41 protein-coding genes and 2 pseudogenes are annotated in these 57,671 nt (G+C 67.3%); 30 read left to right on the top strand and 13 right to left on the bottom strand.

Annotated elements, in window-relative coordinates; all coding sequences use genetic code 11:
- Nucleotides 1–47: 47 nt before the first annotated feature.
- Nucleotides 48–638 (bottom strand): annotated as a pseudogene (locus BST12_RS34880) (PPE family protein); the annotation flags it as partial.
- Nucleotides 639–768: 130 nt separating this feature from the next.
- On the opposite strand from BST12_RS34880, the gene BST12_RS15790 reads away from it, so the two are divergent.
- Nucleotides 769–1,746 carry an NAD(P)H-quinone oxidoreductase gene (locus BST12_RS15790; protein WP_211281282.1) on the top strand — a complete coding sequence of 326 codons (978 nt, stop codon included), beginning with the start codon at nucleotides 769–771 and terminating at the stop codon, nucleotides 1,744–1,746.
- Here BST12_RS15790 and BST12_RS15785 read toward each other — a convergent pair.
- On the bottom strand, nucleotides 1,743–2,939 hold the full coding sequence (locus tag BST12_RS15785) for a cysteine desulfurase-like protein (RefSeq protein ID WP_083114063.1): 1,197 nt from the start codon (nucleotides 2,937–2,939) through the stop codon (nucleotides 1,743–1,745). The genes BST12_RS15790 and BST12_RS15785 overlap by 4 nt on opposite strands.
- Nucleotides 2,940–3,081: 142 nt before the next feature.
- On the opposite strand from BST12_RS15785, the gene BST12_RS15780 reads away from it, so the two are divergent.
- The 12 genes from BST12_RS15780 (at nucleotide 3,082) to BST12_RS15725 (ending at nucleotide 17,591) form a co-directional block, all read left to right on the top strand.
- Entirely contained in the window at nucleotides 3,082–5,052 is a 1,971-nt protein-coding gene (locus BST12_RS15780) for a DUF6541 family protein (RefSeq protein ID WP_083114062.1), read from the top strand.
- Between the two features lie 28 nt (nucleotides 5,053–5,080).
- Nucleotides 5,081–5,614, top strand: coding sequence for a bacterial proteasome activator family protein (locus BST12_RS15775; RefSeq protein WP_139801709.1), 534 nt, complete (start codon nucleotides 5,081–5,083; stop codon nucleotides 5,612–5,614).
- 3 nt (nucleotides 5,615–5,617) lie between these two features.
- A complete protein-coding gene (gene wzt, locus BST12_RS15770) occupies nucleotides 5,618–6,430 on the top strand; it encodes a galactan export ABC transporter ATP-binding subunit Wzt/RfbE (RefSeq protein ID WP_083114061.1) in 813 nt (270 codons plus the stop codon).
- Nucleotides 6,427–7,341 carry a galactofuranosyltransferase GlfT1 gene (gene glfT1 / locus BST12_RS15765; RefSeq protein ID WP_083114060.1) on the top strand — a complete coding sequence of 305 codons (915 nt, stop codon included), beginning with the start codon at nucleotides 6,427–6,429 and terminating at the stop codon, nucleotides 7,339–7,341. Before wzt ends, glfT1 begins: the two co-directional genes overlap by 4 nt.
- Complete coding sequence (gene wzm, locus BST12_RS15760) at nucleotides 7,338–8,168, top strand: galactan export ABC transporter permease subunit Wzm/RfbD (RefSeq protein ID WP_083114059.1); 831 nt, start codon at nucleotides 7,338–7,340, stop codon at nucleotides 8,166–8,168. The genes glfT1 and wzm overlap by 4 nt, the downstream gene beginning before the upstream one ends.
- Before the next feature lie 17 nt (nucleotides 8,169–8,185).
- On the top strand, nucleotides 8,186–9,040 hold the full coding sequence (locus tag BST12_RS15755; RefSeq protein ID WP_083114058.1) for a class I SAM-dependent methyltransferase: 855 nt from the start codon (nucleotides 8,186–8,188) through the stop codon (nucleotides 9,038–9,040).
- Nucleotides 9,041–9,165: 125 nt separating this feature from the next.
- On the top strand, nucleotides 9,166–10,857 hold the full coding sequence (locus BST12_RS34265; RefSeq protein ID WP_083114057.1) for a PE family protein: 1,692 nt from the start codon (nucleotides 9,166–9,168) through the stop codon (nucleotides 10,855–10,857).
- Between the two features lie 27 nt (nucleotides 10,858–10,884).
- A complete protein-coding gene (locus BST12_RS15745; protein WP_083114056.1) occupies nucleotides 10,885–12,030 on the top strand; it encodes a beta-ketoacyl-ACP synthase III in 1,146 nt (381 codons plus the stop codon).
- Nucleotides 12,031–12,038: 8 nt separating this feature from the next.
- Entirely contained in the window at nucleotides 12,039–12,287 is a 249-nt protein-coding gene (locus BST12_RS15740; protein WP_245850340.1) for an acyl carrier protein, read from the top strand.
- Nucleotides 12,287–15,235: a type I polyketide synthase gene (locus BST12_RS15735; protein ID WP_083114054.1), complete on the top strand. Its 2,949-nt coding sequence runs from the start codon at nucleotides 12,287–12,289 to the stop codon at nucleotides 15,233–15,235. Before BST12_RS15740 ends, BST12_RS15735 begins: the two co-directional genes overlap by 1 nt.
- The gene (locus tag BST12_RS15730; RefSeq protein WP_083114053.1) at nucleotides 15,232–15,966 is read left to right on the top strand and encodes a thioesterase II family protein; all 735 of its coding nucleotides are present in this window, start codon (nucleotides 15,232–15,234) and stop codon (nucleotides 15,964–15,966) included. The genes BST12_RS15735 and BST12_RS15730 overlap by 4 nt, the downstream gene beginning before the upstream one ends.
- Nucleotides 15,963–17,591 carry a fatty acyl-AMP ligase gene (locus BST12_RS15725; RefSeq protein ID WP_245850337.1) on the top strand — a complete coding sequence of 543 codons (1,629 nt, stop codon included), beginning with the start codon at nucleotides 15,963–15,965 and terminating at the stop codon, nucleotides 17,589–17,591. Before BST12_RS15730 ends, BST12_RS15725 begins: the two co-directional genes overlap by 4 nt.
- Before the next feature lie 68 nt (nucleotides 17,592–17,659).
- On the opposite strand, the gene BST12_RS15720 is transcribed toward BST12_RS15725, so the two are convergent.
- A complete protein-coding gene (locus BST12_RS15720; RefSeq protein WP_083114052.1) occupies nucleotides 17,660–18,382 on the bottom strand; it encodes a C39 family peptidase in 723 nt (240 codons plus the stop codon).
- Between the two features lie 141 nt (nucleotides 18,383–18,523).
- Here BST12_RS15720 and BST12_RS32020 point away from each other — a divergent pair, with 141 nt between their 5' ends.
- The 10 genes from BST12_RS32020 to BST12_RS15670 all read left to right on the top strand — a co-directional run bounded on the left by BST12_RS32020 (nucleotide 18,524) and on the right by BST12_RS15670 (nucleotide 29,519).
- Nucleotides 18,524–18,985 carry a GTP cyclohydrolase I gene (locus tag BST12_RS32020; RefSeq protein WP_170062134.1) on the top strand — a complete coding sequence of 154 codons (462 nt, stop codon included), beginning with the start codon at nucleotides 18,524–18,526 and terminating at the stop codon, nucleotides 18,983–18,985.
- Nucleotides 18,978–19,502 carry a 6-carboxytetrahydropterin synthase gene (locus tag BST12_RS15710; protein ID WP_083114051.1) on the top strand — a complete coding sequence of 175 codons (525 nt, stop codon included), beginning with the start codon at nucleotides 18,978–18,980 and terminating at the stop codon, nucleotides 19,500–19,502. The genes BST12_RS32020 and BST12_RS15710 overlap by 8 nt, the downstream gene beginning before the upstream one ends.
- A gap of 44 nt (nucleotides 19,503–19,546) precedes the next feature.
- Nucleotides 19,547–19,762, top strand: coding sequence for a hypothetical protein (locus BST12_RS15705; protein WP_083114078.1), 216 nt, complete (start codon nucleotides 19,547–19,549; stop codon nucleotides 19,760–19,762).
- Nucleotides 19,763–19,790: 28 nt separating this feature from the next.
- A complete protein-coding gene (locus BST12_RS15700) occupies nucleotides 19,791–20,918 on the top strand; it encodes an SPFH domain-containing protein (RefSeq protein ID WP_083114050.1) in 1,128 nt (375 codons plus the stop codon).
- A 94-nt stretch (nucleotides 20,919–21,012) separates the two neighbouring features.
- Nucleotides 21,013–21,498, top strand: a complete 486-nt coding sequence (locus tag BST12_RS15695; protein ID WP_083114049.1) for a GreA/GreB family elongation factor — start codon at nucleotides 21,013–21,015, stop codon at nucleotides 21,496–21,498.
- 30 nt (nucleotides 21,499–21,528) lie between these two features.
- Nucleotides 21,529–21,957 (top strand): GtrA family protein, encoded by a 429-nt coding sequence (locus tag BST12_RS15690; protein WP_083114048.1) that lies wholly within the window; start codon nucleotides 21,529–21,531, stop codon nucleotides 21,955–21,957.
- 148 nt (nucleotides 21,958–22,105) lie between these two features.
- The gene (gene dprE1, locus BST12_RS15685; RefSeq protein ID WP_083114047.1) at nucleotides 22,106–23,497 is read left to right on the top strand and encodes a decaprenylphosphoryl-beta-D-ribose oxidase; all 1,392 of its coding nucleotides are present in this window, start codon (nucleotides 22,106–22,108) and stop codon (nucleotides 23,495–23,497) included.
- Nucleotides 23,498–24,271, top strand: coding sequence for a decaprenylphospho-beta-D-erythro-pentofuranosid-2-ulose 2-reductase (gene dprE2 / locus BST12_RS15680; protein ID WP_083114046.1), 774 nt, complete (start codon nucleotides 23,498–23,500; stop codon nucleotides 24,269–24,271).
- A 2-nt stretch (nucleotides 24,272–24,273) separates the two neighbouring features.
- Complete coding sequence (locus BST12_RS15675; protein ID WP_083114045.1) at nucleotides 24,274–26,247, top strand: galactan 5-O-arabinofuranosyltransferase; 1,974 nt, start codon at nucleotides 24,274–24,276, stop codon at nucleotides 26,245–26,247.
- The gene (locus BST12_RS15670) at nucleotides 26,247–29,519 is read left to right on the top strand and encodes an arabinosyltransferase domain-containing protein (protein ID WP_083114044.1); all 3,273 of its coding nucleotides are present in this window, start codon (nucleotides 26,247–26,249) and stop codon (nucleotides 29,517–29,519) included. Before BST12_RS15675 ends, BST12_RS15670 begins: the two co-directional genes overlap by 1 nt.
- A gap of 178 nt (nucleotides 29,520–29,697) precedes the next feature.
- On the opposite strand, the gene BST12_RS33445 is transcribed toward BST12_RS15670, so the two are convergent.
- The 3 genes and pseudogenes from BST12_RS33445 to BST12_RS33435 form a co-directional block, all read right to left on the bottom strand.
- Nucleotides 29,698–29,922 (bottom strand): FHA domain-containing protein, encoded by a 225-nt coding sequence (locus BST12_RS33445; RefSeq protein WP_264062735.1) that lies wholly within the window; start codon nucleotides 29,920–29,922, stop codon nucleotides 29,698–29,700.
- A gap of 69 nt (nucleotides 29,923–29,991) precedes the next feature.
- Nucleotides 29,992–30,387, bottom strand: coding sequence for a BTAD domain-containing putative transcriptional regulator (locus BST12_RS33440; protein WP_245850343.1), 396 nt, complete (start codon nucleotides 30,385–30,387; stop codon nucleotides 29,992–29,994).
- A pseudogene (locus BST12_RS33435) lies at nucleotides 30,345–30,743 on the bottom strand (NAD(P)H-binding protein); the annotation flags it as partial. The pseudogene BST12_RS33435 and the gene BST12_RS33440, both read right to left, overlap by 43 nt.
- A 467-nt stretch (nucleotides 30,744–31,210) precedes the next feature.
- Between BST12_RS33435 and BST12_RS15655 the strand changes: the two are divergent.
- From BST12_RS15655 to embB, 4 genes are read left to right on the top strand one after another with little or no spacing between them, the layout of a single operon-like run.
- Nucleotides 31,211–32,248 carry a PPE family protein gene (locus BST12_RS15655; RefSeq protein WP_083114042.1) on the top strand — a complete coding sequence of 346 codons (1,038 nt, stop codon included), beginning with the start codon at nucleotides 31,211–31,213 and terminating at the stop codon, nucleotides 32,246–32,248.
- 20 nt (nucleotides 32,249–32,268) lie between these two features.
- Nucleotides 32,269–33,441 (top strand): PPE family protein, encoded by a 1,173-nt coding sequence (locus BST12_RS15650; RefSeq protein WP_083114041.1) that lies wholly within the window; start codon nucleotides 32,269–32,271, stop codon nucleotides 33,439–33,441.
- Nucleotides 33,442–33,498: 57 nt separating this feature from the next.
- Nucleotides 33,499–36,786 carry an arabinosyltransferase domain-containing protein gene (locus tag BST12_RS15645; protein WP_083114040.1) on the top strand — a complete coding sequence of 1,096 codons (3,288 nt, stop codon included), beginning with the start codon at nucleotides 33,499–33,501 and terminating at the stop codon, nucleotides 36,784–36,786.
- An 8-nt stretch (nucleotides 36,787–36,794) separates the two neighbouring features.
- Nucleotides 36,795–40,082, top strand: coding sequence for an arabinosyltransferase EmbB (gene embB / locus BST12_RS15640; RefSeq protein WP_083114039.1), 3,288 nt, complete (start codon nucleotides 36,795–36,797; stop codon nucleotides 40,080–40,082).
- A gap of 18 nt (nucleotides 40,083–40,100) precedes the next feature.
- Here the strand turns inward: embB and BST12_RS15635 are convergent, their stop codons facing one another.
- A complete protein-coding gene (locus BST12_RS15635) occupies nucleotides 40,101–41,600 on the bottom strand; it encodes an arylsulfotransferase family protein (RefSeq protein WP_083114038.1) in 1,500 nt (499 codons plus the stop codon).
- A gap of 37 nt (nucleotides 41,601–41,637) precedes the next feature.
- On the opposite strand from BST12_RS15635, the gene BST12_RS15630 reads away from it, so the two are divergent.
- The 3 genes from BST12_RS15630 (at nucleotide 41,638) to BST12_RS15620 (ending at nucleotide 44,935) form a co-directional block, all read left to right on the top strand.
- The gene (locus BST12_RS15630) at nucleotides 41,638–42,522 is read left to right on the top strand and encodes an SGNH/GDSL hydrolase family protein (protein WP_083114037.1); all 885 of its coding nucleotides are present in this window, start codon (nucleotides 41,638–41,640) and stop codon (nucleotides 42,520–42,522) included.
- 223 nt (nucleotides 42,523–42,745) lie between these two features.
- A complete protein-coding gene (locus BST12_RS15625) occupies nucleotides 42,746–43,138 on the top strand; it encodes a hypothetical protein (protein WP_245850335.1) in 393 nt (130 codons plus the stop codon).
- Nucleotides 43,139–43,162: 24 nt separating this feature from the next.
- Entirely contained in the window at nucleotides 43,163–44,935 is a 1,773-nt protein-coding gene (locus BST12_RS15620; protein WP_083114036.1) for an acyl-CoA dehydrogenase family protein, read from the top strand.
- Nucleotides 44,936–45,012: 77 nt separating this feature from the next.
- Here the strand turns inward: BST12_RS15620 and BST12_RS15615 are convergent, their stop codons facing one another.
- The 6 genes from BST12_RS15615 to ag85A all read right to left on the bottom strand — a co-directional run bounded on the left by BST12_RS15615 (nucleotide 45,013) and on the right by ag85A (nucleotide 57,314).
- Nucleotides 45,013–46,587, bottom strand: a complete 1,575-nt coding sequence (locus BST12_RS15615) for an acyl-CoA carboxylase subunit beta (protein ID WP_083114035.1) — start codon at nucleotides 46,585–46,587, stop codon at nucleotides 45,013–45,015.
- Complete coding sequence (gene pks13 / locus BST12_RS15610) at nucleotides 46,587–51,896, bottom strand: polyketide synthase Pks13 (protein WP_083114034.1); 5,310 nt, start codon at nucleotides 51,894–51,896, stop codon at nucleotides 46,587–46,589. The genes BST12_RS15615 and pks13 overlap by 1 nt, the downstream gene beginning before the upstream one ends.
- Before the next feature lie 22 nt (nucleotides 51,897–51,918).
- Complete coding sequence (fadD32, locus tag BST12_RS15605; RefSeq protein WP_083114033.1) at nucleotides 51,919–53,808, bottom strand: long-chain-fatty-acid--AMP ligase FadD32; 1,890 nt, start codon at nucleotides 53,806–53,808, stop codon at nucleotides 51,919–51,921.
- A gap of 256 nt (nucleotides 53,809–54,064) precedes the next feature.
- Nucleotides 54,065–55,078 (bottom strand): carboxylesterase Culp6, encoded by a 1,014-nt coding sequence (culp6, locus tag BST12_RS15600; RefSeq protein ID WP_083114032.1) that lies wholly within the window; start codon nucleotides 55,076–55,078, stop codon nucleotides 54,065–54,067.
- Nucleotides 55,079–55,222: 144 nt separating this feature from the next.
- Entirely contained in the window at nucleotides 55,223–56,122 is a 900-nt protein-coding gene (locus tag BST12_RS15595) for an esterase family protein (protein ID WP_083114076.1), read from the bottom strand.
- A 163-nt stretch (nucleotides 56,123–56,285) separates the two neighbouring features.
- On the bottom strand, nucleotides 56,286–57,314 hold the full coding sequence (gene ag85A, locus BST12_RS15590; RefSeq protein ID WP_083114031.1) for a diacylglycerol acyltransferase/mycolyltransferase Ag85A: 1,029 nt from the start codon (nucleotides 57,312–57,314) through the stop codon (nucleotides 56,286–56,288).
- Between the last annotated feature and the right edge of the window lie 357 nt (nucleotides 57,315–57,671).

Raw genomic sequence — 57,671 nt, 5'->3', positions numbered from 1 at the left:
CAGTCAATGCGCAAGGCGTGGCCGGCCTCGGCGAGAGCGCCGATCTCAGCCGCGGTGTAACCGGCCCGGCTGACGCCGGGCTTGACCAATGGGGGCGCCGGCGTGGCCGGCGGCACCGACGCCACCGCCGCACCCGCGGTCGCCTCATAAATACTCATCGCGGTCGCGGCCTGAATCCACATTCGCCCATAGTCAATCTCATTGAGCGCGATGGGGATCGTGTTGATCCCGAAGAAATTCGTCGCCACCAGCACACCGTGAACGAGGTGGTTAGCGGCTAGCTCACCTGAGGTGGGCATGGCCGCCAGCGCACCTTCGTAGGCTGCTGCCGCCGCCTCATGCTGTGCGGCGATCTGCGCATTGTCGGCGCTGGTCTCGGCCAACCACGCCACATACGGCAGGTGCGCGGCCGCATAGCTGTCTGAGCTGAAGCCCTGCCACGCCCCGGCCTGCACGCCGGCCAGCACAGCTGTGAGTTCTTCGGCCGCCGCGGTGTATTCGACACTCAGCGCCGTCCACGCCGCTGCGCCCGCCAACAGGGATCCCGCACCGGGACCGGCATTCAGCAACGCCGAATGCACCTCCGGCGGGGAGGCGACCCAAAGATGCGATGAAAAAGACTGACACTCAAGGAGCATTTGCTGCGTCACCGGCGACACCAATTACACACGCAACGAACTATAAATTAGGCACAATGTATGCATAGTGAATTGTTGATGTCTGGTGGATGTCCGGCGGTGATCTCCTTGCTCGGCTAGCGTGGCGCTCATGCGCGCCATCGTCGCCGAATCCCCCGAACAGCTGGTCTGGCAGGAAGTCCCCGACGTCACCGCCGGACCCGGTGAGGTACTCGTAAAAGTGGCCGCCGCCGGCGTCAACCGCGCCGACGTGCTGCAAGCCGCCGGCAAGTATCCACCCCCGCCGGGCGCCAGCGAAATCATCGGCATGGAGGTCAGCGGCACCGTCGCCGACGTCGGCCCCGGCGTCACGGAATGGGCTGCGGGACAAGAGGTTTGCGCCTTACTGACCGGGGGCGGCTACGCCGAATACGTCGCCGTCCCGGCCGGTCAGGTGATGCCCGTTCCGCCGACGGTCCACCTGCTCGACTCGGCCGCTCTACCCGAAGTCGCCTGCACGGTGTGGTCGAACCTGGTGATGACCGCGCACCTGGCGCCGGGCCAGCTGCTGCTGATCCACGGCGGCGCCAGCGGCATCGGCAGCCACGCAATCCAGGTGGCCCGCGCGCTTGGGGCGCGGGTGGCGGTCACCGCCGGATCACCGGAGAAACTGGAGCTCTGCCGCCAGCTCGGCGCCCAGATCACCATCTCCTACCGGGACGAGGACTTCGTCGCCCGCCTCAAGGAGGAGACCGGCGGCGCCGGCGCCGACGTGATCCTCGACATCATGGGCGCTGCCTATCTGGACCGCAATATCGACGCACTGGCCAGCGACGGGCAGCTAGTCATCATCGGCATGCAGGGCGGGGTCAAGGCCGAGCTGAATCTCGGCAAGCTAATGGCCAAACGAGCGGGGGTAATCGGCACCACACTGAGAGCCAGGCCGGTGAGCGGCCCGAACAGCAAAACCGCTATCGCCCAAGCGGTTACGGCCTCGGTATGGCCGATGATCGCCGCGGACCGGGTGCGCCCGGTGATCGGCACCCGGCTGCCCATCCAAGACGCATCGGAGGCACATCGAATCATGGTGTCGGGCACCAGCTTCGGAAAGATCCTGCTTACCGTCTAGCCCAAGGACGCCAGCGCGCGCACCAACTGGTCGACTTCGGCCATCGTCGAATAGTGCGCCAGCCCAACCGTCACCGCTCCGCCGATGTCGTTGACGCCCAGCACATCGAGCACCCGTGAGCTGGCGTTGGCGATGGCCAGAATTCCGTTGTCCGCCAATCGCTGTACCACCCGGTCGGCGGGCACCTCTTGGACGGCAAAGCTGACCACCGGGATACGCGCCTCGGGCCGGCCGAGCAGAATCACCAACGGCAACGATCGCAGCGACGCCATCAGATAGTCGAAGATCCGGTTCAAGTACGCGCCGGCGGAGTGCATCGATACCGACAGCCGTTCGCGCCGGCTGCCGCGCGCCGACTCATCGAGCGATGCAAGGTATTCGATACTGGCAACCACTCCGGCCAGCAGACCGAACTGGTGCACGCCAACCTCGAGGCGCGCCGGCCCGGTGGCATAGGGGTTGGTCGAGACCGAGGCGAAGGAATTCATCAGTGTCGGATCGCGGAACACCATCGCCCCGATGGGCGGTCCGCCCCACCCGACCGCGTTCACCGCCACCACGTCGGCGTCGGTTTCCTTGATGTCGATCAGGCGGTAAGGCGCGGCGGCGGAATGGTCGACCACCACCAGCCCGCCCACGTCGTGCACCAGTTTGGTCATCGCCCGCAGATCGGTGACCGCGCCCAGCGTTCCGGATGCGGACGCGACGGCAACCAGCCGGGTCGACTTACCGATCAGACTTTCCCACTGCCAGGTCGGCAGGTCACCGGTTTCGATGTCGACCTCGGCCCACTTGACCTTGGCGCCGTAGCGGTGCGCCGCGCGCAGCCACGGGGCGATGTTGGCTTCGTCGTCGAGGCGGCTGACGATCACCTCGTACCCCAGGCCGGCACGCGAGGAGGACGCTTCGGCCAACGACGCCAGCAACACCGCACGATCGGCACCCAGCACCACGCCGCGCGGGTCCGCGTTGACCAGATCGGCGACCGCCTCGCGGGCCGCGTCCAGCACCGCCGCGCTGCGCCGCGCCGACGGGTGCGCACCGACCGTGCTGGCGCCCGACCGACGGAAGGCGGTCGACACGGTGGTGGCGACCGAATCGGGAATCAACATGCCGGCCGGCGCATCGAAGTGCACCCATCCGTCACCCAGCGACGGGTGCAGTCCTCGCACCCGGGCGACGTCGTAGGCCATGCCAGCCACCTTAGAGCTCTCGCTATTTCCGCAAATTTGGTGACAGTTATAGGACGGTTGTAGCGGGTGTCCCAGGCTGCGTCAGACGCTCCAGCCACTTGGGCTTCGCGAGCCAGGCCACCCGGCCAGCCATACTAGTCGAGTGAGCTTGTTGTTCGGAACGCTGATCGCATTGATTTTGCTGATCGCACCGGGAGCCATCGTCGCGCGAATCGCGCAGGTGAGTTGGCCGATCGCCATCGCAGCGGGACCTCCGCTGACCTACGGCGTCGTGGCCTTGGCGATCATCCCCTACGGTGCGCTCGGCATCCCCTGGAACGGATGGACGGCGCTGGCCGCCCTCGCGATCGTTTGCTTAATAGCAACGGGTTTGCAGCTATTACTCGCCCGCTACCGCGACACCGAAGCCGAGGCTCGCGCCGTCAGCCCCTGGGCCGGATTGACCGTGGCGGCCGGGGTGCTGCTCGGCGTCGTGCTCATCGGCTGGGCGGCCTTCAGCGGCATCTCACACTGGCAATCCGTCCCCAGCACCTGGGACGCGGTCTGGCACGCCAACGAGGTGCGCTGGATCCTCGACACCGGCCAGGCGTCGTCGACCCACATGGGCGAGCTGCGCAACGTGGAGACCCACGCGTTGCTCTACTACCCGTCGGTGTTTCACGCCCTGGCCGCGGTGCTGTGCCAGCTGACCGGGGCCGCCGCGACCACCGGATACACCCTGACCTCGCTGGCCGCGGCGATCTGGTTGTTTCCGGTCAGCGCGGCGGTGCTGACCTGGCGCGTCTTGCGCTCCCACACCACCGAATGGCGCACCGCGGGCGCGGCGGCAACGGCGGCGGCACTCTCGGCGTCGTTCACCGCGGTGCCCTATGTCGAGTTCGACACCGCCGCGATGCCCAATCTGGCCGCCTACGGCGTCGCGGTGCCGACCATGGCGTTGATGACCTCGACCCTGCAGCACCGCGACCGCATCCCGATAGCGGTGCTGGCGCTGGTCGGGGTGTTCTCGGTGCACATCACCGGCGGCATGATCGTGGTGATCCTGACGTCGGCGTGGTGGGCGCTGGAAGCGCTGTGGCGTCCGGTGCGCAACCGGCTGTCGGATCTGCTCACCCTGGCCGGTGTCGCCGTGATCGCTGGGCTGATCCTGTTGCCACAGTTCCTCAGCGTGACCCAGCAGGAAGACATCATCGCCGGGCATGCCTTTCCCACCTACCTCAGCAAGCGGCGCGGACTCTTCGACGCGGTCTTCCAGCATTCGCGGCACCTCAACGATTTCCCGGTCCAGTACGCGATGACCGCGCTGGCTGTTGTCGGCGGGCTCATTCTGCTGGTCAAGAAGGTCTGGTGGCCGCTGGCGGTGTGGCTGCTGCTGATCGTGATGAACGTCGACGCCGGCACCCCGCTGGGCGGTCCGATCGGCGTGGTGGCCGGGGGCTTCGGCGAGTTCTTCTACAAAGACCCGCGACGCATCGCCGCGGCAACCACCCTGCTGTTGACCGCCGGCGCGGGGCTGGGCTTGTTCGCCATCGTGGTGTTCGCAGTTGCTCTGGCGAAGGTGCTTACCAGCCGTTTCAGACCCATGCCGGCGCGCTTCTGGGCGTCGGCTACCGCGGTGTTGCTGCTGGTTTGCACGCTGGTCAGTAATTGGCATTACTTCCCGCGGCACCGGTTTCTGTTCGGCGACAAGTACGACCAGGTGATGGTCAACGACCTTGACCTCAAAGCCATGGCGTACCTGGCGAAACTGCCCGGGGCCCGCGACACCATGATCGGCAACGCCAATACCGACGGCACCTCCTGGATGTATGCGGTGGCCGGTCTGCACCCGCTCTGGACGCACTACGACTACCCCGTCCAGGCCGGCCCGGGCTACCACCGGTTCATCTTCTGGGCCTACGCCCGCAAAGGCGACAGCGATCCACGAGTCGTCGAGTCGATCAAGGCGCTCAACATCCGCTACATCCTGACCAGCACCCCCACGGTCCGCGGGTTCGCCGTCCCCGACGGGCTAGTCTCTCTGGAGAAATCGCCCTATTGGACGATGATTTACGACAACGGCGGAGCCCGCATTTTCGAATATCGCGGGAATGGCGCGACGACACGCCGCTAAGAGGCACGGCTAAGAGGCACGCAAGAGGATGGTGACTGGGTTGAGTACCGGCAGCGACGATTCAGATGACGGCATCGAGATCATCGGCGGCATCGATCCGCGGATCATGGCGGTCGCTGACGACGATTCCGACGAGCGATCGCTGACCGATCTCGTCGAACAGCCCGCCAAGGTGATGCGGATCGGCACCATGATCAAGCAACTGCTTGAGGAAGTCCGCGCCGCACCGCTGGACGAGGCCAGCCGCACCCGGCTGCGCGATATCCACGCCACCAGCATCCGGGAACTCGAAGACGGCCTCGCGCCGGAGTTGCGTGAGGAGCTCGACCGGCTGACGCTGCCCTTCAACGAGGACTCGGCACCCTCGGACGCCGAGTTGCGCATCGCCCAGGCGCAATTGGTCGGGTGGCTGGAAGGACTGTTCCACGGCATTCAGACGGCACTATTCGCCCAGCAGATGGCCGCACGCGCCCAGCTAGAGCAGATGCGGCAGGGTGCGCTGCCGCCGGGGATCGGCACGTCGGGGCATGGCGGCCCGCACGGCACCGGACAGTACCTGTAAGCCGTGTCGACCGGCCCGCACATCGTCACCCGCGAGGCGTGGGTGGAATTTCCCATCTTCGACGCGAAGTCGCGTTCGCTGAAGAAGGCCGTCCTGGGCAAGGCCGGTGGCACGATCGGGCGCAACAACTCCAACGTCATCGTCATCGAGGCGCTGCGCGACATCACCATGGAACTGAACCTGGGTGACCGGGTGGGCCTGGTTGGGCACAACGGGGCCGGGAAATCGACTCTGCTGCGGCTACTTTCGGGCATCTACGAACCCACCCGCGGTTCGGCCAAGGTCACCGGCCGGGTGGCGCCGGTCTTCGACCTGGGCATCGGCATGGACCCCGAGATCTCCGGCTACGAGAACATCATCATCCGCGGCCTGTTCCTGGGTCAGACCCGCAAACAGATGATGGCCAAGGTGGATGAGATCGCCGAGTTCACCGAGTTGGGCGAATACCTGTCGATGCCGCTGCGCACGTATTCCACCGGTATGCGGGTGCGGCTGGCGATGGGCGTGGTCACCAGCATCGACCCCGAGATCCTGTTGCTCGACGAGGGCATCGGCGCGGTGGACGCCGACTTCTTGAAGAAGGCCCAGTCGCGGCTGCAAAGCCTGGTCGAGCGTTCCGGAATCCTGGTATTCGCAAGCCATTCCAATGAATTCCTGGCCCGGCTGTGTAAGACGGCGATGTGGATCGACCATGGCGTGATCAGGCTCACCGGCGGCATCGAAGACGTGGTGCGGGCCTATGAGGGCGAGGACGCCGCACGGCATGTGCGCGAAGTGCTTGCCGAGACCCAGGCTTCCTCCGACGAGCGCCGGTGAGCGACGCCGTCATCGCCGTCGTGGTCACCCACCGGCGCCCCGAAGAACTCGCCCGGTCGCTGGAAATGCTGACCACCCAAACCGTGCCGCCGGAAAAGGTCATCGTCATCGATAATGACGATTCCGGCGACAGCCGGGTGCACTATGTCGTTGCCGGACAAGACATCCCGTCGATCTACCTCAATTCGCGCCGAAACCTCGGTGGCGCAGGAGGTTTCGCGCTCGGCATCCTGCTCGCGCTGGCACACGGCGCCGACTGGGTGTGGCTTGCCGACGACGACGGGCACGCACAGGACACCCGTGTGCTGGAGACCCTGCTGGCGTGCGCCAACAAGCACGGGCTGGCCGAGGTGTCGCCGATGGTGTGCAACATGGACGATCCGGAGCGGCTGGCGTTTCCGCTGCGGCGCGGCTTGGTATGGCGAAGGCGCGCAAGCGAATTGCGCACCGAACCCGGACAGGACCTGCTACCCGGGATCGCGTCTTTGTTCAATGGGGCGTTGTTTGCAGCGTCCGCGCTCGAGGTGATCGGCATCCCGGACACCCGGCTGTTCATCCGCGGCGACGAGGTGGAGATGCACCGCCGGCTGGTCCGGTCCGGCCTGCCGTTCGGTACCTGCCTGGACGCGGTTTACCTGCACCCCTGCGGATCCGACGAGTTCAAGCCGATTCTGGGCGGGCGCATGCACACCCAGTACCCCGAGGACGCCGGCAAGCGGTTCTTCACCTACCGCAACCGTGGCTACCTGTTGTCCCAGCCGGGGATGCGCAAACTGCTGCCCCAGGAGTGGCTGCGATTCGGGTGGTTCTTCCTCGTGACTCGCCGCGACCCCAAGGGGCTGCTGGAGTGGTTTCGGTTGCGCCGCTTGGGACGTCGGGAGAAGTTCGGACGGCCTGGAGGTTCGGCATGACATTCATCGATGCGGCTGCGCAGTCCAAAACCTTTGCCCGCGCCCGGGGCGACCTGATAGCCGGGTTCCGTCGCCACGAGCTGTGGCTGCACCTCGGTTGGCAGGACATCAAGCAGCGCTACCGGCGCTCGGTGCTGGGGCCGTTCTGGATCACCATCGCCACCGGGACGACGGCCGTGGCGATGGGCGGTCTGTACTCCAAGCTCTTTCACCTCGAACTGTCGGAGCACCTGCCCTACGTCACGCTCGGGCTGATCATCTGGAACCTGATCAACGCTTCCATCCTGGAAGGCGCGGACGTCTTCGTCCACAACGAGGGCCTTATCAAGCAACTCCCGACGCCGCTGAGTGTGCACGTCTACCGGCTGGTGTGGCGACAGATGATCTTGTTCGCGCACAACATCGTGATCTACGTCGTCATCGCCGTCATCTTTCCCAAGCCGTGGTCGTGGGCCGACCTGTCGGTACTGCCCGCGCTGGCGCTGATCATGCTCAATTGCATTTGGGTGTCACTGTGTTTCGGCATCCTGGCCACCCGCTACCGCGATATCGGGCCGCTGCTGAACTCGGTGGTGCAGCTGCTGTTCTTCATGACGCCGATCATTTGGAACGACACCACGCTGCAGCAGCAGGGTGCCGGGCGCTGGTCGAAAATCGTCGAACTCAACCCGCTACTGCACTACCTCGACATCGTGCGGGCGCCGTTGCTGGGCGCGCCCCAGGAGTTGCGGCACTGGGCGGTGGTGGTGGTGCTGACGATCGTCGGCTGGGTGATGGCGGCATTCGCGATGCGCCAATACCGCGCTCGCGTGCCGTACTGGGTCTAGCGCGCGGAGGAACCGCGGTGCCAGCTCAGGAACCAGCTCAGGAACCAGCTCAGGAAAGGGTCGACGCGACCCTGCTGACGGGCGTCTCGGAAACCGCTCTGCTCACCCTCAACGGCAGGGCCCACCAAGCCGGGCTACCAGACGGCATCATCGACGACCCGATGGCGATCGGGTTAGTCGCATCCATTGACTTCGATTTCGCAAAGTTCGGCCGCAAGGGCCAGGAGATGGCGTTGCGTTCCCTGGCTGTCGACAGGTGCGCGATCAGGTACCTCGCCGACCATCCCAACGCCACCGTTGTCGCCCTTGCCGAAGGATTTCAAACCAGCTTCTGGCGGCTCAACGCCGCTCTGCCGGCCACCCAATTCCGTTGGGTATCAATTGATCTGGCTCCGGTGGTCGAGCTGCGCCGGCGCCTGCTGCCGCCGTCGCCGCGGATCACCGAACTTGCGCAGTCGGCGCTGGACTACACCTGGATGGACGAGATCGACAGCGCGAACGGCGTTTTCGTCACGGCCGAGGGGTTGCTGATGTACCTACAACCGCACGAGGCGCTGGGACTCATCGCCGAGTGCGCGCGGCGGTTTCCCGGCGGGCAGTTGTTCTTCGACGTGCCGCCGACCATCGTGAAGAAGCTGGCACCGAGAGGCATGCGATCGTCCCGGCATTACCGGGTGCCGCCGATGCCGTTCAGTCTGTCGGTTCGGCAACTGGCGCATCTGACGAGCACCGTTCCCGGCGTCCGGGCGGTCCACGATGTGCCGATCCCCAGGGGCCGCGGCTGGTTCTTCGGAACCCTGTTCCCGGCGTTCTGGCGCTGCCCTCCGATCAAGCCGTTCCGCGGCGCCTATGCGCTGCTCGAATTCGGCTGACATCTGGCAAAACCTCTGGCAAAAACTCGACGTCGGAGCACGTGCTCCGCTACAGTCTGTAAGTCGCCTGCATCTGCGCGTTGTGGGTGGCAGACCCGTTGCTTCACCCGCGAGAGGCGGACGCGATGTCGTTTCTGATGGCGGCACCCGAACAGCTGGCCGCTGCGGCCACAGACATCGCAGGCGTAGCCGCGGCGGTACGCGCCGCCAACACCGGGGCATTTGCTCCTACCAGCGCTTTGGTTGCCGCCGGTGCCGATGAGGTGTCGACGGCACTGGCCTCGCTGTTTGCCGGGTACGCCCAGGAGTATCGGGCGCTGAGCAGCCAGGTCGAGGCGTTTCACCTGCGGTTTATCCAATTGTTGAGCACGACCGCCGGTTCGTATGCCTGGGCTGAGGCCGCCGGCGCCAATCCGTTGCAGAGCTTGCTGGATGCTGCTAATGCTCAGACCGAGGCGTTGCTGGGACGGCCGCTGATCGGTGACGGGGGCGGCAGTGGCGGGGCGGGCGCCGCCGGAGGCGCCGGCGGCAGCGGCGGGATGCTGTACGGCAACGGCGGCGCCGGCGGCGCCGGCGGGATGGCGCTGGCCAGGGTCAACGGCGGCAACCCCGGGGCCGGAGGCCACGGCGGCAGCGCCATGCTGTTCGGCAACGGCGGCGACGGCGGTCAAGGCGGCGCGGCCCTGGCCGGCGCCAACGGGGCGAACGCGGCTTACGCCGGCTCCCCGCCCGAGCAAGGAGCCGTCGGCGGATTCGTCTCCGGCCAGGACACCGCCAGCGGCACCGTGGCGGTGCATGGCAACACCGGCGCCCAGGGCACGACAGGCGGCCCCGGCGCTACCGGCGGAACCGGCGGCAACGGCGACTTCGCGCTCGCGACCGGCGTGCCCGGCTCCACCTCTGTCTCGGCGACGGGCGGCGACGGCGGGGCCGGCGGTGCGACGGGTCCGGGCGGCACCGGGGGCAGCGGCGGCAACGGCGGCCACGCGTCGGTGTTGGTCAACAACGCCTCCGGAGCGCTCTCGGCCACCGGAGGCAATGGTGGTGCGGGAGCAACCGGCGGCGATCAGGGCGGTGCCGGCGGTGCCGGCGGTATCGGTGGCGACGCCACCGCCTCCGACACACTCGTCGCCGCGAATGCGCGTGGCGGCAACGGCGGCGCTGGAGGCGCCGGCGGCACCGGCGCCGTCGGCGGCAACGGCGGGGCCGGCGCGAGCGGGGGCAACGGCGGCCACGGTGGACTGCTGGTCGGCAACGGCGGCAACGGCGGCGCCGGAGGGATCGGCGGCCACGGCGGCGCCGGCGACACCGGCGGGATGGGCGGTGCGGGCGGCAAGGGCGGCACCGGCTACGTCGGTGTCAGCGACAGTGGGCAGGACCCACCACCGCCGTTCCAGCCTGCGACCGTCGGCGACGGCGGTAGCGGCGGGGCCGGTGGCGCCGGTGGCACCGGCGGTGCGGGTGGCGTCGGCGGCGCCGGTGGGCGCGGAGGCGCGGCCGGACTGTTGAGCGGCATGGGCGGCAATGGTGGCGCCGGCGGGCTGGGGGGCGACGGCGGCAGCGGCGGCATGGGCGGCCACGGCGGGAATGGGGGGATGACCGACAGCAGGGGCACACATATACACGGGCCGGGCGACGCCGGAGCCGCCGGCGCCGGCGGCATGGGCGGTGCCGCGGGCGCCGCGGGCAACGGGGGCAGCGCGGGCCCCGGTGGTGTCCTGTTCAGCTCCGCAGGAGCAGTGGGCGTCGGCGTCAGTGGCACCGAGGGCAGCCAAGGCACCCGCGGCACTGCCGGCCAACCCGGCGGCACCTTCTAACCGCGCAGCCGACGAGAGGAAACGACCGTGAGAGACGTCTACATCACCGCATGCGCGGCGGCCATGCCCAACAATCCGGTCGACAACGACTCCATGGAGCAGGTTCTCGGATACGTCGGCGGCAGCCCGTCGCCGCTGCGCAACCGGATTCTGGACAGCAATGGCATACATACCCGCTACTACGCCATTGACCCTGTGACACATGAATTCACGCATTCGAATGCGGAACTGACGGCCGAGGCCATCCGCAATCTCGACAACGACGGGGTCGACGTAGCAGGTATGCAATCGCTGTTCTGCGGCACCTCCTCGCCCGATCAGCTGATGCCCGGCCACGCCCTGATGACCCAAGGCCTGCTTGGCATCTCGGAAATCCCGGCGGTGACCACCGCCGGCATCTGTCTCAGCGGACTCACGGCTTGGGAATACGCGTGGCTGAGCGTGGCGAGCGGCCGTTACGACAATGCGGTTGCCAGCGGTTCGGACCTATTGTCGCCGCTGATCGCCGCCAATACGTTCTCGGCGGAGGTCGAGCAGAGAACCGTCGATCCGGAGATCGGTTTGGCGATCGCCTTCGAGAAGGACTTCCTGCGCTGGATGCTTTCCGATGGCGCCGGCGCGATGTGGCTGGCACCCGAGCCCGCCGACGATCGGCTGAGTTTTCGGGTGGACTGGATCGAAACCTTCTCTTACGCAGGTGAAATGCCGGTGTGCATGCACCGCGGCCTCAAGGTTGATGACGGCGGCCGGACGACCGGGTGGTCGCAGCTGAACCCGACCGAGTGCATCGAGGACGGTGTGTTCGCCATCCAACAAGACGTGCGGATGGTGAACAAGAACATCGTCCACTACACACTCGAGAAGCCGTTGTCGAAGCTGATGGCGAAGTACGACTTCAAGGGCGAAGACATCGACTACCTGCTGCCGCACTATTCTTCGATGTACTTCCACCAGCGCTCGGCCGACGCGCTGGAGCGGATCGGATTGAACATCGAACAGAGCAAGTGGTTCACCAACCTGACCTACAAGGGCAACACCGGGGCCGCGTCGATCATGATCATGCTCGACGAGCTGTATCACTCGGGGCGGGTCAAACAAGGCGACCGGATCCTGTGCGGCGTTCCCGAAAGCGGTCGGTTCTCCACGGGTTTCGCGCATCTGACAGCGGTATGAACTCGATGATGAGCACCGAGGTCTCCGACTTGGCGGATTGGCTCGTCGGCAAGGTCGCCGCATACCTCAATGTGTCGCCCGCGGCCGTCGACGCCGATATCCCGTTGGCCGACTGCGGCATTGACTCTGCCATGAGCCTGTCGCTGTGCGCTGACCTGCAGTGTGAACATGGCTTCGAGGTGGAGACGACCATCGTGTGGGATTACCCGACCATCAACGCGATTGCGGAGCATCTGGTCGGCGGGCAGGGCGGCTGATGACGCCGATCGCTGTCGTCGGCATCGACTGCCGGTTTCCGGGCGCGCGCGATAAGGACGCGTTCTGGCGCGTCTTGCTGGACGGCGTGGTCACCGACACCGAAATACCCCCGCAACGCTGGAATGTGGACCGCTATTACCATCCCGACGGAATCGCCGGCTCGATGAACACCCGTCGCGCCCACTTCCTCGACGACGCCGACGCATTCGACAACGAATTCTTCGGCATCGCCCCGGTCGAAGCCGCGGTGCTGGACCCGCAGCAGCGATTGTTGCTCCAGGCGTCCTGGCGAGCCCTCCAAGACGGGGGCATCGACCCGAAGTCGCTCGCCGGCACGGCAACCGGAGTGTTCGTCGGAGTGATGTCCGGCGAGTGGGGCAATCGGCAGATGTACGACTACCCGCGGCTGACCCCGTTTCACGGGTCGGGCAGCGGCTATTTCATGTTGGCCAACCGAATCTCCTATCACTTGAACCTGATCGGACCGAGCATGGCGATCGACACCGCCTGCTCGTCGTCGCTGACAGCGCTGCATCAGGCCTGTTCGGCGTTGCGCGCGGGCGACGTCGATATCGCCATCGCCGGCGGGGCGAACCTGGTGCTCACTCCCGCGCTCTCGGTGTTCTATACCCAAGCCGGATTGTCGGCGCCGGACGGACGCTGTAAACCGTTCTGCCAGAACGCCGATGGCATCGGCCGCGGTGAGGGCGTGGCGGCGGTGGTGCTGCGGCGGCTCGACGACGCGATTGCCGCGGGCCAGCCGATCTACGCGGTGGTGAAAGCCTCAGCGGTCAACCACGACGGCCGCAGTAACGGCGTCACCGCCCCGAATCGCCGATCTCAAGCGGAATTGATGCGGCGCACATTGCGCCTGGCCGAGGTCGACGCGCAGCAGCTCGACTTCGTCGAAGCACATGGCACCGGAACGGTTCTGGGCGACATGATCGAAGCCAACGCACTCGGCGATCTGCACCGGTCACGAACCGGTGCGCCATGCCTGCTGGGCTCGGTGAAGGGAAACATCGGCCACACCGAGGGAGCAGCGGGGATAGCGTCGTTCATCAAAGCGTGCCTCTCGCTGCATCATCGGGTGCTGCCGGCCACGGTCGTTGTCGGACAACCCAATCCGGGGCTACGCCTGGGATCCCAAGGTCTCACTCTTACGCAGGGCGCCCTTGAACTTTCCCCGGAAGGCACGCTGGCAGCGGTGAGCTCATTCGGCCTGGGCGGCAGCAATGCTCATGTGGTGCTGGAATCGGCACCTGTTGTGATGCCGGCGCGTAACGGCGCCCTGGGCGTGCTGACGCTGTCGGCTCCGCACGAACGGGCGTTGCGCCGCAATGCCGAGACCTACCAGCACGCGCTGCGCGACCTCGATGGCCAGCGAGTCGGCTCCTGGTGTCATACCACCAACGTGGTCAACCGGTCGCACCGGCATCGATTGGTCGCCCACGGCGATCGGGACGGGTTGCTGGCCAGCCTGGAAGGGTACCTGAACGGCGATGGAGCCGAACTGGTTTCGTCGGCGCCGATTCGTAAGGGAGAGGCGGACGTCGGTCTCTTGTGTTCGGGCCAGGGCACCCAGTATGCCGGGATGACCCGACTGCTCTACCACAGTCATCCGGCCTATCGGGAACAACTGGAAGCGGTGTGCGCCGTTCTCGACCGCCACCTGCCGGCGAGTCTGTTGGCCACAATACTCGGCGAACAACCCGGTCTCGACGACACCCGATTGGCGCAGCCCGCACTGTTCGCCGTCGGCTATGCATTAGGAAAGACGTTGCTGGACACCGGCATTCGTCCGGCGTTCGGCATCGGTCACAGCATCGGTGAGATCACCGTGGCGGCGTTGGCCGGTGTCCTCTCGGTAGCCGACGCCGCCGCGATGGTGGTCACCCGCGGCGAGCTGATGGGGGCACTGGAACCCGGGGGCGCCATGATCGCGGTGGATGTGCCGCTAGAGCAGGTGCATCCACTGGTTGACGCGGACCCGGAATGTGCGGTAGCTGCCGTGAATGGTCCACGCGCCGTGGTCATCTCCGGGCCGGCCGCAGCGCTGGCCACGCTCAGCGCCGACATCCGCCGCGGTGGCGGACGGGTGCAGCAACTTACGGTGTCGCACGCTTTTCATTCGCCGTCGATGCGGCCCGTCGTCGCCGATTTTCGGCATGCGATCTCGGGTCTGGTACCGAAAGCGGCGGCCTTTCCGATTTTTTCGACGGTTACCGGCACACAGGTCGACGGGCTCGACATGGATGCCGACCACTGGGCGCGACAGATCTGCTCGCCGGTACGGTTCGGCGATGCGCTCGATGCGGCCACCCGCGCGGTGCGCACCTCTTACGTCGCCGAGGCAGGCCCACGAGCAACCCTGCTCAGCTTGGCTCGCCAATGTGGACTGCCGCCGCAGATCCGCTCGCTACGGCTGTGTGGCGGGCCTGAGTCGACCGGATCGGAGCTATTGGAGGTCGCGGCGGTGCTGCTGCGTGACGGGTATTCGCCTGACCTGTCACAGCTTTACGGCCGCCCGCTGCACACGCTGGAGCACATTGCGCCCTACACCTTCGATGCCACCAACCGGTTCTGGTTCACCGAAGCTGCTGCGCCGCAAGCGGAGCCGAGCAATGCGGAGCCGAGCAAAGCGGAGCCGAGCATAGAACCAGCCGATGACGCGCGCGCGGCGCCGTCCGATCTGGCGGGTGAGGTGCTGGTCTTGATCGCGCGGGTGGGCGGCTACCCGGTGCACGAGATAACCCGGTCCAGCCGGCTCAGCGAGGACCTGGGCTACGACTCGCTGCTGCAACTGCGTCTGTTTGAGCAGGTACGCCGCCAGTATCCGCAACTGGCGCTGAAGAGCGTTGCGGACCTGCCGTCCAGCGTCGACAGTGTGGGCTCTTTGGTCGACTTGATGGTGGAGCGTCTCAGCGTGGCCGGTGCCGTCCGGTGAGCGCTATCGAGATGGTGTGTTTCCCGTACGCGGGCGGCGGCGCAATGTCGTTCAACCTGCTGCGCCGGGATCTGTTGGCGGCCGGTGCCCGCGTCAACGTGACCACGGTGGAACTTCCCGGCCGGGGTATCCGGCGCGACGAGGCCCGCTTTGTCGATGCGGTGGCGTGTGCGCGGTCGCTCGCTGCGGAACTCGGCGACCTGTTGTGCGCGCCTCATGTCCTGCTCGGCCACAGCATGGGAGCGTTGCTTGCATATCTGGTTGCACAGGAACGCATTTCGCTGGGGCTGCGGCGGCCCGAGGCGATGGTGGTGGCGGCCGCCGCCGCACCCCACCTGATCGAAGACCCCTACGGTCTCGAAATGATCGACGATCACGACCTCGCTCTCGAGCTCGCGAGCTTCGGCGGACTGCCGGCCGGGCTGCTGTCGCAGCCGGAGTGGCTGGACGCGTTGATGCCGGCCATCCGCGACGACCTGAGGATCTGTCAGTCCTATCGCCGATCCGCCGCCCCGCCACTGCCCTGCCCGCTGCATATCCTGGGCGCCTACCACGACCCGCTGGTGCCGGTCGATGCGTTGGCCGCCTGGGCGGACTACGCGATTGCGCCACAACCGGTCCGGCTCTTCGCCGGCGGCCATTTCCTGTTCCAGCGATCCAATCCCGACGTGGTGACCGCAATCGCCGGCATCGCCGACGACGCACTCCGACAAGAGGAACCCGCCTGTTGAGCAGTCTGATTCGCGAGATCATCGCCGTCGCCGCGGCCACGCCGCACGGCCTGAACTTCGGCCCGGTCGCCGACCCGAAGCGGCTGAGCTGGGGCGAGGTGCACCGAGCGGCCGTCGGCATGTCTAATACCCTGGCCGCCAACGGCATTGACCGCGGTGACGCGGTCGCGGTATTGGCCGGGGACGCATCCGACGTCGCACCGCTGGCTCAGGCGCTGTGGATGCGCGGCGCCGCGCTGACCATGCTGCAACACCCGACGCCGCGTATCGATCCGGCAGTCTGGGCTGCCGACACGGTGCGCGCGGTGCGCATGCTCGGGGCGTCCGTCGTTGTCGTCGGCGAGCCGTTCGGCATGGCCGTGATGGCGTTGGCCGCGGCGGGGTTGACCGTGTGCACCGTGGACTCGTTGCGCGGCGACGGTCCCCTTGCGCTGCAGCCCACCGACGACAGCGACATCGCGATGCGCCAGCTCACCTCGGGCTCTACCGGAATCCCGAAGGCGGTGCAGATCAGCCACGGCAATCTGAACGCGAACATCGAAGCGACCCGGCTGGCAGTGGACCTCGTAGCCGGCCGCAGCGTGACCGTCAGCTGGCTGCCACTCTGCCACGACATGGGCATGGTCGGGTTTTTGTGTGTACCGATGAGATTGGGCCTTGAGGCCGTCGTGATGCGCACCGATGAGTTCCTGCGGCGGCCGATCGTGTGGGCCGAGATGATCAGCAAGTTCCGGGCGACCGTCACCGGCGGCCCCAATTTCGCCTACTCCGTGCTGGCCCGGGTACTCGAGCGTGCCGATCCGCGCGCGATCGACCTGTCGTCGCTGCGGGTGGCGATCAACGGCGCCGAACCCATCGATCCCCGCGACCTCAAGCACTTCGCCACCGTGGGAGCGCGTTTCGGTATGGGACCCGGAGTGCCCACCCCGTTCTACGGACTGGCCGAAGCGACGTTGACGGTGACGGCCGGCTCCTTCCTCGCACCCGCCGTCGTCGACCATGTCTCCCGCCGGCGGATGACGGTGGCCGATCGTGCCGAACCTGCCATCTCCCAAGCCCAGGATGTGCAACACATCGTCTGCGTCGGACTGCCGGTCAGCGGCACCGAGGTGCGCATCACCAAGGACCGGAACATGCTGGGCCCCAGGGAAATCGGCACGATCGAGCTGCGGGGGCCATCGGTCGCCGGCAGTTACCGCACCCTCGAAGGCGTCGTGGCGCTGGCCGGGCAGGACGGCTGGTTCGACACCGGCGATCTCGGTTACCTGGACGAACAAGGACGGCTCTACATCTGCGGGCGCAGCAAGGATCTCATCGTGCTGGCCGGCCGGAACCTCTACCCGCACGACATCGAGCGGGCCGCCGCTGGGGTCGAGGGCGTGCGCAAGGGATGTGTGGTGGCCCTGCGGGTGGATGCCGATCGTGAGGGTTTCGCGGTGCTCGCCGAGGTCTACGACCGCTACGACGAGCAGGCGCGCACCCAGATCCGCCGCGACATCGCCGCGCGGGTCAGCACCCACGTCGGGCACACACCGCGCGAGGTGCGGTTGCTCGCACCCGGCAGTCTGCCCAAGACCACATCGGGCAAGCTGCGCCGCACCAGCGCTCGCGCGCTGCTTCAGTAGCAAACGGCAGGACTGGCGCAGGGGAAACCCCCCGCGGGCGGCAGGAGCCGATGGCTCGCCGAGCGGGCCTAGGCGGTCGCTGCAGTGACGATCATGGCGCCGCTGCTGGTGGCCCATGCTTGTACGAAGACCTCGATCGGCACCGTCTCGTCCTTGCCCTGCGGGACTGCGCTGTCGTTGATATGCACTTTGCCGCTCGCGGTGTCCACACCGGTGACGACGACGGCGTGGTCGGCGGCCGGGTTGCCGCCGGTGTCCTTTGTCTCGACCGGGATGCCCCAGATGAGCTCGGCGTTCACCCCCGCGATCACCTTGTGTCCCGCGACCAGATAGTGCTCGAGCGCATCCAGATCGCCGCCGTTTACGAGTGCGGCGCTGATGCCGTAGCGCGCCAGCAACACCGGCAGGTCCGCCGGTTCGGTGCCCTGGCCGGTGTGGTTGACGTCGTTTTCGTCCGTGGGCGGCGTGTACACCGGTCCGGGGTGCACGCGGCTGGGCATCCGGCGCGCGACGGCGATGATCTCCTGCTCGGAGACCACTCGGTGGGTCAGCTGGCCGATCACGTCGGCGGCTGCCATCAGCCCACAGTCGTCGAGCGATTGTTGAGCCCAGTACGGGGCGGCAGCGGCCGGATCCCCGTACATCCGCGCACCGGTGGCGTCGTCACGCGACTGCGCTGCCGCATGGGCAAATCCCGTCGCCAAACCCACGGTGAGTGCGACGCCAAAGGCCGCCAGCGCGGCGTTGCGGACCGCCGTGCGTGCGGTACCGCCGAGGTTGCGAATGCCCATGGAAAGAGATTCGGACGGCGGCCTGTTCGGAAACTCCGCGAATTCTTGGAAAGCGGATTCTGGCAGCGGGAAAGCCGCGGCTCGAGGATCCTCCAAGAATCCTTTGAGGATCCGCCAAGACGTCGACAAGAGGCTGAAGCCGTGCCACAGACAGCCTCAATACCCCTGCTGCAATTCCCACTCAACCGCCCCGCCGTCGCCGACACAGAACTCGTGCTGGCCCCTGAGGTCGCGTTCCAGTCACTGTGCGAGCATCATCTGCTGCCCTACAACGGCGTCGTGCACATCGGGTATCTGCACGGCGAAAACCTCTTAGGTACAACGGATTTGACCCGGCTCGTGGAGGCGTGTTCGGGCGGCATTCAAGATCAGCAACGGATGACCACCCGGATAGGCCTGTGGTTGCACCACCAACTCAGGTCTCGTGGGCTCGGCGTACTGGTGGAGGGCGACTACACCTGCGCGGCGGGCCGAGGCCGCTTCGCTGGACCCAAGACCACCCTGGCCTGCTACGGCTCGCTGCGCCACAGCGCTACGGGCCAACGCGAATTCCTCACGCTGGCAAGAAGGGAACTCCGAAAGGGAAGGTTCGGAAATGACTGACATGCCGTTGGCCGACGTGGTGCAGATCGCTACCATGCACCGCCCTGACGCCCCCATCGGCCGCACAGCACGGTTTCATCTTCGTAAGCGCTTCGGCGATCTGCCCTGCTGTCATCGCTCGTGGTCCCGTCCGGGCAAGCGATTCTTCCTGCACGGCTACGAGCGCACCTTCGAGATCGAATTCGCCTGCGCCGAACCGGATCCCGGCACCGGCGTGGTGCTGGATATCCGTATCCTCAAAGACGTGCGGGTGGCGCTGCGTCGGCAGTTCGACCACACCACACTGATCGCCGCCGACGACCCTCAGCGCGATTTGTTCGAGCTGCTGGCCGACCAGGGCGTCATCGATCTGCGGATCATGGAATGCACCGGGATGGAGGGGTCGGCGGCATGGGTGTTCGACACCGTCGACCGCATCGTCGGGCAAGCAACCCGCGGCCGGGTTTGGGTGTCGCGGATCGAGGCGCGGGAGAACCGCAACAACGTGATCACCCTGACCGCCGAACCGGCGGATTGAGCCGTGACTCGACGGTGACCACGTCGGAGGAGCAGTATGCCATCGTGACTGACGTCTCGCTGATCGGTTGCGTGGGGACGTTGATCGTGGCGACCCGCGGCCGCCACGGCGCCGGCGAGGTGCTGCTGAGCGTGCGCGGATCGAAGGAGGCCTTCTTGGCCCGGTCCGACGAACCGCTGCCTAAGGGCACCAGGGTACTGGTAGTCGAAGCCCGGAGCCCGCGGACCGTCGTCGTCGAGCCTTGGCTCGAAATCCTTTGAAAACCAGTGAACAGCAAGGAGTTTGACAATGCTCGGTTACAGAGTGCCCGCGCCCGACGAGGCGATGCTCATCTCGGGCGGCAAAGCCAAGGGAAACGCCCCCTTCCGGGTCGTCACCGGCCACGGCGCCTTCGTCATCCCCTTCTTCCGCAAGGCCGCGTTCCTGACGCTGGCCATGTGTGAGGCCGAGGTCGCCGAAAAGTGCGTCACCCAGCAGGGCATCACCCTCAACGTCCGCGCGGTCATCGCCTTCAAGGTGGGCAACGACACCGAAAGCATCACCGCCGCAGCCCAGCGATTCCTGTCCGAGCAGGACCAGATGTCGGTGCTGACCGGCCGCATCTTCGCCGGCCACCTGCGCTCGATCATCGGCTCGATGACCGTCGAGCAGATCATCCGGGAACGTCAGAAGCTGGCCACCGAGGTGCTCGACGGGTCCAAGGAGGAGATGGCCCGGATCGGCCTGTCCGTCGATGCGCTGCAGATCCAGTCCATCGACGACGACGGGCTGGGCTACATCAATGCGATGTCGGCACCGCACAACGCCGCCATCCAACAGCAGGCGCAGATCGCTCAGGCGCAGGCCAACCAGGCGTCCGCGGAGGCCGAGCAGGAGTCGCAGCGCAAGCAGGCCGAATTCGCCCGCCAAACCGCGATCGTCAAGGCCCAATACAAGGCCGAAGTCGACAAGGCGCAGGCGCAGGCCGCCCAGGCCGGCCCGCTGGCCGAAGCCCAAGCCCAGCGCGAAGTCCTGGAGATGCGCACCGAACTGGCCGAGCGTGCCGCCGAACTGCGCCAGCAGGAACTGGTCGCCGAAGTGGTCAAGCCGGCCGAGGCCGAGGCCGAACGCGTCCGGATCCTGGCGGTCGCCGATGCGGAGAAGATGAAGATCCAAGCCGAGGCCGCCGCGTCGCACAATCGGGTGGCCCTGGACCGGATGCTCATCGACCAGCTGCCCGACATCGTGGAGAAGGCGGCGCTGGGGCTTTCCAGCGCAAACCTCACCGTGCTCAACGGCGCCGACGGCCTGGGCCAGGTGGCCAGCGGGCTGGTATCTCAGGGGCTGGCGATTTTCGACACATTGCGCAACGGCGTCGCCCACTACGACGAAGAAGAGATCGCGCCGGTCGTCGGAATCCCGAAGGACGGCGCATAGCCCTGCAAACGCTTTGCGAATACCGGTGACGTGCGCCTTTTTGTGGTGTATCACTGATACGCCAAGCACCCTACGTGGCGAAAGGTCGGGGGACGTGAGCGAAGAAGTCCAATCAACGGACCTGGCGGCAGCAGCGCGCGAACACCTCGCAGCTGAGCTCGACCGGCTGCGGCAACGCTACGAGCGCCTCGAGACTGAGGTCAAAAACGATCGCGGCATGATCGGCGACCACGGCGACGCCGCCGAGGCCATCCAGCGCGCCGACGAATTGGCCGTCCTCGCCGACCGGATCAACGAACTCGACCGGCGTTTGAAGGGCGGCCCCGCGCCCACCAGCGGATCCGAGGCGCTGCCCGGCGGCACCGAAGTCACCTTGCGGTTTGCCGACGGTGAAGTCGTCACGATGCACGTGATCTCCATCGTCGAGGAGACACCGGTGGGCCACGAGGCCGAGACGTTGACCGCGCGCAGTCCCTTGGGGCAAGCCCTGGCGGGGCATCAGCCCGGTGACACCGTGACCTACTCCACCCCACAGGGCCCGAACCAGGTTGAGCTCCTCTCGGTGAAGTTGCCCAGCTAGTTCGATTACGGGGACCGTTAGACTCCCCCGATGGTCAACCCACTACCGGAGGCCGCGCAGTCGCAACAGCCGTTGAGCCTGACGACGCAGGCGTGGCGCTTCATCGTCACCGGTGGTTTTTCGGCGATCGTCGACTTCGGCCTATACGTGCTGCTCTATAAGGCCGTGGGGCTGCAGGTCGACCTGGCCAAATCGCTGAGCTTCATCGCCGGCACCATCACCGCATACCTGATCAACCGGCGCTGGACCTTCCAGGCGGCGCCGAGCACCCGCCGGTTTGTCGCGGTCATGGTGCTCTACGCGATCACCTTCGCCGTGCAGGTCGGGCTCAACCATCTGTCGCTGGCGCTGCTGCACTACCGCGGATGGGCGGTACCCGTCGCGTTCGTGATCGCGCAGGGCACCGCGACGGTGATCAACTTCATCGTGCAGCGCACGGTGATCTTCCGGGTCCGCTGACGCGGCCAGACCGCGCTGGATCGCCATCGCGTGTGCATCCTGGGCGCAAAATCGGCCGGATTTCCGCCCTGAGCGCTCACCGGAAGCCGTGGGTGCACAGTGAGCGCCGTCAGCATCGTCGACCCAGTAGGCGGTACCCTCTTTGACGATGTCGAGCGCCGACCTTCCCACTACCCCCACCCGGCTGACCGGGTGGGGACGCACCGCACCCTCGGTGGCCGAGGTGCTGCGCACCCCGGATCCAGAGGTGATCGCCAAGGCGGTGGCGCGGGCGGCCGATGACCAGGCGAGCGGAGGCCGGGGCATCATCGCCCGCGGCCTGGGCCGCTCCTACGGCGACAACGCGCAGAACGGCGGCGGCCTGGTCATCGACATGACCCCGCTATCGCGCATCCACTCCATCAGCGCCGAGACCAAGCTGGCCGACGTCGACGCGGGCGTGAACCTCGATCAGCTGATGAAGGCGGCGCTGCCGTTCGGGCTGTGGGTCCCGGTATTGCCGGGCACCCGGCAGGTCACCGTCGGCGGCGCGATCGCGTGCGATATCCACGGCAAGAACCATCACAGCGCGGGCAGCTTCGGCAACCATGTGCGCAGCATCGACCTGCTGACCGCCGACGGCGAAATCCGGCAGTTAAAACCCGCCGGCGAGGAGGCCGAACTGTTCTGGGCCACCGTCGGCGGCAACGGCCTGACCGGCATCATCCTGCGGGCCACCATCGAAATGACGGTCACCGAGACGGCGTATTTCATTGCCGACGGCGACGTCACCGCGAGCCTGGACGAAACCATTGCGCTGCACAGCGATGGCAGCGAGGCCAACTACACCTATTCCAGCGCCTGGTTCGACGCGATCAGCGCGCCGCCGAAGCTGGGCCGTGCGGCGGTGTCCCGCGGCTCGCTGGCCACCCTGGACCAGCTGCCGGAGAAGTTGCGCCGCAATCCGCTGAAATTCGATGCGCCGCAACTGTTTACGTTCCCCGACATATTTCCCAACGGGCTGGCCAACAAATATACCTTCGGGCCCATCGGCGAACTCTGGTATCGCAAATCCGGCACGTATCGCGGCAAGATCCAGAACCTGACGCAGTTCTACCACCCGCTGGACATGTTCGGCGAATGGAACCGCGCCTACGGTTCATCGGGCTTCCTGCAGTACCAGTTCGTCATTCCGCCCGAAGCGGTCGACGAGTTCAAGCGCATCATCGCCGACATCCAATCCAGCGGCCACTACACATTTCTCAATGTGTTCAAGTTGTTCGGCCCGGGCAACCAGGCCCCGCTGAGCTTCCCGATCCCCGGCTGGAACATCTGCGTCGACTTCCCGATCAAGGCCGGGCTGGGCGAGTTCGTCAGCGAACTCGACCGGCGGGTAATGGAATTCGGCGGCCGGCTCTACACCGCCAAAGATTCCCGCACAACCGCCGAAACCTTCCACGCCATGTATCCGCGCATCGACGAATGGATTGCGGTGCGCCGCAAAGTCGATCCCCTGCGGGTGTTCGCCTCCGACATGGCCCGACGTTTGGAGCTGCTGTAAATGGTGCTTGACGCCGTTGGAAATCCCCAGACGGTGCTGCTGCTCGGCGGCACCTCCGAGATCGGGCTGGCCATCTGCGCGCGCTACCTCCGCGACGCCCCGGCCCGAATAGTGCTGGCCTGCATGCCCGAAGACCCGGGCCGCGACGACGCGGTCGCCGCGATGAAGGCGGCCGGCGCGCGCTCGGTGGAGCTGGTCGACTTCGACGCGCTGCAGACCGACACTCATCCGAAGGTCATCGACGAATGCTTCCACGGCGGCTCCAACAAAGACGTGGACGTCGCGATTGTGGCGTTCGGGTTGCTCGGCGATGCCGAGGAGTTGTGGCAGAACCAGCACAAGGCGGTGCAGATCGCCGAAATCAATTACACCGCAGCGGTTTCGGTGGGCGTGCTGCTCGGCGAGAAGATGCGCGCGCAGGGCTTCGGCCAGATCATCGCGATGAGCACGGTAGCCGGCGAACGGGTGCGCCGGTCGAACTTCGTCTACGGCTCCACCAAGGCCGGCCTGGACGGTTTCTACCTCGGGCTCTCAGAGGCGTTGCGCGAGTACGGCGTTCGGGTGCTGGTGATCCGGCCGGGCCAGGTGCGAACCCGGATGAGCGCGCACATCAAGGAAGCCCCGCTGACCGTCGACAAGGAATACGTCGCCAACCTCGCGGTGACCGCGGCCGCAAAAGGTAAGGAATTGGTTTGGGCGCCAGCAGCGTTCCGCTACGTGATGATGGTGTTGCGGCACATCCCGCGGACCGTCTTCCGCAAGCTGCCAATCTGAGCATGCGCAATGCACTGGCCACGCTCGGCCAGATGGCACTGGCGGTGTTGGTGGCCGTCGTGGTCGCGGTGGTGGCCCTGATCGCCATCGCCCAAGTGCAGTGGCCGGCCTTCCCGTCGTCGAACCAGCTGCACGCGTTGACCACCGTCGGTCAGGTCGGTTGCCTGGCCGGGCTGGTGGCCGCCGGGTGGGTCTGGCGGCGCGGGCGATTCCGTGTGCTGGCCCGGCTGGCCGGGCTGGTGTTCGTATCCGCGTTCACGGTGGTGACGCTGGGCATGCCGCTGGGTGCCACCAAGCTCTATCTGTTCGGGATCTCCGTCGACCAGCAGTTCCGCACCGAATACCTGACCCGGCTCACCGACAGCGCGGCGCTGCGCGACATGACCTATGTCGGGTTGCCGCCGTTCTACCCGCCGGGGTGGTTCTGGATCGGCGGGCGCGCCGCGGCCCTGACCGGGATGCCGGCCTGGGAGATGTTCAAGCCCTGGGCGATCACCTCGATCACCATCGCGGTGGCCGTCGCGCTGGTGCTGTGGTGGCGGATGATCCGCTTCGAGTACGCGCTGCTGGTCACCATCGCTACCAGTGCGGTGACGCTGGCCTACAGCTCGCCGGAGCCCTATGCCGCGATGATCACGGTGCTGCTGCCGCCGGTGCTGGTGCTGACGTGGTCGGGCCTGCGCGCCGGCGCCCGCGCCGTCGCCGTCGCCGCCGGCGCCGTCGCCGCCGAACGTGAAGCTGGCCGCACGCTCGAGGCCGAGCGTGAAGCTGGGTTCACGCTCGGCCTGGCCTCGAAGGGGCGTGGCTGGGCCGCAGTCGTCGGCGCCGGCATTTTCCTGGGCTTCGCGGCCACTTGGTACACACTGCTACTGGCCTACAGCGCCTTCACCATCACACTGATGGCGCTTTTCCTGGCCGCATCGCGGTGGCGCCACGACAAACGCTCAGCGCTCGACCCGTTGCGCAGGCTGGCCGTCATCGCCGTCATCTCGGCGGCCATCGGAGCCACCACCTGGCTGCCCTACCTGCTCAAGGCCGCCACCAACCCGGTCAGCGACAGCGGCAGCGCCCAGCACTACCTGCCCGCCGACGGCGCCGAACTGACCTTCCCCATGCTGCAGTTTTCGCTGCTCGGCGCGATCTGCCTGCTCGGCACGCTGTGGCTCGTGCTGAAAGCGCGCACCTCAGCCAGAGCCGGCGGCCTGGCCGTCGCCGTGCTGGCGATCTACCTGTGGTCACTGCTGTCGATGTTGACCACGCTCGCGCGCACCACACTGTTGTCCTTCCGCCTGCAGCCGACACTGAGCGTGCTGCTGGTGGCCGCCGGGGTGTTCGGCTTCGTCGAGGCCGCACAGGCGCTGTCCAAGCGCACCCGCGCCGCCCTTCCGATAGCCGCCGCGATCGGCCTCACCGGCGCCATCGCGTTCAGCCAGGACATCCCCGACGTGCTGCGGCCCGACCTGACCATCGCCTACACCGACACCGACGGCAACGGCCAGCGCGGCGACCGTCGGCCACCCAGCAGCGAGAAGTACTACCCGGCCATCGACCAAGCCATCCAGCGCGCCACCGGCAAGCCGCGCGACCAAACCGTCGTCCTGACCGCCGACTACAGCTTCCTGTCCTACTACCCCTACTGGGGTTTCCAGGGCTTGACGTCGCACTACGCGAACCCGCTGGCCCAGTTCGACAAGCGCGCCGCACGGATCGAGAGCTGGTCCAAGCTCAAGACGGCCGATGAGCTGATCCACGCCCTGGACCAGCTGCCCTGGCCGGCGCCGACGGTCTTCCTGATGCGCCGCGGTGCGGGCAATACCTATACGTTGCGGCTGGCCGAGGACGTCTACCCCAACCAGCCCAACGTTCGCCGCTACACCGTCGACCTCAAGTCCGCGCTGTTCGCCGATCCGCGGTTCGCCGTGGAAACCATCGGCCCGTTCGTACTGGCCGTCCGCAAGCCGGTGGCGGGCGCCTGATGGCTACCGAAACCTCGCCGGTCGTCGCCAAGCAATTACCATCTACCTCCGTGAGCGACGCGGGAGCAAACTACCGGATCGCTCGGTACATCGCCGTCGTAGCCGGTCTGCTGGGCACGGTGCTGGCGCTGGCCACCCCCCTGCTGCCGGTCAAGCAGACCACCGCCCAACTGAACTGGCCGCAGAACGGCACCTTCAGCAGCGTCGAAGCGCCCCTGATCAGCTACGTCGCCACCGACCTGAACATCAGCGTGCCCTGTCAGGCCGCGGCCGGACTGGCCGGACCGGAGAACACCAACAAGACGGTGCTGCTGTCGACCGTGCCCAAGCAGGCGCCCAAGGCCATCGACCGGGGTCTGCTACTGCAGCGCGCCAACGACGACCTGGTGCTGATCGTGCGCAACGTTCCGGTGGTCAGCGCGCCGCTGAGCCAGGTGCTCAGCCCGGCCTGCCAGCGCCTGACGTTCACCGCGCACGCCGACAAGGTCGTCGCCGAGTTCGTCGGGCTGAGGCAGGGACCCAACACCGAGCATCCGGGCGAGCCGCTGCGCGGCGAGAAGGGCGGCTACGACTTCCGCCCGCAGATCGTCGGCATCTTCACCGACCTGTCCGGACCGGCACCGCCGGGGCTGAGCTTCTCGGCGACCGTCGACACCCGCTACAGCAGCAGCCCCACCGCGCTGAAGATGGCGGCGATGATCCTGGGGCTGGTGATGACCGCCGGCGCCCTGATCGCCCTGCACCTGCTGGATACCGCCGACGGCACCCGGCACCGGCGCTTCCTGCCCGCGCGCTGGTGGTCGGTCGGCGGGCTGGACGCTCTGGTGATCGCGGTGCTGGTGTGGTGGCATTTCGTCGGGGCCAACACCTCTGACGACGGCTACATCCTGACCATGGCCCGGGTATCCGAACATGCCGGCTACATGGCGAATTACTACCGCTGGCTGGGTACGCCCGAGGCGCCGTTCGGCTGGTACTACGACCTGCTGGCGCTCTGGGCGCATGTCAGCACCGCCAGCATCTGGATGCGGCTGCCCACTCTGTTGATGGCGCTGACCTGTTGGTGGGCGATCAGCCGCGAAGTCATCCCGCGGCTGGGCCACGCCGTCAAGCAGAGCAGGGCCGCGGCCTGGACGGCTGCCGGCATGTTCCTGGCGGTGTGGTTGCCACTGGACAACGGCCTGCGACCCGAGCCGATCATCGCCCTGGGCATCCTGCTGACCTGGTGCTCAGTGGAGCGGGCGGTGGCCACCAACCGGCTACTGCCGGTGGCGACCGCCTGCATCATCGGCGCGCTGACGCTGTTCTCCGGGCCGACGGGTATCGCCTCGATCGGGGCGCTGCTGGTCGCGATCGGGCCGTTGCGCACCATCGTGCACCGGCGCTCCAAACAGTTCGGCGCGCTGGCGCTTTTGGCCCCCATCGTGGCCGCCACCACGGTCACCGTCATCCTGATCTTCCGCGACCAGACCCTGGCCGGCGAAATGCAGGCGACCGCCCTCAAGCGCGCGCTGGGACCCAGCCTGAGCTGGTTCGACGAGCACATCCGCTACGAGCGACTGTTCATGGCCAGCCCCGACGGTTCGGTGGCCCGGCGCTTCGCGGTGCTGGCGTTGATTCTCGCGCTGGCCATCACGGTGGCAATGTCGTTGCGCAAGGGGCGAATTCCGGGCACCGCCGCCGGACCAAGCCGTCGCATCGTCGGGATCACCATCATCTCGTTCCTGGCGATGATGTTCACCCCCACCAAGTGGACACACCATTTCGGCGTGTTCGCCGGGCTGGCCGGATCACTGGGTGCCCTGGCCGCGGTGGCGGTGACGGCCAGGGCCATGCGTTCGCGACGCAACCGAACCATGTTCGCCGCCGTGGTGCTGTTCTTGGTGGCGCTCTCCTTCGCCAGCGTCAACGGCTGGTGGTATGTGTCCAATTTCGGTGTGCCATGGTCTAATTCGTTCCCCCAGTGGCGGTTCGGCTTCACCACCGCACTGTTGGCGCTGACCGTGCTGGTGCTGCTGCTGGCGGCGTGGTTCCACTTCATCGCTACCGCCGACGGACCGCCGCGAACCCGATTCGGAACCCGGCTGGCCGGAATCGTCCAGTCCCCATTGGCAATTGCGACGTGGCTGCTGGTGACGTTCGAAGTGGTGTCGCTGACCCTGGCGATGACCACGCAGTATCCGGCGTGGACGGTGGGCCGGTCGAACCTGCAAGCGCTCACCGGCAAGACCTGCGGGCTGGCCGAGGACGTCTTGGTCGAGCTCAACCCCGACGACGGGATGCTGACGCCGGTGGGTGCTCCAGTGGCAGACGCCCTTGGCGCCGGACTTTCAGAAGCGTTCACGCCCAACGGTATTCCCGCCGACGTCTCCGCCGACCCGGTGATGGAGCGCCCGGGCGACCGCAGTTTCGTCAACGACGACGGCATGATCACGGGCACCGAAGCCGGCACCGAGGGCGGCACCACCGTCGCGGCCGGGATCAACGGCTCGCGGGCGCGGTTGCCGTTCAACCTCGACCCGGCCCGCACCCCGGTGCTGGGCAGCTGGCGAGCCGGCATCCAGGTACCGGCCATGCTGCGGTCGGGCTGGTATCGGCTGCCGCCGAAGGATCAGCGCGCCAAGACGCCGCTGCTGGTGGTATCGGCCGCCGGCCGCTTCGACCCGCGCGAGGTCCAGGTGCAGTGGGCCACCGACGAGGAAGCCGCCGCCGGACACCACAGTGGCTCAATGGGATTCGCCGATGTCGGCGCCGTGCCGGCCTGGCGCAACCTGCGCGCGCCGCTGTCGGCCATCCCCAGCTCCGCGACCCAGGTTCGCCTGGTCGCCGACGACAACGACCTGGCACCCCAGCACTGGATCGCGCTCACTCCGCCGCGGATTCCGAAGCTGCGCACGCTACAAGACGTGGTGGGTTCGAAGGATCCGGTGTTCCTGGACTGGCTGGTGGGTCTGGCGTTCCCATGCCAGCGACCGTTCGGCCATCAAAACGGCCTCGACGAAACCCCGAAATGGCGCATCCTGCCGGACCGGTTCGGCGCCGAGGCCAACTCACCGGTGATGGACAACAACGGCGGTGGCCCGCTGGGCGTGACCGAGCTGCTGGTGCACGCGACGACGGTAGCCAGCTATCTCAAAGGCGACTGGTTCCGGGACTGGGGCGCGTTGCAACGCTTAACGCCCTACTACCCCGACGCGCAGCCGGCCCACCTGGAATTGGGTACGGTGACCCGCAGTGGGTTGTGGAACCCGGCGCCGCTGCGCCGGGGTTAGCACACCAGCCGTCATCCGGCCGCATAGCGGCCAATCCCCAAGCGACAAGCCACGAAAGCAGCCGTGGGCAGCGGCGCGGGTCGCCGGCGCGAAAGGCGACTTCGAGTTCACCGGGCTAGCGTGCGGGCGCGCCCCTTGCCCGTCAGTCGCGAGATTCTTGCAGAATTCTGCGCGGGATTCAGCCGCGGCGAACCTCGAAGGTGAACGCGTGCCCGCAGACACAGATCTGGTCGCCGTCGGCAAGCCAGGCGCTACCCTGGACGGCCTGGCCGCCTACCTCGACGCCGTTGGTCGACCGTAGATCGGTGTTCATGAAACCCGTTCCCGCATCGAGGCTTACGGCGTGATGACGTCTGACGTCGGTGTCCTCGATGACGACGTCGTTATCGGTGGAAGGGCCGATCCGGATGGTGGCCCCTAGTAACGGATGGCGGCGCGCTGGGCACCGACGGGCTCTTGGCGCAGGATGCGCTCATGCAACGCGGTGAGCGTCGGACCGGGGTCGATGCCGAAGCGGTTCCCGAAGCGGGTGTTCGGCGGTCAGCGCCTCGAGTTCGGCGATGACCGATTCGGCCCGCCCACATGTGATTTCGAATAGTGAACGTGCACACCGGGTTTCTGCGCCTTGGCCACCTCGACCATGTGGCGCGCAACCTCTGCGGTGGCGACCGGACGGTAGCGGGCCAGCGGGCCGATCAGCAGCAGATTCGCCAGCGGCGTCAGCTTTTTGAACGCGTCTTCGGCGGGCCTGCTGTCCGGGCGTGACGCCAGCAGCAGCGAGGGCCGGAAGATCTGGACCGCGGGCAGTGGCATTGCCGAAACCGCCCGCTCCGCCTCGGCTTTCACCTGGCTGTAGTAGAAGGGCGATTTCGGGCTGGTGCCGATGCCGGACACCAGCAGGAACTGCCGTGCGTTGGCGTCGGCGGCCAGCTGCGCAAGCTTGACGACGTAGCCGTAGTCGACCTTGCGGAACGCCTCCTTGGAACCCGCCTGCGATGCCGTAGTGCCCAGACAGCAGAAGACGTCAGCGTCGGCGAACAACTCGCGCTGCGCGTCGAGCTCGTCGAAGTCGACGACGTGCTCGCTCAACTTCGGGTCCTCGGTCCCGCCCGGGCGGCGCACCAACGAATGAACCCGTCCCCAATCAGAGTCTTTGAGCAGCGCCCGAAGCACCTCGCCGCCCACGGCCCCGCTTGCACCGGCCAAAACCGCGGTCCTCGTCATTACTGGCAGAGTAGCCCGGCCCCACCTCCGGCGCGGCCAGTCCGCGAACTGGTCGTGTCGGCGGACGACAGCACCCGAGCAAACGATCCGCAAGCGGAGTATATGCATGTGGAACTATTGCGATAGACATCTTTTTCTCGGCCTGATTTTTTGTGTGGAGCGCAAGTTTCGGTTGCGTCACGCGGGCGACATCCGGTTACCGACGGCACCGCGACGGCTGCTCGCGTGCGGCGGCTGGCTGAATCATCTGCGCAGGTGAAATCCCATATGGGTGCGCATACCGAGCAACCACAAGGCGCCGTCGCGCCGTCATCGCGGCGTCCTAGGCGCGGCCGGGCATCGGCCTGATCGCCGTTTGCCTCCCGCTCAGCGCAAGGGCCGTGTGCACTTTAGCCTCACAGCCAGCAACTTTGTCTGAACGTCGGCGCGGCTAACAACTACCTGAGGCGGACCAACAATCGATGCTGATGGATTTCGGGGCCTTGCCCCCTGAGATCAACTCCGGTCGCATGTACGCCGGCCCCGGCTCCGCACCGCTGCTGGCCGCCGCGTCCGCCTGGGACGAGCTGGCCTCCGACTTGGCGCTGGCGGCCGCCGGCTACGGCTCGGTGATCTCGGAGCTCACCGGCTCGGCGTGGATCGGACCGGCGTCCGCCGTCATGGTCGCCGCCGTCGGCCCGTATGTGGCCTGGTTGAGCGCCACCGCCGCACAGGCCGAGACGGCAAGCACCCAGGCAAGAGCCGCCGCGGTGGCCTACGAAACGGCCTTCGCGATGACGTTGCCGCCGCCGGCGGTCGCCGCGAACCGCGTTTTGCTGATGATGCTCATCGCGACCAACCTGTTCGGCCAGAACGCGGGCGCGATTGCCGCCGCCGAATTCCACTACGCCGAGATGTGGGCCCAGGACGCCGCCGCCATGTTCGGCTACGCGGAGTCGGCGGCGATGGCCGCCGCGCTGACACCGTTCACGCCGCCACCGAGCATCGTCGGCGTGGTCGGTGCGGCGGCAACCACGGCCGCCACCGGCCTGACGCCTACCGAATGGGCCGTGCTGCTCGCCTCGTTGGCCACCGCCGAAGGATTCATCTACGACGGGGCCGGTTACACGCTGAACATCGAGCAGATAGCGCAGATGCTGATCATGGCGCCGAGTGGCGCAACGCTGGCGACGGCGGACGGTGCAGCGCGGGCCGGGGCGGGGTCTCTCGCGCCGGTGCTGGCGCATGGCGCCGCAATCGAAGTGTCGGCGACGCTGGGCGAGGCCGCCAACGTAGGTCGGCTGTCGGTGCCGTCGACGTGGCTGCCGGCGCCCGCGAGTCCGTCGGCGCCCCCGGCGGCCGCCGCGGCATCGCCGGCCGGCTTCGTCCGTCCCGCGGCGACGGGCGGAACGGCGAGCCTGCTGCGCGGCCTGCCGGTGAGCGGCCGCGGGCGCTCCAGCAGCTTCGGCCAGCGCCGCCAAGGTTTCAGTCCCACGGTCGTGCACCGCCCGGTAGTCGCCGGATAGTCGTAAGGGGTTGTTAGCGAATGGATTTCGGAGCGCTTCCGCCGGAGGTCAACGCCGCGCGAATGTATGCCGGTCCGGGCTCGGCGCCGATGATGGCCGCAGCGTCGGCGTGGAACGGACTGGCCGCCGAGTTGGGTGCGACCGCCGCCGGGTATGACGCGGTGATCAAGACGCTCAGCGGCGAGGAGTGGCTCGGGCCCGCCGCGGCGGCCATGGCCACCGCGGTGATTCCCTATGTGGCTTGGCTGAGCGCGACGGCGGGCCAGGCTCAGCAGGCGGCCAAACAGGCAACCGCAGCCGCGGCGGCCTTCGAGACCGCATTCTCGTCGATGGTGCCCCCGCCGGTTATCGCGGCGAACCGGGCCCAGCTGTCATCGCTGGTTTCGACCAATCTGCTGGGTCTCAACGCCCCCGCGATTGCGGCCAATCAAACCCAGTACGGCGAAATGTGGGCCCAGGCCGCCATGACGATGTACGCCTATGCCGGGTCGTCGGCCAGCGCCGCGGCGGTCACGCCGTTCGCCCCGCCGCCACAGACCACCAACCCGGCGGGTGCAGCAGGGCAGGCCGCCGCGGTCACGCAGGCCGCGGGCACCGCTGCCGGTACCGCGCTGGCGCAATTGCTCTCGGCGCTGCCCAGCGCATTGCAAGGGCTTTCCACACCGATCTCGTCGATCTTCAACGCGGCGGGGGCCTCCTCGATCCCGAGTTGGCTGCAGGCGTTCCTGACCTGGTACGTGCCGGTGTCGCAGCTGATCTACAACACCACCGGCCTGCCGTACTTCGGCATCGGTATCGGCAACAGCCTGATTGGCTCGGCGCGGGCATTGGGGATGATCGGACCGCAGGCCGCCGAAGCGGCGGCCGGGGCCGCTGCCGCGGCCGCGCCGGCAGCCGCTAGCGCGGCGGGCGCTCTGGGCGGCGGTGGACCGGTAGCGGCGAGTCTGGCGAGCGCGAACTCCATCGGCAAGCTGTCGGTACCTCCGACATGGGCTCCGTCGGCGGCGGCCCCCGCCGCTGTGCCCGGGGCGCTACGACAAATCGACCAGATCGTCGAGGCCCCCGAGACCGCGGCGGCGGGAAATTTGTTGGGTGGCATGCCGTTGGCCGGTGCGGGTGCGGGCACGGCAGGTAGCGGGCCTCGCTACGGGTTTCGGCCCACCGTGATGGCCCGCCCGCCGTTCGCGGGATAGCGCTGCGCGGCCCGGCATCCGAAAAGCCGTCAGCCGCGTCGCCTACCATCGACCCTCGTGCCCCACGACGGTAATGAGCGATCCCACCGGATCGCCCGGTTGGTAGCCGTCGTCTCAGGAATCGCCGGCCTGCTGCTGTGTCTCCTGGTTCCGCTGCTCTCGGTGCGGCAGACAACGGCGACGATCCTGTGGCCGCAGGGCACCACCGGGCCCGGCACCAACGTCAGCCAGATCACCGCCCCGCTGGTCTCCGGGGCACCGCGCGCGCTGGACATCTCCATCCCCTGCTCGGCCATGGCCACCCTGCCCGCCGACGGCGGCCTGGTGCTGTCCACGCTGCCGGCCGGCGGGGTGGACACCGGCAAGCACGGGCTGTTCGTCCGCGCCGACAAAGACACGATCGTCGTCGCCTTCCGCGACACCGTGGCCGCGGCGGCATCGCGCGCGGCGGTCGCCCGCGGTTGCAGCGTGCTGCACATGTGGGCCGACGCCGGGGGCGCGGGCGCGGACTTCGTCGGCATTCCCGGCGCCCGGGGCACCCTGGCTCCGGAGAAGAAGCCCCAGATCGGCGGGATCTTCACCGATATGAAGGTCCCCGCACAGCCGGGGCTGTCCGCCCGCATCGACATCGACACCCGCTTCATCACCGCGCCCACCCTGGTCAAGAAGATCGTGATGATTCTGGGCGCGCTCGCCGTGCTGACCGCCATCGTCGCCCTGGCCGTTCTGGACCGGCACAGCCGCGGGCGCACGTCCTGGCGTGTTGGTCTAGGGGCCTGGCTGAAACGGGTGGGCTTTGCCACCTGGCTGGCCGACGCCGGAGTGATCGCGATGCTGCTGCTCTGGCACGTGATCGGCGCGATCTCGTCGGACGACGGCTACAACCTCACCATCGCCCGGGTGGCGCCGAAGGCCGGCTACATCGCCAACTACTACCGCTACTTCGGGACCACCGAGGCGCCCTTCGATTGGTATTTCTCGGTGTTGGCGCGGATGGCCTCGATCAGCACGGCCGGTGTGTGGATGCGGCTACCGGCCACGCTGGCCGGGATTGCGTGCTGGCTGCTGATCAGCCACTGCGTGCTGCGCCGGCTGGGGCCCGGCAAGGGCGGTCTGGCGGCCAACCGGGTGGCCGTGCTGACCGCGGGGGCGGTGTTCGTGGCGGCCTGGCTGCCGTTCAACAACGGCCTGCGGCCCGAGCCGCTGATCGCCCTGGGTGTGCTGGTGACCTGGATGCTGGTGGAACGCGCGATCGCGCAGGGCAAGCTGGCTCCGGCGGCGCTCGCCATCATCGTCGCGACGCTTACCGCGACGCTGGCGCCCCAAGGTTTGATTGCCGTCGCCGCGCTGCTGACCGGCGCGCGCGCCATCGCCCAGATCATCCGGCGCCGGCGTGCCACCGACGGTCTACTGGCTCCGCTGGCCGTCCTGGCCGCCGCGTTTTCGCTGATCACCGTGGTGGTCTTCCGCAGCCAGACGCTGGCCACGGTGGCCGAGTCGGCCCGCATCAAATACAAGGTCGGGCCGACGATCGCCTGGTACCAGGACTTCCTGCGCTACTACTTCCTCACCGTCGAGAGCAATGCGGACGGATCGATGGCCCGCCGCTTCGCGGTGCTGGTGCTGCTGCTGTGCATGTTCGGGGTGCTGTTCGTGCTGCTGCGCCGGGGCGGGGTAACCGGGCTGGCCAGCGGTCCTGCCTGGCGGCTGATCGGCACCACGGCGCTGGGTCTGCTGCTGTTGACCTTCACCCCCACTAAGTGGGCGATCCAGTTCGGCGCGTTCGCCGGGCTGGCCGGCGCCCTGGGCGCCGTCACCGCGTTCACCGTCGCCCGGATCGGACTGCACAGCCGGCGCAACCTCGCGCTGTACGTCACCGCGCTGCTGTTCGTGCTGGCCTGGGCCACCTCGGGGATCAACGGGTGGTTCTACGTCGGCAACTACGGCGTGCCGTGGTACGACATCCAGCCCGTCATCGCCAGCCACCCGGTGACCACGATGTTCCTGATGCTGTCGATCGTGACCGGACTGCTGGCCGCTTGGTACCACTTCCGGATGGACTACGCCGGCCACACCGAGGTCAAGGACAACCGGCGCAACCGCGTCCTGGCCTCCACACCGCTGCTGGTGGTCGCGGTCATCATGGTGCTGGGCGAAGTCGGCTCGATGGCCAAGGGTGCGGTGTTGCGCTACCCGCTCTACACCACCGCCAAGGCCAACCTGGCCGCGCTGGAATCCGGGCTTTCGCCCACCAGCTGCGCCATGGCCGACGACGTGCTGGCCGAACCCGACCCCAATGCCGGCATGCTGCAACCGGTTCCGGGCCAGACCTTCGGTCCCGGGGGCCCGCTCGGCGGCATCAACCCGCTGGGCTTCAAACCCGAAGGCGTGGGCGACGACCTGAAATCCGACCCGGTGGTGAGCAAACCCGGCGTGGTCAATTCCGATGCCTCACCCAACAAACCCAACGCCGCCATCACCGACTCCGCGGGCACCGCCGGCGGCAAAGGCCCGGCCGGAGTGAACGGGTCACACGCGGCCCTGCCGTTCGGGCTGGACCCCGCCCGTACCCCGGTGATGGGCAGCTACGGCGAGAACACGCTGGCCGCGCGCGCCACTTCGGCCTGGTACCAATTACCGCCCCGATCCCCCGATCGGCCGATCGTCGCCGTCGCCGCCGCAGGCGCCATCTGGTCCTATAAGGAGGACGGCGACTTCGTCTACGGCCAATCGCTGAAACTGCAGTGGGGCGTCACCAAGCCCGACGGCAGCATCGCGCCGCTCGGCGAGGTGTTCCCGATCGACCTTGGGCCCCAACCCGCATGGCGCAACCTGCGCTTCCCCTTGAACTGGGCCCCGCCGGAGGCCGACGTGGCGCGCATCGTCGCCTATGACCCGAACCTGAGCCCCGAGCAGTGGTTCGCGTTCACCCCGCCGCGGGTTCCGGTGTTGCAGACGCTGCAGCAGCTGATCGGGTCGCAAACCCCGGTGTTGATGGACATCGCGACCGCGGCCAACTTCCCCTGCCAGCGGCCGTTCTCCGAACACCTTGGCGTCGCCGAACTTCCGCAGTTCCGCATCATGCCCGACCACAAGCAGACCGCGGTCTCGTCGAACCTGTGGGAGTCCGCCTCCACCGGCGGACCGTTCATGTTCACCCAGGCCCTGCTGCGGACCTCGACCGTCGCGACCTATCTGCGCGGCGACTGGTACCGCGACTGGGGAACGGTGGAGCAGTACTACCCGTTGGTGCCGCCCAACCAGGCGCCCGAGGCCGTCATCCAGGAAGGCGTGATCACGGTGCACGGCTGGAGCCGGCAAGGACCGATTAGGGCTCTCCCATGAGCCGAGCCATGACCGTCACGACCGACCGGGACCAGCCGCTGACCGCAAACCGCGATGTGCGGGTGACGCGCTGGGTGGCCACGATCGCCGGCCTGATCGGCTTTGCGCTGTCGGTCGCGACACCGCTGCTGCCCGTCGTGCAGACCACCGCGATGCTCAACTGGCCGCAGCAGGGCCAGCTGAATAGTGTTACGGCGCCGTTGATTTCGCTGACACCGGTCGACTTCACCGCCACCGTGCCGTGCGAGATGGTGCGCGGCATGCCCGCCGACGGCGGGGTGATCCTGGGCACCGCACCCAAGCAGGGCAAGGACGCCAATCTGCAGGCGCTGTTCGTTGTGGTGAGCAAGCAGCGCGTCGACGTCACCGACCGCAATGTGGTGATCCTGTCGGTGCCGCGCGATCTAGTGGTCGGCGGCGCAAACGGGCCGGGATGTTCGAACATCGAGATCACCTCCACACACGCCGGCACCTTCGCCCACTTCGTCGGGCTGAAAGATCCGCGGGGTGCACCGCTGCGCAGCGGCTTCCCGGACCCCAACCTGCGCCCGCAGATCGTCGGAGTATTCACCGACCTCACCGGACCGGCGCCGCCCGGACTGAAGCTCTCGGCGACCATCGACACCCGCTTCTCCACCACGCCGACAACGCTGAAGCTGTTGGCGATCGTCGGGGCCATCGTGGCCACCGTCGTCGCGCTGGCCGCGCTATGGCGCCTCGACCAACTCGACGGCCGGGGCTCAATTGCCCAACTCCTCCCCAGGCCGTTCCGGCCTGCATCGTCGCCGGGCGGGCGCCTGCGCCCCCGCATCCCGGCTAACTGGCGCACGTTCACCTTGCTGGACACCGTGGTGATCTTCGCGTTCCTGCTCTGGCACGTGATGGGCGCCAACTCCTCCGACGACGGCTACATCCTGGGCATGGCGCGCGTCGCCGACCACGCGGGCTACATGTCCAACTATTTCCGCTGGTTCGGCAGCCCAGAGGACCCGTTCGGCTGGTACTACAACCTGCTGGCCTTGATGACGCACGTCAGTGACGCCAGCATCTGGATGCGGCTGCCCGACCTGTTCGCCGGACTGGTGTGCTGGCTGCTGCTGTCCCGCGAGGTGTTGCCCCGGCTGGGGCCGGCGGTGGCGGCCAGCAAACCGGCCAACTGGGCGGCGGCCATGGTGCTACTTACCGCGTGGATGCCGTTCGACAACGGGCTGCGCCCGGAAGGCATCATCGCGCTCGGCTCGCTGGTCACCTACGTGCTGATCGAGCGGTCCATGCGGTACAGCCGGCTCACACCGGCGGCGCTGGCCATCATCACCGCGGCCTTCACCTTGGGCGTGCAACCGACCGGCCTGATCGCGGTGGCCGCGCTGGTGGCCGGTGGCCGTCCGATCCTGCGGATCCTGGCCAAACGCCGTCGGCTGGTCGGCACGCTGCCGCTGCTGTCGCCGATGCTGGCCGCCGGCACCATCATCCTGACGGTGGTGTTCGCCGACCAGACGCTGTCAACGGTGTTGGAGGCCACCCGGGTTCGCAGCAAAATCGGGCCCAGTCAAGCCTGGTACACCGAGAACCTGCGCTACTACTACCTCATCCTGCCGACCGTCGACGGCTCGCTGTCACGCCGGTTCGGCTTCCTCATCACCGCGCTCTGCCTGTTCACCGCCGTCTTTATCATGTTGCGGCGCAAGCGAATTCGCGGCGTGGCCCGCGGGCCGGCCTGGCGGCTGGCCGGTGTCATCTTCGGCACCATGTTCTTCCTGATGTTCACCCCCACCAAGTGGGTGCACCACTTCGGGCTGTTCGCCGCGGTGGGGGCCGCGATGGCGGCGTTGACGACGGTATTGGTATCGCCATCGGTATTGCGCTGGTCGCGGAACCGGATGGCGTTCCTGGCGGCGGTGTTCTTCATGCTGGCGTTGTGCTTCGCCACCACCAACGGCTGGTGGTATGTCTCCAGCTACGGTGTGCCGTTCAACAGCACCATGCCCAAGATCGCCGGGATCACGGTCAGCACAATCTTTTTCATTCTGTTCGGGCTTGCCGCCTTGTACGCCGCCTGGCTGCATTTCGCGCCCCGCGGCAGTGGCGAGGGCCGGCTGACCCGGGCTTTGACCACAGCGCCGGTGTCGCTGGCGGCCGGCTTCATGGCGCTGGTGTTCGTGGCCTCGATGGGCATCGGGATCGTGCGGCAGTACCCCACCTACTCCAACGGCTGGTCCAACCTGCGGGCGTTCACCGGCGGCTGCGGCCTGGCCGACGACGTGCTCGTCGAACCGGACCCCAACGCCGGCTTCATGACGCCCGTTCCCGGCGATTACGGTCCGCTGGGGCCGCTGGGTGGTGTCAACCCCGTCGGCTTCACCCCCGACGGCGTGCCGGAACACACCGTCGCCGAGGCGATGGTGATGAAGCCCAACCAGCCCGGCACCGATTACGACTGGGACGCGCCCACCAAGCTGAAGACGCCGGGCATCAACGGCTCCACGGTGCCGCTGCCCTACCAGCTTGATCCGGCCCGGGTGCCGTTGGCCGGCACCTATGCCACCGGTGCGCAGCAGCAAAGCAGGCTCGCCTCGGCGTGGTATCTGCTGCCCAAGGCCGACGACGGGCATCCGCTGGTGGTCATCACCGCGGCGGGCAAGATCGCCGGCAACAGCGTGCTGCACCACTACACCGCCGGCCAGACCGTGGTCCTGGAATACGGAAAGCCCAGTCCCGCTGGGGATTTGGTGCCGAGCGGCCGGCTGGTACCCGACGACCTGTACGGCGAGCAGCCCAAGGCGTGGCGCAACCTGCGCTTTGCCCGCGACCGGATTCCCGCCGACGCCGTCGCCGTCCGGGTGGTGGCCGAGGACTTGTCGCTGACGCCGGAGGACTGGATCGCGGTGACCCCGCCGCGGGTGCCGGAGCTGCGGTCGCTGCAGGAGTACGTCGGCTCGGCGCAGCCGGTGCTGCTGGACTGGGCGGTGGGGCTGGCCTTCCCGTGTCAGCAGCCGATGCTGCACGTCAACGGCGTCACCGAGATACCGAAGTTCCGCATCACGCCGGACTACAACGCCAAGAAGCTGGACACCGACACCTGGGAGGACGGCACCAACGGCGGCCTGCTCGGGATCACCGACCTGCTGTTGCGCGCCCACGTGATGGCCACCTATCTGTCCCGCGACTGGGCCCGCGACTGGGGTTCGCTGCGCAAGTTCGACACCCTGGTCGACGCGCCCCCGGCACAACTGGACTTGGGTACCGCGACCCGCAGCGGATTGTGGTCGCCCGGCAAGATCCGGATCGGGCCGTAACGCTGCCCGTCGATGCGCTCAGCGCGGAACGGGCACCGACTGGGCGATGACGCCACCGCCGGCGTCCAGCGCCTGCAGCTGGTAATAGCCGCCATTGCCCGCAGGTTTGCCCGCAGGTTTGCCCGCAGTTTTGCCCGCAGGCACCGGGATCGCCGTGTCGTAACCGGACCAGTCGACGGTGGAAAGTGTTGTCATGGAACGACTTTCGGGCCCGTATAGCAGCCGCCACCGCCGCACCTCGGTGGCGCCGTTCCAGACGGCGTGGGCGGTGTCGTCGGTGAAGTTCAGGGTCGGTGGTTCGACGGGATCACCGGTCCACTCGTTGAGGAAGGCGCGATAGGTGCCGCCGGTAAGGGTGGCGTCGTAAACCATGTCGCCGGCCGGGGTGAATTCGGCTATGTGCCCGGCGGTGCCCCAGCCGGAGAAGGTATTGCCGCCCGGCAGCTGTTGTAGGTTACCCATGGCGCCGGTGCTCAGTTTGTCGGGATGGGTCTGCGTCCGGAGCAGGGTGGCGCGCCGGCCGGCGAAATCGAGGCCGATCCATTTCAGGCTGGTCGGAACCGGGCCGCCGCTCGTTTGCCCGTTGTTGCCTTCGAAGTGATTGTCGAACAAGGTGAGCGTGTTGGCGTCGGGCATCTCGGCGTCGTGCTGGTAGGCGAACTCGACCCCGTCACCCAAGGCGAACGTCGAATGCCGGCCGCCCAGTTGCCAATTGATGACACCGCTGCGCGGATCGACATTGAACACGGTGGACATCGCGCGCATGCTGATCACCAGATTGCCCGCGGGATCCAGCGCGATCGAGTTCATGTGATAGGGATCCAGCGTTTGCCCGGCCGTGTAGGTGGCCGGTGAATCGGTGATCGGCACGTGACTGAGCGCATCCCATTGGAACAGCGGCTTTTTAGCGGCAACGTCCACCACGGAGGCAATGCAGTTGTAGATCTTGCCGTCGCGGGGTCCGCCGATGGCCGTCAGGTCGGTCGTCACCTCCTGATAGGACGTCATGAGTGCGTGCCCTTCGGGAGTGAGCCGGAATTCGTGGATGTCCGACGACAGATCCCCGCCCGGCGTCAGGGTGGCGATCACGTTGTAGTGGGCGTCGGCCAGGTAGCTAACGCCCAGGCCGTGGCCGCCTTTTTTGAGGCCCTGGTACCAGGTGAGCACCGGATTGCCTTGATAGCTTTGGACCCGCAAGTTGCCGGCGGTCTGGCCGGTTGGCAATTGCCGTTGCCAGACGACTTTTCCGGTCCGGTCGGCGATCACCAGCACGGCCGGCCGCGCGGTGGTGCCGGGATCTGCCGCCGTGGTACCGGAGACGAAGAAGAGGTATCCGGGGCCGCCGCCGGGCTTGTCGACGTTGACGGTGTAGCCCAACGTCTGCGCCGTGACTTCGGCCGCATCGGGCGCACCACCCGCAGACTTGCTCGTCCGGGAACCACAAGCGGTCAGGCCGATCGCTACAGCACAAGCGGCCACACCCAGTTGACGTCGCGATATCCCGGATCCACCGACCATCCAGCAAGGTTGTCATACCGACCTGGACACTAGATGGATGGTTTGGACGCGTGCGGCTATCGCATCGCTGGTGGGCGCGGTGGCGCTCGCCTGCGCCGCGCCGGCGTCCGGGCCCGGGCGGGCCGCCCGGCTGAACTACGTTGCGATGGGTGACTCCGTCGCCGCCGCACCCGGCGTACCAGAGCAGGCCCCGCCCCAGGGGTGTCACAAGTCGACCCACAACTATCCGTCGGTGCTGGCCGCACGACTCAAGCCGATCCGGTTTGTCGACGCGACCTGCAGCGGCGCGCACACCCTGGACATCATCAGCCGGCAACAGCAGACCCGCACCGGCTTGGTCGACCGCCAACTCGACGCCGTCGGCCCCGCCACCGATCTCATCACGATCACCATCGGCGCCAACGATGTCGGCTTGGCCTCGGACGCAGAGGCCTGCGAAGTCAGGTCGGCCAACCCCACGCCCTGCACCACCCGATTCGTCGTCGGCGATGTCGACCGCATTGCCGCCCAGATCGCCGCCGAGGCGCCGGTCTGGGCCACGATGATCGACCAGGTCCGGGCCAAAGCGCCACACTCCCGAATCGTGCTGGTCGGTTACGGGACCCTCATCCGGCCCGGGGGCTGTTTTCCCGCGCAGCCGGTGCTCGCGCGCGACTCCGACTACCTGCAGGCCAAGCTCAACGAGCTCGATGAACGCCAACGTCGACTCGCGGCCGCCAAGGGGATCGACTACTTCGACACCCGGCCGATGTCCACCGGCCATGACATGTGCGCACCGCCGGCGCAACGGTACACCGAGGGGTATGCGGTACCGGCGCCCGCAGTTGCCTTGCACCCCACCGCATTTGGCGCCGCCGCCGTCGGCAATGCGCTGGCCGGCTACCTCGGGCTGGGGCCGGCCCGCGCCGCCGCGCGCAGCTGAACCGCGCTGATTTCCCGACCGTCAGGTTTAAGTTCCCGAATTTCGTCAATTACTCAATTCGGTCGGGGCCAACCCAATAGGTAAAAAGATGGTGGGTCAAATGCGCGCTCTGACACGCTTAGGGGTATCCGCGGCGGCAATCACTCTTTCAACTTCCTCGGCGATGTTCGGCGCGAATACCGCCGCGGCTTCGCCCGGTTCAAGCGGCGGCACCATCGTCGCATTGCGTTCGGCGCTGCGGCAGTGCGATTTCAGCCGCACCAATTACGCGCCCGCGGTTCCCCAACCGCCGCTGGGTACCGGTTCGGCCCTCATCCACAAGTCCGGGTCGACCGTGGTCGCGGAGGTGAACATGGTGAACAGCGCCGAGCCGGGCATGCACTTCGACGTCGGGCTGATTCAGGAGCCCCGGCCCGCGTCGAGCGGCTGCGGCCCCGGGTCGCCGGGCACCGCTTTCACGGGGCTTGATATCGACGGATCCGGCCGGGGCAACGCGACCATTCGAGACACCATTCGGCCGGGCACGACGGGCGTCTGGGTGATTATCGAGCGCCCGAATGAGCATTCCCAAGATCCGGCCGAGTTCTACACGTCGGAGTTTGTCGCGCCCGTTTAACCGTATTTGTAATACGGTCGCGGCATGAGCGAATACGACTTTGAGGCCGTCGACCGACTGCCCTTCGCCACCCCGGAGAAGTCGGAGCGCTACCGCACCGAAAACTATTGCGGGGCAACAGGTCTCAATTGGTATAGCACCGATCCCACCCTGCAGTTCACAATGGCCTACTACCTACCGCCCGACGAGCTGGCGGTGCTCGAACCCGAGCTGACCCGCATCGGTGAGCTGATGGGCGGCCCGGTGACCCGCTGGGCCGACGAGACCGACCGCAACCCGCCCCGGCTGGAACGCTACGACCGCTGGGGTCACGACATCAGCCGGGTGGTCATGCCGGAGTCGTTCAGCCAATCCAAGCGTGCGGTGCTGGCTGCCCAGCGGGACCTGCGCGATGCGGCCCGCAGCGCGGGTTACCGCTCCACACTGGCGATGTTCGCCTCCAACTACCTGCTCAACCAGGCCGACATCGGGATGGGCTGCGCACTGGGCACCGGCGGCGGCATGGTCCAGTCGCTGGTGGCCGCCTATGCACCGGCCGACGTGCGCGATCACGTGCTGGCCAAGTTCGACTCCGGAGAGTGGGCCGGCGAGACGGCTCAGCTGCTGACCGAACGCACCGGCGGCTCGGACCTGGCCGCACTGGAGACAACGGCTCGGCGCGCAGGCGACGCTTGGCTGTTGAACGGCTTCAAATGGTTCGCCTCCAACTGCGCCGGCGAGGCCTTCGTCGTAATGGCCAAACCCGAAGGCGCGCCGGACTCAAGCCGCGGCATCGCCAACTTTCTGGTGCTGCGCACCCGCCGCGACGGCTCCCGCAACGGGGTACGCGTCCGGCGCCTCAAGGACAAGCTCGGCACCCGCTCGGTCGCCTCCGGCGAGGTCGAATTCGTCGACGCCGAAGCCTTCCTGCTGTCCGGCGAACCAGGCGCCGATACCGGGCCGTCCGACGGCAAGGGCCTGGGCCGCATGATGGAGCTCACCAACGCCGCGCGGCTGGGTATCGCGCTGTTCGCGCTCGGCAATGCCCGCCGGGCGTTGGTCGAGTCGCTGTGTTACGCCAGGCAGCGGCGGGCCTTCGGCGGGGCGCTGATCGACAAGCCGCTGATGCGCCGCAAGCTGGCCGAGCTGATCGTCGACGTCGAGGCCGCCCAGGCGCTGGTGTTCGACGGCACCGGCGCCACCAACCATCGCCAGCCCAGAAGCATCCGGCAACGCATCGCGGTGCCGGTGACCAAGCTCAAGGTGTGCCGGCTCGGCATCACCGCGGCCTCCGACGCCATCGAGATCCACGGCGGCAACGGCTACATCGAAACCTGGCCGGTGGCACGGCTTTTGCGCGATGCACAGGTCAACACCATCTGGGAGGGCCCGGACAACATTCTGTGCCTGGACGTGCGGCGGGGCATCGCACAGAGCAGCGCCCACGAGCCGCTGCTGGCCCGGCTGCGCGACGCCGTATCGGTGTCCGATGATGACGAGACCACGCGACTGTTGGCTGAGCGCATCGAGGATCTCGACGCAGCGATTACGGCGTGGTCCAAACTCGACCGCGACACCGCCGAGGCGCGGCTGTTCCCGCTGACTCAGTTCATGGGCGACGTCTACGCGGCTGCGTTGCTCACCGAGCAGGCGGCCTGGGAGGGCGCAACCCGCGGCAGTGATCGCAAGGCGCTGGTCGCCCGGCTGTATGCGCAGCGCTATCTCGCCGATCGCGGCCCGCTGCGCGGTATCGACGCCGACTCCGAGGAAGCGCTGCAACGTTTCGACGAGCTGGCCGACGGCGCGCTGCGGCTCTGATCCGACCGTGAACTAGCCGACGCTGAACCGGCGTGTCACGTCGTGGTGTTCACACTCGGCGACACGGGGAACGGCCGCTAGACCGGGATCAACCCGTGCTTGCGCGCCAAGCGCGTCCACATCTGCTTATCCCGCAGCAGATGCATCGACTTGCGCAGCAACAGCCGGGTTTGGTGGGGGTCGACCACCGCATCGATGAACCCGCGCTCGGCGGCGGTCCAGGGGATCGCCATGTTGAGGTTGTAGCCCTCGATGAAGTCCTTCTTGATCTGCTGCGCCTCGGGTGTGGTCGGGTCCGGGAAGCGCTTCATCAGCAACTGCGCGGCCCCCTCGGCGCCGATCACCGCGATGCGGGCGGTGGGCCAGGCGAAGTTGAAGTCGGCGGTCAGCTGCCGGGAGCCCATCACCGCGTACGCCCCGCCGTAGGACTTGCGGATGGTGATCGTCACCTTCGGCACGTCGGCTTCCACCACCGAGTACAGGAAACGGCCGCCGCGCTTGATGATGCCGCGCTTCTCCTCCTCGGCACCCGGCAGGAAGCCGGGCGTGTCCACCACGAACACCAGCGGGATCTGGAACGAGTCACAGAACCTGATGAACCGCGCCGCCTTATCGGAGGCCTCGTTGTCGATGGCACCGGACATGTGCATGGGCTGGTTGGCGATCACGCCCACCGGGTGCCCGTCGACCCGCGCATAGCCGGTGATGATGGCCGGTCCGTGTTGCGCGGCGACGTCCAGGAAGTCGCCGTCGTCGAAAATGCGCAGCAGGATCTCGTGCATGTCGTAGGCGGCATTGTCGGAGTCCGGCACGATCGAGTCGAGCTCGAGGTCGGTCGGGGTGATCTCGGGTTCCAGTCCGGGGTTGACGACGGGCGGCTTGCCGAAGCAGTTGGACGGCAGGAACGACAGGAAGTCGCGGACATATTGGAATGCCTCGGCTTCGGAGTTCACCACCTGGTGGATGTTGCCGTAGCGGGCCTGCGCGTCGGAGCCGCCGAGCTCGTCGAGGGTGACGTCCTCGCCGGTGACCTCCCGGATCACGTCGGGACCGGTGACGAAGAAGTAGCCCTGATCCCGCACCGAGACCAGCAGGTCGTCCTGGATCGGCGAATAGACCGCTCCCCCGGCACATTTGCCGAAGATGAGGGAGATCTGCGGCACCACCCCAGATAGCGCCTCGTGCCGTTGGCCCAGCTCGGCATACCACGCCAGCGAGGTGACCGCGTCCTGGATGCGGGCACCGCCGGAGTCCTGGATACCGACGATCGGGCAGCCGACCATCGCGCACCACTCCATCAGCCGGGCGACCTTGCGGCCGAACATCTCACCGACCGTGCCCTGGAACACCGTCTGGTCGTGCGAGAACACCCCGACCGGGCGGCCGTCGATCAGCGCGTGGCCGGTGACCACGCCGTCGCCGTACAGCGCGTTGGGGTCTCCCGGGGTCTTGCACAACGCCCCGATCTCGAAGAAGGTGCCCGGATCGACCAGCGCGTTCACCCGGGCGCGCGCACTCGGGATGCCCTTCTTCTCACGCTTGGCGGCGGCCTTCTCGCCGCCGGGCTCCTTGGCCAATTCCAGGCGAGCATGCAGCTCGGCCAGCTTCTCGGCGGTGGTATGCACAACTGGCCCCGAAGCTGCCTCGGTCACTACTTGCCTACCTCACTCGTTATGTTGTCCAACGCGCGGCTCATGTGTTCGCCCACCTTGGCGATGATCGGCTCGTCGATGGCCTGAATGTGCTCGCCACCGATCGGCACGACCTCGAGGTCGGAGACGTACTCGCCCCAGCCGCCGTCGGGTTGCCGAACGGCGTACCGCGGCTCGAACATGATCGCGTCGTCATGGTAGCGATCGGCCATGTAGAGGGTGACGTGCCCATCGAACGGCCGGATCTCGGCGGTATCGATCGCGCGGTTGTCCAGGTAGGACGTGCGCTGGTGTTCGATGATCCCGGCCGGGATCTGCACCCCGCTCTGGCTGACGGCGTCCAGCACGAACCGGACCTGGCCCTCGTCGTCGAGCTGCTCGAGATGCTCGTAGGGGATCTCCGGGACGGTGACGTTGAACGTCTTCTCGGCGAACTTGGCGTAGCGATCCCAGCGCTTGCGGATCTCCTCCTTGGTCTGCGGGATCTCCTCACCGGCGCGCACCGCGTCGATCAGACCAACGAACCGCACGTCCTTGCCCAGTTCCTTGAGCCCGATCGCGCAGGCGTAGGCCAGCACCCCGCCCAGCGACCAGCCGACCAGGATGTAGGGCCCGTCGCCCTGCATCTCGACCAGCTTGGGCACATAGGCCGCCGCACGCTCTTCGATCGACCCCTCGACTCGTTCGAAGCCGTACATCGGAGTGTCCGCCGGCAACCGGTTGAGCAGCGGCTCGTACACCACCGTCGAACCGCCGGCCGGATGGAACACGAACACCGGTGTTTTCGAGCTGCCCTCGGGACGCGCCCGCAGCGTGCGCACGAAGCCGTCGATCGTGCCGGCCTCCAGGTAGGTGCGCACCTTGTCGGCCAGCTCCTCGATATTCGACGAGCTCAGCACGTCCTCGGCGGTGATCGGCCCTTCGGCGCGCTCGGAAAGCCGCTCCGCCATCTTGGCGGCCTTGGCTTCGTCCAGCTTGGGCAGTGCGTTGAAGATGCCGCCCGCCGACTTACCGGTGACGATCGCCCAGGTGGCGAAGGTGACCCGCTCCGCGGCGTCACGTGGCGGCACGTCGGAGTTGAGCGCCTTGGCGACCGCTTCGGAGCTGAGCGCGTCTGCCGCCCCCTTCAAATCTGGAGCCAGGTCCGGCTTGGCACCGTTACCCGAGGGGCCCGAGGGATCCGTCGGCGGCGGCGGAATCGAAACGTCGGACGACGGCGGCGCCTGCGTCTCCGGCTCGGCTTGCGCATCCGGCGCCGGCGCGCTCAGCGTGGAAGGCGTTGCGCCGCTGACCAATTCGGCCTGCGCTTTGGCGATCTCCTCGGCCGTCTGCGTCTTCTGGTAGTCGTGCAGCTGCTGGACTTCGTCGCGGTGCTCGATCGCGTACTCGATCAGCTTCTCCACGTTGTAGAGGTTGGCGTCGCGCACGGCCTGCAGCTGAATAGGCGGCAAGTCGAAGTCGTACTCGACGCGGTTCTTGATCCGCACCGCCATCAGCGAGTCCAGGCCCAGCTCGATCAGCGGCACCTCCCACGGCAGGTCCTCGGGCTCATACCCCATGGCCGCCGCGACGATTGTGCCCAGGCGCTCAGCGATGGTCTCACCGGAATCCGGTGACCAGCGGCCCACGTCGGAACCCAGATAGCGGTTGGTCAGGCTGTCGGTAAGGGTTTCGGCTTCGGGCTCTTCGACCGCAGCTTCCGGGGCAACCGACTCGGCCGGAGCCGCTATCGCCGTACCGGCGCCCACCGCCGTCGGCAACACCGACTCCACACCCGCCCGGGCCACCAATGCGTCGTAGACCAGCGTGAAGGACTCGTCGATGCGGGCGTGCACCTGAACCGAGGCGCCGCCGGGATGGCGGGTCAGCGTGGTCACCAACCGGGCGCCCTCGCCGGGCACCGCGCGTTGTTCGGATGCCGTCAGTCGCGCGTCTGGAAGCACTTGCGCCGCAGCCGATTTCACCAGCGCGGCCAAGTCCGCCTCGCCGTCGCGGGGTGCGAACTCCCACACGTGCCGGCCGTCGGGCAGCGCGACGTGGTTGCCGGGCATCACCATCGATGCGTCGCCGGAGAAGTGCGCCGGCAGCCAGTGCTCCTTGCGCTTGAACCGGGTCGGCGGAATGTCCGCGTAGTCCTCGGCCCCAGAGGCGCGGGTGAACAGCGTGCGCATGTCCAGGTCGTGACCGTAGACATACAGCTGCGCCATGGTCGAGACCATCGACTCGACCTCGTCCTGCTTGCGCGCCAGCGTCGGGATCAGCTGGGCGTCATGCAGACCGGCGGACGCGGTGGTCAGACCCACCTGCATCAGCGCCACTGGGTTGGGCGCCAGCTCCAGGAACGTGGTGTGCCCGCTGTCGACGGCATTGCGGATGCCGTGGGTGAAGTAGACGCTGTGGCGCAGGCCCTTCTTCCAGTAGTCGACATCGTGGATCGGGTCGGCGCCGGGCTTGATGTAGCTGCCCTCGTGCACCGTGGAATAGATGCCGGCCGTCGGACTCATCGGCCTGATGCCCTGCAGCTCCGCGGCCAGCTCGCCGAGCAGCGGGTCCATCTGCTGGGTGTGGCTGGCGCCCTTGGTCTGGAACTTGCGGGCGAACTTGCCTTCCGATTCCGCGCGCTCGATGATCGCGTCCACCTGCTCGGGCGGCCCGCCGATCACCGTCTGGGTGGGTGCGGCGTAGACGCACACTTCTAGGTCGGGGAAGTCGGAGAACACCGTCTTGATCTCGTCGGCGGAGTACTCCACCAGCGCCATCAGCCGGATGTATTCGCCGAACAGCATCGCCTCGCCCTCACCCATCAGGTGTGAGCGCGAGCAGATCGTCCGGGTGGCGTCGCGCAGCGACAAACCGCCGGCGAAGTAGGCCGACGCGGCCTCGCCCAGTGACTGCCCGACCACCGCGGCGGGCTTGGCGCCGTGGTGCTTGAGCAGCTCACCCAGCGCGATCTGGATCGCGAAGATGGTGACCTGGGTGGTTTCGATGCCGTAGTCCTGCGAGTCGTCCAGGATCAGCTCGAGCACCGAGTAGCCCAGCTCGTCCTGGACCAGGGCGTCGACCTTCTCGATCCACTCGGCGAAAACGGGATCGCGCAGATACAGGCTCTTGCCCATCTTCCGGTGCTGCGCGCCGAACCCGGCGAGCACCCACACTGGGCCGTTGGTCACCGGCCCGTCGGCGGTGAACACGCCCGGCCGCTGCTTGCCCTCGGCGATCGCACGCAGGCCCTTGACGGCCTCCTCGTGGTCGTGGGCCAGCACCACCGCACGGGAGCGGCCGTGGTTGCGTCGCGACAACGCGCGCCCGATCGACTCCAGCGATGCCGCCTGACCTTCCGGCGACTCCATCCAGTCCGCCAGCTCGGCTGCGGCGGCCTTCTTGCGCGAGGTCAAAAACGCCGACACCGCAACGGGAACCACCGGCTTGGGAAAATCGGGGGCAGCCTCTTGTGCCGCCAGTTCTTCCAGCGCGGCCGCCTTGAGCGCCAGCGCCTCCTCGGTGATGCCCGGCAGCACGTACTCTTCTTCTTCCGACGCCGGCGCGGCCTCGTCGGCGATGATCTCGCCGTACTCGTCGAACCGCAGCGCGTGACCCTGCCCTTCAGCGATGTCCTCGCCGGCCGAGACGACGGGCACCACCGGGGCTTGCACCTCGGGCTCGCGTTCGATCACGTCGCGAGGCAGGACCTCGCGCACCACCACGTGCGCGTTGGCGCCGCCGAAGCCGAAGCTGGACACCCCGGCCAGGGCGTACCCGCCGTAACGGGGCCAGTCGGTCGCGGTGTCGGTGAACTTCAGCCGCATCGCGTCGAAGTCGATGTACGGGCTGGGGCCGGCGAAGTTGATCGACGGCGGCAGCTTGTCGTGCTGCAGCGCCAGCACCACCTTGGCCATGCTGGCCGCGCCGGCCGCCGACTCCAGGTGTCCGACATTGGTTTTCACCGCGCCCAGTAACGCCGGCCGATCGGCGGGACGCCCGCGGCCGACTACCCGGCCCAGCGCCTCGGCCTCGATCGGGTCGCCCAGGATGGTGCCGGTGCCGTGCGCCTCGATGTAGTCGACGGTGCGCGGGTCGATGCCGGCGTCCTTGTAGGCCCGGCGCAGCACGTCGGCCTGCGCGTCCTGGTTGGGTGCGATCAGGCCGTTGGACCGGCCGTCGTGGTTGACCGCGCTGCCGGCGATGACGGCCAGAATCTGGTCGCCGTCGCGGCGGGCGTCGTCGACCCGCTTGAGCACCAGCATGCCGCCGCCCTCGGAACGGGTGTAGCCGTCGGCGTCTGAGGAGAACGACTTGATCCGGCCGTCGGGTGAGAGCACCGCACCGATCTCGTCGAAGCCGATGGTCACCATCGGGGTGATCAGCGCGTTCACCCCGCCGGCGACGACCACGTCGGCTTCCCCGTTGCGCAGCGCCTGCACGCCCTGATGTACCGCCACCAATGAGCTCGAGCATGCGGTGTCGATGGTGACCGACGGCCCGCGGAAGTCGTAGAAGTACGACACCCGGTTGGCGATGATCGAGCTGCTGGTGCCGGTGATGGCATACGGGTGTGCGACGGTCGGGTCGGACACCGCCAGGAAGCTGTAGTCGTTGGTGGAGCTGCCGACGTAGACGCCGACGGCTTCGCCGCGCAGGCTCGATGCCGGGATGCGGGCGTGTTCAAGCGCCTCCCAGGTCAGCTCCAGCGCCATCCGCTGCTGCGGGTCGATGTTGTCGGCTTCGGTCTTGGCCACCGCGAAGAACTCGGAGTCGAAGCCCTTGATGTCCTTCAGGTAGCCGCCGCGGGTGCGTGCGTTGGCGACGCGCTCGGCGATCCGCGGCTCCTCGAGGAATTCCGACCAGCGGCCTTCGGGCAGATCGGTGATCGCGTCGCGGCCTTCCAGCAGCGCCTGCCAGGTCTCCTCGGGACTGTTCATGTCCCCGGGCAGCCGGGTGGACAGTCCCACGATCGCGATGTCGACCCGCTCGGCCGGGCCGGGCCGCGTCCAGTCGGCGGTGTCAGTGCCGTCATCTTCGCGTTCGGGCTCGCCCTCGATGATCCGGGTGGCCAGCGATTCGATGGTCGGATGCTGGAACGCCACGGCCACCGACAGCGTCACACCGGTCATGTCTTCGATGTCGGCGGCCATCGCCACCGCGTCGCGCGAGGCCAGGCCCAATTCCACCATCGGCACCGACTCGTCGATCTCGTCGGGTGATTTTCCGACCGCCCTGCCCACCCATTCGCGCAGCCACCGGCGCATCTCGGGAACGGTCATGTCCGTTTGGCCGGCTTGGGCGTCCTTGGATTCGTCTGCGTCAGTCATGGGTGCCTATTTGTTTCGGGACTCAGGATTCGGTGGCGAAGACCGTCGGGGAGCCGACGCCGCTGCGCAGGCTGCCGTCGAGGTAGGCCGCGCGGCAGGCGCGGCGCCCGATCTTGCCGCTCGAGGTACGGGGAATAGTGCCGGCCGATACCAGCAGCAGATCACGCACGGTCACCCCATGCCCGACTGCGATGGCCGCCCGGATGTCGTCGGCGATGGGCTGGTAGTCCAGCTTGTGCGCACCGGCGGCACGCTCGGCGACGATCACCAACTGCTCGGAGGTGTCCTCGGCGTCGAACTTCAGCCCGGCGTGCGGGTCGTCGAACACCTTCTGGGGCAGCTGGTTGGCTGGAACCGAGAACGCGGCCACGTAGCCCACCCGCAACGCTTTGTTCGACTCCTGCGCGGTGTACTCGAGGTCCTGCGGGTAGTGGTTGCGGCCGTCGATGATGACCAGGTCCTTGATCCGGCCCGCTATATAGAGGTGTCCGTTGAAGTAGGTGCCGTAGTCGCCGGTGCGCACCCACAGTGCGTCATCGGCGGCTCCCTCGGCGTGCGACTCCGGGACCCGCGACTTGAGGATGTTCTTAAAGGTCTCGGTGGTCTCTTCTTCTTTGCCCCAGTAGCCGATGCCGAGGTTCTTGCCGTGCAGCCAGATCTCGCCGATCTGGCCGTCGGGCAGCTCGCTGGCCGTGTCGACGTCGACGATGGCCGCCCACTCGTCGACGCCTATCTTGCCCGCCGATACCTGCGCGACCGCGTTCGGCGCATCGGGGGCGACCTCGACGAAGCGCTGCTTGTTCAGCTCGTCGCGGTCGACGTGGATGACCGTCGGCTTCTCGTCCATCGGCGTGGTCGAAACGAACAGCGTCGCCTCAGCCAAGCCGTAGGACGGCTTGACCGCGGTCTCCGGGAAACCGTACGGCTCGAAGGCCTTGAAGAACTTGCGCATCGAGGCCGGCGACACCGGCTCACTGCCGTTGAGGATCCCCTTGACGTTGCTCAGGTCCAGTTCCGGCTCGTCGTCGCGGGGCAGGCCGCGCATCGCGGCGTGTTCGAACGCGAAGTTCGGCGCGGCCGAGAACGTCCCGCCGGTCTCCCCCGGCTTGCGCGCCAGTTCGCGGATCCAGCGGCCCGGCCGCCGCACGAACGCCGCCGGGGTCATGAAGGTGAAGCTGCCTCCGACCACCGGGGCGCACAGCGCGGTAATCAGGCCCATGTCGTGGAAGAACGGAAGCCAGCTGACCCCCCGGTCGCCTTCCTGTCCTTCCAGGGCATTGAGCACCTGCACCACATTGGTGGGCAGATTTAGGTGAGTGATCTGGACGCCGGACGGCACTCGGGTGGAGCCGGAGGTGTACTGCAGGTAAGCCGTGGTGGTCTCGTCGGCTTCGGGCTGCTCCCAGGTGGAAGCGACCTCGCTGGGCACCGCGTCGACGGCGATGACGCGGGGCCGTTCTTTGGCCGAACGGGCGCGAATGAACTTGCGGACGCCTTCGGCGGAGTCGGTGGTGGTCAGGATGGTCGACGGGGTGCAGTCGTCGAGCACCGCGTGCAGGCGACCGACGTGACCCGGCTCGGCGGGGTCGAACAGCGGCACCGCGATCCGGCCGGAGTACAGCGCGCCGAAGAAGGAGACGAGGTAGTCCAGGTTCTGCGGGCACAGGATGGCGATGCGGTCACCGGGCTGGGTGACCTGCTGCAGACGGGCGCCCACCGCGCGGTTGCGGGCGGAGAACTCCGACCACAAGATGTCGCGTTCGACGCCGTCGCGTTCGGTGGAGTAGTCCAGGAAGCGGTAGGCCAGCTGGTTGCCGCGAACCTTCGCCCACTTTTCGACGTGTCGGACCAGGTTGGTGTTATCCGGGAACCTGATCTTTCCGTTCAAGATGAACGGGTTGTGATACGCCATTCCGACCTCTCCTGTTACGACACTTCGTTGTCGGCACACACGTCGTGCCGGCTAAGCCAAACGTTCGATCTACGCGCGAACCGGCACCGACCGACGCGACCATGCGCTCGTCTGTGTCCGTTCTCGACATGCTTCGACCCGGTCAGATCAACCGCATGCTCTTAAGTTTCTCTTAATGTTAAGGGCCAGTGCGCGGCAGACCAAATCACAAGGTACCGCTGATCGCGCTTTCTAAGGGAGCACTAAAACGGTGGGTCTACCCATGTTTAGGGTGCGGCGCGTTTTCGATCAGCCCGCGGGCCCAGTTCAGCGTCCATACCGTCGCCGGCTGGCCGTCGGAGTTCCAGAAATCCGGTGTCCCATACATCGCATGGATCGGCTGCCCGGCACCACCGGCCAAGGTGTTCAGTGTGGTCGGCAGATTGGCCGGGCTGAACGCCTCTTTCGGTGCGGCGCAGATCAGATCGCCCTCGGCGCAGATCTCTTCCGTCTTGCCGTCCAGCGCACCGAAGCCACCCGGCCGCGGTCCGGTCATGGTCAAGCCGAGCCCGGCCAGCACCGGCACCTCGTGCAGGGTTATCTCGGCACCCTCACCTGGCGGGCTGGGCGGGACGTCCTTGCCCACGTCGATCTGGCGGCGGCCGTCGGCGATCAATGTCACACCGAGCACCAGATCGTCGTCTACGGGTCCGCGTCCATTGCCGATGTCGCTGGCGACATCACCGGCGATCACCGCGCCCTGCGAGAAACCGACGATCACATAGCTGGTCAACGGGCATTTATTGTTCATGTCCGTCATGGCCTGGACCATCGCGCGGGTACCTTCGGCGCGGCTGTCGTTGTAGGACATCTGATTGTCGGCGCTGAGCGGATTGTGGAACTGCGCGGTGTAGGGAACCGTGTACGTCTGCACTCGCGATCCGGGGAACTGCTGGGAAATCGGCCCGGTCACGTTGAGCAGCAATGCCCGTGGAAATTCCACCGGGTTGAGCGGGTTGTCGGTGGGCGACGATTCCCAGGTTCCGGGAACCGAGATCAATTGCACGTCCGGGCACGAGGCGGACTGGAAGGCGGGCCGCGGCTTGTGCGGATGAGAAGTGGTGGGGCCGGGCGTCAAGACGCCGGGCGGCACCGCGCTGGGCGGCGTTTCGTTGCGGCGCAACATCGTCACCACCGCCACGATCACCAGCGCCACGACCAGCGCCATGGAACCGGCAGCCACCCAGGCGAGGATCCGTTGGCGTCGCCTACGCCGGGTGTTCTTGGCCATGGTCTCCTGCTAACAGAGTCGGTGGGGTGCGAGCACGTGGCTACACCGCCCTCTGCTGCTGCACTGCCTACACGGTACCGGCTCTCCGGAACAGGCCGTCCGGTCGCGCAAACCGGGATGGGCGCCTTTCAAACTAGCGCGAGGCTAGCGAATGGCGCCGACGATATCGCCGGACATGGCGCCCAGCTGGGCCGACCAGGAGCCCCAGCCGTTGTCGCCGCCGCCCGGGAAGTCGAAGTGGCCGTTGTGTCCGCCCACGCTGCGATACTGCTGGTAGAACATCCGGCTGTTGCCCATCGCCTCGGCGGCCTGGCCGATCATCGCGGCGGGATTACTGGCACCGGGGTTGGTCGGGCTCCACACCCACACCCGAGTGTTGTTCTGCGCCAGCAACGCGGCGTGCACCCAGGGGTCATGCCACTTCCAACGGCCCAGCTGTGGTGCACCCCACATTCCGTTGCCATCCACACCCCCGAATTGCTGCAGGCCGGCCAGGATCGCGCCGTTGGTGGTGGTGTTCGACGGGTACAGGAACCCCGACAGCGAACCGGCGAAGCCGAACCGGTCGGGGTGGAAGGCGGCCAGTGCCATGGCGGCGTAGCCGCCCTGGGACGCGCCCACGGCGCCGTGGCCGCCGGGCGCCAGGCCCTTGTTCGCGGCCAGCCAGTCGGGCAGCTCGGCGGACAAGAAGGTGTCCCACTGCTTGCTGCCGTCCTGCTCCCAGTTGGTGTACATGCTGTAGGCCCCACCGGCCGGCGCCGCCACCGAGATGCCCTTGCCGGCCAGCGTGTTCATCGCATTGCCCGCGGTCACCCAGTTGCTGACGTCCGGGCCGGCGTCGAAGGCGTCCAGCAGGTAGACCGCGTGCGGGCCGCCGGCCAGGAACGCCACCGGGATGTCGCGGCCCATGGCCGCCGACGGCACCATCAGGGTCTCGTACGGAGCGGCTTTGGCGGGGCTCGCGACGGTAGCGGTCACACCGCCCAAAGCGATTGACAGTACGGCAACGCAGAGCAGCCGTAGCAGCACCGACAGACCCCTCATGTCCACCTCCATGTGACGTGCTCGTGTTGTGTGCGCACAGCGCCCGGCCCGCAAGGTAGCTAACCACACCCCGCGCGATCGGATAAAGGGGAGATAACGGCTAACGGCGGCGACCCGGATGGGTCGCCGCCGCTAGCGGATACTTCTCGACGCCTAGAGGGCTCTAGGTGCCTTGCGTGGTGCCGGTACCGTTACCGCCGGTGTTCGGGGTGGCACCCAACACGTGCTGAAGGTCAGGCTTCATCGCGTTGAGCTGCGCGCCCCAGTACTCCCAGCTGTGCGTACCGCTGTCCGGGAAGTTGAACACGGCGTTGTGGCCGCCGGCGGCGTTGTACGCGTCCTGGAACTTGATGTTGCTGGTCCGCACGAAGCCCTCGAGGAACTTGGCCGGCAGGTTGTTGCCACCCAGGTCCGACGGCTTGCCGTTGCCGCAGTACACCCACAGGCGGGTGTTGTTGGACACCAGCTCGGGGATGTGCAGCGACGGGTCGTTACGCTGCCACGCCGGGTCGCTCGAGGGACCCCACATGTCGGAAGCCTTGAAGCCACCGGCGTCACCCATCGCCAGGCCGATCAGCGAGGGACCCATCGCCTGGGACGGGTCGAGCAGACCCGACATCGCACCTACATAGACGAACTGCGCGGGGTGGTAGATCGCCAGGGTCAGTGCGGACGAAGCGGCCATCGACAGACCGATCGCAGCGCTGCCGGTGGGCTTGACGCTCTTGTTGGCGTTCAGCCACGCGGGCAGCTCGCTGGTGAGGAACGTCTCCCACTTGTAGGTCTGGCAACCGGCCTTGCCGCAGGCGGGCTGGTACCAGTCGGTGTAGAAGCTGGACTGGCCACCGACCGGCATGACGATCGACAGGCCCGACTGGTAGTACCACTCGAACGCCGGGGTGTTGATGTCCCAGCCGTTGAAGTCGTCCTGCGCACGCAGGCCGTCGAGCAGGTAGACCGCGGGCGAGTTGGCCCCGCCGCTCTGGAACTGGATCTTGATGTCGCGGCCCATCGCCGCGGAGGGCACCTGCAGGTACTCCACTGGCAGGCCCGGCCGCGAGAACGCTCCCGCGGTCGCCGAGCCGCCGACGACTCCGATCAGACCCGACAGCAGGGCCGCGCCAACGGCACCCACCATGAGTCGTCGCGGCATAGCCGTTACGGCGCCACGCAACCTGTCAACAAGCTTCATCCTTGCTTCCTCATCCTCAATCGTTGTAGGCGCATCCTTGGGTGTGGGCGCGTCCCGAACTGGGTCAGACTGCAGGCGCAGAACGCCGCAGTGCTCGTGTAGTCAACCACAACTTCGAGCCTCGGCTCTCCTCGACAGCGGCGCGCAAGCCGCGTTCCGGCCGTGATTCGGCGTGATTTTCGGGTGCGAATTCGCGGCTGGAAACGGCGTTTCCGCATGTGCCTGCGGTTCGGTGCGCGCTGGTAATGCCTGAAATGTGATGTTGCTGTCAGTCTGGGCCCGCCCGCGTGCCGAGCGCGGCGCCCAATCGGTTTGCGATTCGGGCGAAAAATTTTTCGCGCGGGGTCACTCGCGGGG

This window comes from Mycobacterium angelicum (assembly GCF_002086155.1).
In the GTDB taxonomy this organism is placed as follows: domain Bacteria; phylum Actinomycetota; class Actinomycetes; order Mycobacteriales; family Mycobacteriaceae; genus Mycobacterium; species Mycobacterium angelicum.
This window is presented reverse-complemented; position numbering and strand designations above follow the sequence as displayed.

Excerpts from the sequence above, each read along its gene's own strand:
- BST12_RS15790 (WP_211281282.1), top strand. The coding sequence starts at position 769 with ATGCGCGCCATCGTCGCCGAATCCCCCGAACAGCTGGTCTGGCAGGAA.
- BST12_RS15785 (WP_083114063.1), bottom strand. The coding sequence starts at position 2,939 with ATGGCCTACGACGTCGCCCGGGTGCGAGGACTGCACCCGTCGCTGGGT.
- BST12_RS15775 (WP_139801709.1), top strand. The coding sequence starts at position 5,081 with ATGGTGACTGGGTTGAGTACCGGCAGCGACGATTCAGATGACGGCATC.
- wzm (WP_083114059.1), top strand. The coding sequence starts at position 7,338 with ATGACATTCATCGATGCGGCTGCGCAGTCCAAAACCTTTGCCCGCGCC.
- BST12_RS34265 (WP_083114057.1), top strand. The coding sequence starts at position 9,166 with ATGTCGTTTCTGATGGCGGCACCCGAACAGCTGGCCGCTGCGGCCACA.
- BST12_RS15740 (WP_245850340.1), top strand. The coding sequence starts at position 12,039 with ATGAGCACCGAGGTCTCCGACTTGGCGGATTGGCTCGTCGGCAAGGTC.
- BST12_RS15735 (WP_083114054.1), top strand. The coding sequence starts at position 12,287 with ATGACGCCGATCGCTGTCGTCGGCATCGACTGCCGGTTTCCGGGCGCG.
- BST12_RS15720 (WP_083114052.1), bottom strand. The coding sequence starts at position 18,382 with ATGGGCATTCGCAACCTCGGCGGTACCGCACGCACGGCGGTCCGCAAC.
- BST12_RS15710 (WP_083114051.1), top strand. The coding sequence starts at position 18,978 with ATGACTGACATGCCGTTGGCCGACGTGGTGCAGATCGCTACCATGCAC.
- BST12_RS15700 (WP_083114050.1), top strand. The coding sequence starts at position 19,791 with ATGCTCGGTTACAGAGTGCCCGCGCCCGACGAGGCGATGCTCATCTCG.
- BST12_RS15690 (WP_083114048.1), top strand. The coding sequence starts at position 21,529 with ATGGTCAACCCACTACCGGAGGCCGCGCAGTCGCAACAGCCGTTGAGC.
- dprE1 (WP_083114047.1), top strand. The coding sequence starts at position 22,106 with ATGTCGAGCGCCGACCTTCCCACTACCCCCACCCGGCTGACCGGGTGG.
- dprE2 (WP_083114046.1), top strand. The coding sequence starts at position 23,498 with ATGGTGCTTGACGCCGTTGGAAATCCCCAGACGGTGCTGCTGCTCGGC.
- BST12_RS15675 (WP_083114045.1), top strand. The coding sequence starts at position 24,274 with ATGCGCAATGCACTGGCCACGCTCGGCCAGATGGCACTGGCGGTGTTG.
- BST12_RS15670 (WP_083114044.1), top strand. The coding sequence starts at position 26,247 with ATGGCTACCGAAACCTCGCCGGTCGTCGCCAAGCAATTACCATCTACC.
- BST12_RS15655 (WP_083114042.1), top strand. The coding sequence starts at position 31,211 with ATGGATTTCGGGGCCTTGCCCCCTGAGATCAACTCCGGTCGCATGTAC.
- BST12_RS15650 (WP_083114041.1), top strand. The coding sequence starts at position 32,269 with ATGGATTTCGGAGCGCTTCCGCCGGAGGTCAACGCCGCGCGAATGTAT.
- embB (WP_083114039.1), top strand. The coding sequence starts at position 36,795 with ATGACCGTCACGACCGACCGGGACCAGCCGCTGACCGCAAACCGCGAT.
- BST12_RS15635 (WP_083114038.1), bottom strand. The coding sequence starts at position 41,600 with ATGGTCGGTGGATCCGGGATATCGCGACGTCAACTGGGTGTGGCCGCT.
- BST12_RS15630 (WP_083114037.1), top strand. The coding sequence starts at position 41,638 with ATGGTTTGGACGCGTGCGGCTATCGCATCGCTGGTGGGCGCGGTGGCG.
- BST12_RS15620 (WP_083114036.1), top strand. The coding sequence starts at position 43,163 with ATGAGCGAATACGACTTTGAGGCCGTCGACCGACTGCCCTTCGCCACC.
- pks13 (WP_083114034.1), bottom strand. The coding sequence starts at position 51,896 with ATGACTGACGCAGACGAATCCAAGGACGCCCAAGCCGGCCAAACGGAC.
- fadD32 (WP_083114033.1), bottom strand. The coding sequence starts at position 53,808 with ATGGCGTATCACAACCCGTTCATCTTGAACGGAAAGATCAGGTTCCCG.
- culp6 (WP_083114032.1), bottom strand. The coding sequence starts at position 55,078 with ATGGCCAAGAACACCCGGCGTAGGCGACGCCAACGGATCCTCGCCTGG.
- BST12_RS15595 (WP_083114076.1), bottom strand. The coding sequence starts at position 56,122 with ATGAGGGGTCTGTCGGTGCTGCTACGGCTGCTCTGCGTTGCCGTACTG.
- ag85A (WP_083114031.1), bottom strand. The coding sequence starts at position 57,314 with ATGAAGCTTGTTGACAGGTTGCGTGGCGCCGTAACGGCTATGCCGCGA.